Below are 50,803 nucleotides of genomic sequence, written 5' to 3'. Positions count from 1 at the left end.
TGCAAGTGCGCTACCAGGCTGCGCTACGCCCCGACAAGCTGCGCATTATAGACATCGATAATGGCTTTGCCAAGTACTCATTAGCAAAATTCGAGAACCAGGTGCGGTGGTGCGGATGAAGGGTCACACCACCAGCGTGCCGACGTACTCACCGTTCGGCCCGTACACCACGCCGGCGCGAACGTCGGCGGGGTTGGGGTAGCCGGGGAGAACGGCCGGCGGAGTGCCGACGGTGAGCGTGACGGTTGCGGGGGCACCGACCGCGACGCCATCCACGTATAGCTGATAGCGGAAGGAGCCGGAGGGGCCGGTGTAGGTGAAGCCGCCGTCCTCGCCGATATCGAGCGTTCCGCCGCTTGGCCAGGTGGTGACCTGCGCGCGGATTTCCTTTCCGGCGTCAGCGGGGAGGGCGATGTCGTTGTAGAGGATGGACGGGCCGTTGTCGCCGCTTGAGGGGATGGTCTCGGCTCGCACGCCAAGGCCCGGCGTGCCGACGACGACAGCGCCGGCAATCAGCTGATTGGTGTCGATGCGGATGCTCATGCTGCGGTGATCGGCCCGGTGATTCCGATGCCGCCTCCTGCTGTCTTGAGAGCAAGGTGATACTGGGTGCCGGCGACGATCGAGGCGTGGGTGACGCTGGCGAGGATGCCGGTGCTGTTGGTCGTCAAGTTGGCGACCGTTGCGACCGCGGTGAAGTCCGATGCCCGGAGGACCGTCGCGATGATGCCGGTCAGGTTGGCTTGAACCGCGCCGGCGTTGTTCTTGAGCGGATCAGCCACCGAGAGCCGGCCGCCTGCTGCGGCAGCGGCAAGCGTCACGGTTTTTGAGAGGGCTGCCGAGCGGTTGCCTGCGGCGTCGTAGGCCCGGACCTCAAACGTGTCGGTGGCACCGGGTGTCCGGCCGGCAATGTTCGCACTCGTCCCGGCGCCGGTGGATGTCCAGCTTGAGGCGGCGTTGATCCGGTATTCGTAGCCGGTGCCAGCGACGTTGTCGGTTGCTGCTGGCCAGCTCGCGGTGTAGCTGGTGGAGCCAAGGCTGCTGATGGCGATGGTTCCAGCAAGCGTCGGCGCCGTGGTGTCGGCCGGCGGGGTGGCTGCGGTCGTGAAGCTGCGGGCGGCCGACCAGGCGCTGGCGCCGGAACCGTTGGTGGCGCGGATCTCGAGGGTGTAGGTGGTGCCGGCGGTGAGGCCGGAAAGCGTGGCAGGCGAAGCGCCGAGGGCCGCGGCCGTGCCGCCATTGAGGCGATATTCGTAAGCGGTGGCATCCGACGCGCTGTAGCTGTAGGCAACGCTGGCGCTGGTGGTTGCCGGGGTGACGGTGGCAATCGTCACCACGCCGGAAGGGGGCGTGACTACAGCGCCGCTGCCCGTGACGAGCGCGAAGGCGTTGCCGGCGCCGATGCTGGTGTGAAGGCCGGAGATCTCGGCGGCTGTCAGTTTCTTGTCGAAAAACGCCATCCAGACAAAATCACCCGCCCACGAGGTGGACATGTTCCGCGCAAAGCCGTTGATGTGCATCCGGTCGGCGGGTTTGTTGGACATGGCGACGCCGGTGTCGACGCCATCCATGAACAGCGCGCCATTGAGGGCTGTCCATCCGCCGGCGCTCCATTGCTGGACGGCGAAGGAGTGCCACTGGTTGTCGCCGACGATGTTGCGGATCGGGCTGATTTCGGTGAGCGCGCTGCTCAGGTTGCCGTCGTTGAGACCGACATTGCCGGTGGTCTGGCTGAAGCCGACCATCATCGCGTTGGAGGCCAGCGTGCTGCCGGGCAGGCGGATGGGCTGGGAGCCGTTGCCGCCGTAGCCCGTCATCTTGCTGACGACGATGAACAGGGTGCCTTCGTGGGCAACCTGGGTGGCGATCGAGAAGTCGGTGAAGCTGAAACCTCTCGAATCGGTACCCGATCCGGTGCAGCGGATGCCCTTGCCGATGGGGGTGTCCACCGAGCCGGAAACACCGGCATCGAGGGTGAAGGTGACGCCCGTGCGGGCGAGGTCCACGAGGGTGCCGGTGGCGGGATCAACGCCGATCAGCACCTTTACGCGCGATGCCAGCGGGTGGGAAGCATTCAGAGCCAGAGCCATGTCAGATTAAATCCTCAGTCCGAAAACCTTTTCGCCTGCGCCCATCCGGTTCGTGATGAAAATGGCGCAGTTGTGGGTGGCCGACCAGGCAGCCTTGAGTTCGTAGTGGTCCACCGTTCTGCTGGTGGTGATGCCAAGCCGGTGGCCGGTGTCGGTGACGGTGGGCGTGGTCTTGTTCCAGTCGAGGATGAACGCGCCGATCTGGCCCGTGCCGGTCTGCTGGGCACCGAAAACAATCCGGCCGTCGGGCATCGGCGCCGACCAGCAGTTGGACACATCCCAGCCGGCAAGGGCAGGGAAGGCCGAGACCATCAGCACCCGGGACGCGGCGAGATCATCCAGGGGATGAATGGAGCCGAGGAAGCTGCCCGGCGTGTCGTAGTAGCCGCCGATCTGCACGATGTTGCGCCCGACCAGATGCGCGAAGTGCTGGATCAGCGGCGGAACCTTGCCCGAGTAGTTGCCCACGGTGCGGGTGGTGCCGTCTTCCGACAGGTGCCAGATGTAGGCGTCGTTCACCCGGTACCAGCCGTCGCCAGGGACGCGGGTGGATGCGGTACCCGTGCCAGCCCGGTTATACGCCGTGATCGCGGGAGAATCCTGCTTGCGCCATTTTCCGGTGACGGTGTTGTAGTACCAGAAGGGGCATTTGCGGGATTCGATGTCGATCGCAGGCGCATCGTAGGGCGGCGTCCATAGGGCGTGGTCGTAGGCATCGTAGGCAACTCCGACCTCTTTGGTTGCAGCGTCGAACCACAGGGTTCGAAACGCGTGCATGCCCCAAGGGCGGCTGTTGGCGGCATCGGCGTAGAGAAAACCGTCGGCGCTGATGTGATAGGCGCCGGGGCACGGATCTGGCGCGTACTGGCGCTTGAGGAGGCCGTCCCTGGCATCCCAACAGTAGATGGCGTTGCGGGTCTGGGCGGTGCCGTGGGTTTCAGCGCCGAAGATCCACAGCCGCTGCCGGCCCTCGTCCCAGGCACTGCCAGCGTGGCCGGAAGCGTCGTAGATGGGGAGATCGGGCAGGGTGGTGAGCAACTGGAAACCGGTGCCGGACCAGCCAGCAAGCAGCTGGGCAACCGTGCCACCCGTTGCGTCCGGTGCAGCGACCGACAAGGATCGGCCGGCATTGATCGACTGGCCGGCGGGCACGGTGTAGGTGTCGTTAACTGGCGTTGCCATGGGTGTGGAAGCATTCCTCGAATGGACTTCCGGCCATTGTAGCGGAGCCGTCGCTAGTCTGATTGGGTAGTCCAGGCGGATTTACCGGCTCGATGTCGATCCGGCAGTGTCCGCAAAATCGCGCCCGGTCGTGCCACGCAAGGGTATTGGCACTTCAGAGCGATTCGTTTTCCAGCTATCGGGGGAGCCTCTGGTCCGACGAGCGGAGCACCCGGGCCGACAATCGTTGGTTGCTGGCGGTGTGGCCGAGGATTGAAGACGCTTCGTTTACTTTGGACGGGGAGATGAGAGGGTGCGTCATGGGGCGTGCCGAGGGGGTGTATCGACATAACTCTAAATTTCTGAAAACAGTAATTTTCAGAACATATTAAATAGGGAGTTGAAACCCGTGTTTGCCGCGGCGTACGCCTATCCAACGAATCCACGCATCGCCTCGGCAAACTCCGATGTAACCGTGCCGATAGTTTTTTGCCTCGACGCCGAGCGACACAACCGCTCGGCGCCACCGCGGACTTCAGCCCGGCTTTCGTGCCACCATGCCGATCAGCGCCGAGCGGCCCTTGTGACCTGCGCCTTCGGTGATGTCTTCCTCGTAGCTTGCCAGTTCCTCGATCGTCCAGTCGGCGAAGGCCGCGCGGAGGATTTCTTCGGTGTAGAGATTCTCGACCGCCGACGGACCGCCGGTGCGGTATTCGAGCTGCTTCGGCGTGTAGCCCTGCAGCAGGATGCAGCCGCCGGGCGCAGTAAGCGCCTTCATCGTTTCAAATTGGCGCTCCCGCCATTCGGGCCCGACAAACTGGATGAAGACGCCGATCACCCAGTCAAAGCGCCCCTGCATCGCCTCTGGCGGCCAGCCCGGCGCCAGCATGTCGGCCTGGATGAAATCCACGCTCACCTTTCGACCGGCGGCCAGGCGGCGGGCCTTTTCGATGGCGACGGCGGAGATCTCGATGGCAGTGACGTCCAGCCCCTGTTCGGCCAGCCATACGGAATTCCGCCCTTCACCGTCGGCCACCGACAGCGCCGTCCGCCCGCCTTCGAGCAGGCCCTGGCGACGGGCCAGAAAGCGGTTTGGTTCGGTTCCGAAGAGGTATTCCTCGCCGGCTTCCCGGTAGCGCGTGCTCCAGATGCTTTCCTGAGTCATGGCTTGTCTCCTTGATTGGGTGTCGTTGTCACGCGCGGGCGGGTTTCCAGAAGAGACGGATCAATCCGCACTTCGTTCAAAACGCGGACCGGATGCCCCTGCCGGAAGCTCGCCGTCTTGAAAATTAGAGAAGTCTAATATAATGAGCGTCCCGCGCTTGCCGCGCATCGTCCATTGAGGAGAAAACCCCGTATGAAGTCTGCCCACGATCTGGTTCTTGCCGCCAAAAGCCGCATTCAGGAAGTTCCTCTTGCCGACGCCGAACAGGCCATCCGTGACGCCCAGGTGCTGATCGATGTACGCGAGGCCGACGAGTACGCGGCCGGCCACATTCCTGGCGCCATCCACATCTCCCGCGGCGTGCTGGAGTTTCGCATGAGCGGCGCGCCCGAACTCGCTGCCCGGGATCAAGCCATCGTGCTTTACTGCAAGACCAGCGGCCGCGCCGCCCTTGCCGCCGCTGCGCTGCAGGAGATGGGCTATCTCCAGGTGCGGTCAATCACCGGCGGATTCGACGCCTGGGTTGCAGCCGGCAAGCCGGTCGCGAAGCCCGCCATGCCGGCATTCGACTGATTCAACCGCCCGCCCGGCGCGTAAATCTTGCGCGCCGTCAATTTTCCCGCACGAAAATCACCCCTGTTTCCCTGGGCCATGCACATCCACGGTGCGGCCACCTTGCTGGCGCTGACCGGGTACGGGCTGTACTAAATGGCCAACGAGGAATGGCGGGCGATCGCCAGCTAGGCGCACTGGCGGCGCATGTGATCCCGGCGCGCCTACTTTTCGGCCGCCGCTGACCGCTCACGCCGCCGGTAGTGAGCCACCGCCGGCGCAACCATCGCTACGCCAAGCAGCGCCACCAGCGCCAGCGGCCACACCATCGGCTTGTTCCATTCGGCGCGCATCCGCTCCCGCTGGGCCACGTCCACCCGCTGATATTTGAGCGTGTTGCGGATGATCTTGCCCGGCTTACGGTTGTACAGCCAGCCGTGCTGGAGCGTGTAGGCCTTTTCATACATCCCCCACACCCACGGCGCGTCGTGCTGGAGGATGGTCAGCATGCGCTGGATGATCTCGGCGCGCTCGGGGCTGTCGGGCATCGCCTTCATGCGCTCGAAGAGCCGGTCGTACTCGGGGTTTTCGTAGTTTGAGGCGTTCTCGCCCTGGCTCTTCACCTTGCCCTGGGGGCCGTAGAGCAGGAACAGGAAGTTCTCGGGATCGGGATAGTCGGCGTTCCAGCCCCAGTAGAAAAGCTGGGCGTTGCCCTTGCGGATCTTGTCCTGGAAGCGGTTGTAGTCGGTGGCGCGCACCACCAGCTGCACGTCCAGCTTGCGCAGCTGCTTGGTCAGCCAATCCACGGTGGATTTGTCGCCCATGCCACCGCCGGTGGTGTCGAGGTTGACCACCAGCGGCTCGCCGGTCTTGGCGTCGCGCCCGCCGGGATAGCCGGCTTCAGCCAGCAGGCGGCGGGCTTCATCCACCGACTTGCGGCGCGGCTGGCCGTCCACCCAGTCGTACACCTCGTGATTCACGCCCGATTCGTCGGCCTTGTAGCCGAAGATACCGGGCGGAATCGGGTGCATCGCCGGCACGCCGCGACCGTTCTGGAACACCGAGATGAACTCTTCCTGGTCGATGGCGATGGAGATCGCCAGGCGCAGCTTGCGAGCCCGCTCGCTGGTGCCGCCCACGATCGGGTCGAGCATGTTGAAGCCCATGTACATCACCGTGGGCGCCACCGAGGTGTTGAGCTTGATGCCCTTCTCCACCATCTCGTCGGACAAGGTCACGTCGCCCTGCCCGCCCATCTGCACGGCCTGATCGAAGTTGTCGGACGATACGCCGGATGCGTCGTAGTAGCCCTGCAGGAACTTGTTCCAGTAAGGAATGCTTTCCTTTTCGCGGGTGAAGACCACCTCATCGACAAACGGAATCGGCTTGCCGCAATCGGCCAGCAGGCCCGCGGCCTTGTCGTCGTCCTCGCCTTCGCAGGGGTAGGCCTCACCACGGAAGTTGGGGTTGCGGGCCAGCACCATTCGGGCGTTGGGGTTGTTCTCGCGGAGCATGTAGGGGCCGGTGCCGATGGGCCACCAGTCGAGGGTGAGGTTGCGCTCGGCCATGCCCGGCTGGGCGAAGAAACGGTCGGCCTCGACGGGCACCGGCGCGAAGAAGGGCATCGCCAGCCAGTACGGAAACTGCGGGTAGGTGCCCTTGATGTGGATGCGGTAGGTGTAGCGATCGACGACCTCGACGCCTTCCATCGGGTAGTCACGCAGGTCGATCCAGGCGCCGCCCTTGCCGTCGGCGTTGCGCTGCTTCTCGTCGGCGGCGAGCTTCGTGTGGAGATCCTTCAGGCCGACGATGTAATCGCCCATCAGCTCCAGCACCGGCGAATGCAGGCGCGGGTGGGCAAGGCGCTTGATCTGGTAGACGAAATCGTCGGCGGTCAGCTCGCGCGTGCCGGTGGCCGGAAAATCGCCCAGCGCGCGCTTGTCGGCGAGATCCTTGTCGGTCAGCGCGAGATACAGCGGCTGGCCCTTGGCATCGACCGCAAACGCCGGGTGCGGCTGGAAGCGGATGCCCGGCCGGATCGTGATCTCGTATTCGCTGCGGGCGATCTGCGCCGGGTCGGCATCCGGCGGCAGCAGCTTGCCGGCGGCGTCGAACTGGCGCAGTACGGGCATCTGCGCGGCGGCGGCGGTGTTCAGCTGGAACGGGCGCTTGAGGTAGTGGTACTGGAGCGGCGGCTCGTAGATCTGGTACAGGAAGGTGGCCTCGTCCTCGCTGTAGGACTGCACCGGATCAAGATGTTTGGGCCGCTGGGTGAAGGCGGAATACAGGATGTTCCGGCCGCGCTCGGCGGCGGGATAGGGGTCGTTCCACACCTCGCCGCAGCCGGCCGCGAGGGTGGCCAGCAGGACAGCGGCAAGGCGCCGGTATAAAGTGGGGCAATGGATCGCGCGCATGGGGCGAGTCTACCGGATCACTCTGCGGGTGCCATCGAAATTAGCGGCAGCACACGCTCCGGGAGCATCCGTTATAATTGTGCGGTTATTCACAGGAGACACCTTACATGGGCTTTCTTGCCGGCAAGCGCATTCTCATCACCGGGCTGCTGTCCAATCGCTCGATCTCCTACGGGATCGCCAAGGCGATGCACCGCGAAGGCGCCGAACTTGCCTTTACCTTCCAGAACGAACGCTTCCAGGAACGCGTCACCAAAATGGCGGCCGAATTCGGAAGCTCGATGGTGTTCGCGTGCGACGTCCAGAACGACGAGGAAATCGCCAGGCTCTTCGAGCAGCTCGGCCAGAAGTGGGATTACCTCGACGGCCTGGTGCACTCCATCGCCTTCGCGCCCAGCGAAGCCCTTGAGGGCGACTTCCTCGACGGCCTCTCCCGCGAGGCCTTCCGCATCTCCCAGGAAGTCAGCGCCTACAGCTTCCCGGCGCTGGCCAAGGCCGCGCGTCCGATGATGAAGGGCCGCAACGGCTCGCTGCTCACCCTGTCCTACCTGGGCGCGGTGCGCACCATGCCGAACTACAACATCATGGGCATGGCCAAGGCCAGCCTCGAAGCCTCGGTGCGCTACATGGCGGTCACCCTCGGCCCCGAAGGCACCCGCGTCAATGCCATCTCCGCCGGCCCGATCAAGACCCTCGCGGCGTCCGGCATCGGCAGTTTCGGCAAGCTGCTCTCGTTCAACGAGCACAATGCCCCGCTGCGTCGCAACGTTACGATCGAGGAAGTCGGCAACGCTGCCGCCTTCCTGTGTTCCGACCTCGCCAGCGGCATGACCGGCGAGATCATGTACGTGGACGGTGGCTTCAACACCACCGCGCTGGGCAACGCCGAACCGCTCGGCCAGTAAGCCCGGTTCTGTTCTGCGCAAAAAGGGCGACCCACGGGTCGCCCTTTTGTTTTGCCGATCCGTCAGGCGGCCGGAGCAGCCGGCTCGACTGGCTCCGGCGGAATCCACAGGCAGTGGCCCTTGTTGGCCTTGGCGATCTCGGCCAGCACCTTGTCGTGGCCGGCGAGCTCTTCGTCGGTGGCCCGCAGCACACGCAGGGGCACGCGCTCGAGGAGACCTCCGCCGGCGTCGGCATCGTCCTGCTGGGGCGCGGGCTCGTCGAGCATCATGATGAGGCTCTCCTGGCCGCGGGTCATCGCCAGGTAGACGTCGGCTAGCAGTTCGGCATCGAGCAGCGCGCCGTGCAGGGCGCGGTGGGTGTTGTCGATCTCGTAGAGCGAGCATAGGGCGTTGAGCGACGCCTTCTTGCCGGGGTTCTGCTCCTTGGCGAGCTTGAGCGTGTCGATCACGCTCGGGCAGATCGCTGTGAGCAGCGGACGGCCGAGCAGGCCAAGCTCGTAATTGAGGAAGCCCACGTCGAAGGTCGCGTTGTGGATCACCAGCTCGGCGCCATCCACGAAGGCCTCGAACTCCGACACGATGTCCTTGAACACCGGCTTGTCGGTGAGGAACTCGTTGGTGATCCCGTGCACCGCCATCGCCCCGGCGTCGATGTTCCGCTGGGGGTTGATATACACGTGGTAGTGGCGCCCGGTGAGCTTGCGGTCGAGCAGCTCGACGCAGCCGATTTCGATCACCCGGTCGCCGCTCTTCCAGTCGAGGCCGGTGGTTTCCGTATCCAGTACGATCTGTCTCATGCCTTGATGTCCTCTGATTCCACAATCCGGCCGGCTTTGCGCACGGCCTCCACGCCCCGCCGGGCCAGCGCGTCGGCGCGCTCGTTCTCGGCATGACCGGCGTGGCCCTTGACCCACAGCCATTTGATCTGATGGCGTGACGCGGCCTCGTCCAGCGCGCGCCACAGGTCGGCGTTCTTGACGGGCTCCTTCGAGGCGGTCTTCCAGCCGCGGGCCTTCCAACCGTGAATCCACTCGGAAATGCCCTTCTGCACGTACTGGGAGTCGGTATGCACCCGCGCCGCGACCGGGCGTTTGAGCATCTCCAGCGCGCGGATCACCGCGAGCAGCTCCATCCGGTTGTTGGTGGTGGCGGGCTCGCCGCCCCACAGTTCCTTTTCGTGGGGGCCGGCGCGCAGGATCGCGCCCCAGCCGCCGGGCCCCGGGTTGCCCGAGCAGGCCCCGTCGGTATAGATGTCGATTTCTTCCACTGATTCTCTCGTTGCGTGTTGTTGGGGTGGCGCGTCAGGGCCGTGGCGTGTCGTCGCCGGCATCCAGCCGCATGCCGGGCGATCCCGGTTGGCCGCCGGCTTTCTGGACCAGCGGCGCAAGCGCCCGCGCGCCCGCCTTTCGATCCCACTTGGGCATGATGAGCCGGATGCCCTGCACCCGCTTGATGGCATGAATCACATACACGCCGCCACCGATCGGCCACCAGCGGTCACCGGCCCAGTCGAGGCCGCGCAGGCGTTCGAGCCATTGGGGCTGCTCGACGGCCGGCAGGAAGCAGCCCGAGGCCTGGCTGCCGGTTTCAAAGCTGAGGAGCGCCAGCCAGTCCTTCAGTCGCCGGAGCGAAAGATACTGCCCGCGCCACGGGTAGCAGCCGGTCTTGCCGGCGAGCATCCGCTTGATGCCGAAGAGGCTCACCGGGTTGAAACCGGCGATCACCACATGCCCTTCCGGCACCAGCACCCGCTCCACTTCGCGCAGCACCTGGTGGGGGTTGGCGGCGAATTCGAGCACATGGGGCAGCACCACGAGATCGAGGCTGTTTGCCGCAAACGGCAGCGCCGCGTAATCGGTCTCGACGCCTACGTTGCCGGCGCCGGCCCGGAAGCGGAAAGGCATCCGGTTGGCCCGCAGGAAGTCGAACTCGGGCAAGCCGAGCTGGACCGCGTTGTAGCCGAAGATGTCCGCCACCTGCGCGTCGAAGCGCGCTGCTTCCCACGCCATCACGTAGCGCCCCAGCGGGGTGTCGAGCCACGCGTGGAGGCCGGGGAAGGATTCGGAATCTCTCATTGGGCAGTGCAGGAATAAGGAACGCCCGACGACGGGGTACAATCGCCGGATGCAGATTATCCCTCTTCCCGCGTTCAGCGATAACTATATCTGGCTGCTTCGCAGCGGTCGTCACGCCGCCGTGGTCGATCCGGGCGATGCCGCGCCGGTTCTCCGCCATCTTGCCGACGAGGGCCTGACCCTCGTGGCGATTCTCGTCACCCATCACCACCCCGATCACGTGGGCGGCATCGAGGCGATCCTCGATGCGCATCCGGTGCCGGTCTTCGGCCCCGCGATGGAAGACATCGCCGGCATCACCCATCCGGTGAGCCAGGACGACGAGGTGTTGCTGCCCGAACTCGGCGCCGAATTCCGCGTGCTCGATCTGCCCGGCCATACCGCCGGTCATGTGGGCTACTACGGCGAAGGCGCCCTGTTCTGTGGCGACACGCTGTTCGCGGCTGGTTGCGGCCGGTTGTTCGAAGGCACGCCGGCCCAGATGTACGATTCCCTCGGCAAGCTGGCCGCCCTGCCTGGCGATACGCAGGTCTATTGCACCCACGAATACACCCTGTCGAACCTGGCTTTTGCGGCCGCGGTCGAGCCGTCCAACGCGGCCATCACCGAACGCATCGCCAGCAGCCAGGCCCTGCGCGCGGCCGGTACGCCGACGGTGCCGTTTCTGCTTGAGGGCGAGCTTCTGACCAATCCGTTCCTGCGCAGCGCTGAGCCTGAAGTCATTGCGCAGGCCCAGGTTCAGGCCGGGCATGCGCTCAAGACGCCGGTCGAGGTGTTCGCGGCGATCCGCGAGTGGAAAAACCGCTTCTGATGGTCGCCTGACTCAGGCCACCGATTCGATGGGCGTCGCCGAGATGCGGTTACGCCCGGACTGCTTGGCTCCGTAGAGCGCGTCGTCGGCGCGCTTGAGCAGACCGGCCGAGTCGGCCTCGCCCCGCGGGGGGATCATCGACGCCACACCGATGCTCACTGTCACCACGCCGTTGGGCGTGAAACGGTGGGTGATGCGCAGGCCTTCGACGGCGCTGCGCATGACCTCGGCCACCCGCAGCGCGCCGGGCAGATCGGTGTCGGGCAGGATCGCGGCAAACTCCTCGCCGCCGTAGCGCGACACAAGGTCGGCCGGGCGACGCAGGGCCGATTGCAGCGTGCGCGCCACCGCCTTCAGGCATTCGTCTCCCACCTGGTGGCCGTAGCCGTCGTTGAACTGCTTGAAGTGATCGACGTCGCACAGCAGGATCGACAGGGGCTTGGCCTGACGGCCCGAGCGGCGCCATTCGCGCAGCAGGATCTCGTCGAACTGGCGACGGTTCGAGATGCCGGTGAGCCCGTCGAGGGACGACAGCCGGGTGAGTTCCTGGTTGGCGTCGTCGAGCTTGCGGGTCAGCACCAGCAGCGAATAACGCATCTGGGCGATCCGCTGCATGGCTTTCACCTTGGCGGCGAGCACCGTCTCGGACACCGGTTTGATGAGGTAGTCGTCACCGCCGACGCTGATGCCCTTTTCGAGATCGGCATCGCTGGTGCGGGCGGTGAGAAAGATGATCGGCGTCCATTCGCCGGCCTGTTCGAGCTGGCGGATGCGCCGCGCGACCTCGAAACCGTCCATCCCCGGCATGATGATGTCGAGCAGGATCAGATCGGGCCGTTCGGCCTTGAAGAGTTCGATGCCCCGCTCGCCATCCCGGGCCAGGATGGGTTCAATCCCCATCTTGCGTAACTGATGAGACACCAGCGTCGCACTTGTCAGCGTGTCCTCGATCAGTAGCGCTTTCACTGGATTCCCGGGAAATTGATTCGTAAGGCCGTTGAATCGGATGGCTCGGCGGCTGCCACGCAGCCAAGGGCATACTTTAACGGATTCCCGACATCCGTCGAAGCCTCTTTGTATCGGGTGTGATGTGATTCGCGCGGCTTTGCCGGTTTGACCCTGGCTGCCGCGGGCAGCTAAAATCCGCCCTTTGGTTCCGCGCGACAAAGCCTGATGTTTCCGAGAGTTATCGCGCTATTCCTGTCGCTCCTGGGTGCCACCCCCTTGCTGGCTCAGGAGGCGGACGGATTTGCGCCGCGTTTTGTCAGCTCGATCCCTCTTTTTGAGGACGAGAGCGCCCAGCCTCCGAAGGTTTTCGAGATCCGGGAGCAGCACGTCCGGGTTCCCACCGTCGATCTCACCGTCGAGACGGACGACCTCTGGGAGCGCATCCGCCGCGGTTTCTCGATGCCGGATCTGAACACCGATCTCGTCACCGACCGGCAGATCTACTACATCAACCGCCCGGGCGCCCTGCGCCAGATCTTCACCCGCGGTCAGCGTTACCTCTACTACATCGTCGAAGAACTCGAGCGTCGCGGCATGCCCACCGAGCTTGCGCTGCTGCCGATGGTCGAGAGCGCGTTCAATCCGATGGCGCTGTCGTCGGCCCAGGCCTCGGGCCTGTGGCAGTTCATCCCGTCCACCGGCAAGAGCTACCGGCTCGAACAGAACTGGTGGGTGGACGAACGACGCGACGTGATCGCCTCCACCAACGCCGCCCTCGATTACCTCCAGACCATCTACGAGATGCACGGCGACTGGCAGCTGGCGCTGGCCTCGTACAACTGGGGCGAAGGCGCCGTGGGCCGTGCGGTGGCCAAGAACAAGGCGGCCGGCCTGCCGGCGGAATACCAGTACCTCAACATGCCGGGCGAGACCCGCTACTACGTACCCAAGCTGCAGGCGCTGAAGAACATCATCGCCCAGCCGGAGCTCTTCGGCATCACCCTGCCGGCGATCCCCAACCGGCCCTACTTCGTCACCGTCGAGAGCCGTGTTCCGCTCGATCTTGCCACCGCGGCGCGGCTGGCCGAAACGCCGGTCGACGAGATACTCGCCCTCAATCCCGGCTACAAGCGGCCGATCCTGCCCACGGCCGGCCCGCAGTCGCTGGTGGTGCCCGCCGAGAAGCTCGAAGCCTTCCTGATCAACCTGCAGCGGCACGATCCGGCCAACGCCAGCTGGAAGACCTACGAGCTGCAGGAAGGCGAAGGCCTCGAAGGCGTGGCCGACCGGCTGGGCATTTCCGCCAGCCGCCTGCGCCAGGTCAATGGTTTGTCGCCGCGGGCGCGTATTGGCACCGGCTACACGCTCATCGTGCCCTCCGAGAGCGAAGGCGACCGGATCAGCCTGGCGAGCCTGATGCCCAACCGGCCCCAGGCCGGCGCGGTCGAGCCCCCTCCCCCGCCTCCACCCCGGGCGCTGGTCCAGCGGACCACCATGCGCGGCAAGAACGGCAAGCAGATCGTCATCGAGCGCAAGATCGCGGTTGCGGCCGAGCCCGCTCCCGCCGCGCGTCAGAAAGGCGGCAAGCCCGAGAAGGCCGCGCCGCCTGCAAAGCCCGCGCCGGGCAAGGCTGCTGCTGGCAAGTCCGCCGAGCCCCCCAAGGCCGCGGCAAAGCCTTCGGCGCCCGCCAGGAAGCATCGCTGAAAGCCGCCTGCCGCAAGCTTGTAAAACAAAACGCCCGATGGACTCCATCGGGCGTTCTGCTTTCAAGGCGCTGATGCCGCCGTGTCAGGCGCTCGCCGGGATCAGGAAGTCATCGGAGATCCGGCAGCCCAGATCGAAGATGCTGTCCCGGAACTCCTCGAGATAGTTGCGCAGCCCCAGTTCGAAGATCCGCTCGATCCGGCCGAAGCGCAGGTGCGCCTCAAGCTCGCCAGCCATGCGTTCGGTTTCGGCCGAACGGGAGTTGGCGACGCGGCCAAGGTTGGAATACACCTCCTTCATGCAGCGGGCCAGCGAGCGCGGCATGTCGGCCCGCAGGATCAGCAGCTCGGCCACCCGCAGCGGGGTGATGTGATCGCGATAGACCTTGCGATACACCTCGAAGGCCGACACCGAGCGCAGCAGCGCGCTCCACTGGTAGTAGTCGGTGCTCTCCACGTCGCTCTCGGAGCCGGGCAGCAGGTTGAGGTACTTCACCTCGAGGATGCGCGCGGTGTTGTCGGCGCGCTCGAGGAAAGTCCCCAGCCGGATGAAGCGCAGGGCTTCGTCCTGCAACATGGTGCCGATGGTTACGCCGCGGGACAGGTGCGAGCGGTACTTCACCCACTCGAAGAAGGCGCCCGGGCCGGTCTCCATCATCTTGGCCATGGAGAAGTCACGCATCTTCAGCCAGGTGGCGTTGGAGGTCTCCCACAGCTCGGAGGTGAGCGTGCCGCGCACGGCGTGGGCGTTCTCGCGGGTGGCCCGCAGGCAGCGGTAGATGCTGCCGGGGTTGTCCCGGTCGAAGATCATGAACTCGAGCACGGCCTCGGTGGTGAAGGCGGGATGCTTGGCATGGAAGGTGTCCTGCAGCTCCATGATCTTCAGCATCCCGGCCCACATGGCTTCCACTTCCTGCCCGTTCTGGGGAAGGAGGCTCAGGCGGTAGGTTACGTCGAGGATGCGCGCGGTGTTCTCGGCGCGCTCCATGTAGCGTGCCATCCAGAAAAGATGGTCGGCGGTGCGGCTCAGCATGTCAGGCCTCCAGTACCCAGGTGTCTTTGGTGCCCCCGCCCTGCGAGGAGTTCACCACCAGCGATCCTTCGCGCAGTGCGACGCGGGTCAGCCCGCCCGGCACCAGGCGCATTTCGCTGCCCGAGAGCACGAAGGGACGCAGATCCAGGTGTCGGGGCGCAACGCCGCTCTCGACGAAGGTCGGACAATTCGAAAGGGCCAGCGTGGGCTGGGCGATGTACTTCTCGGGGTTGGCCACGAGGTACTTGCGGAAGGTCTCGATCTGCTCCTTGGTGGAGGCCGGGCCGACCAGCATGCCGTAGCCACCGGCGCCGTGGACTTCCTTCACCACCAGCTCGGGCAGGTGCGCCAGGGTGTAGGCCAGGTCTTCCGGCTTGCGGCACATGTAGGTGGGCACGTTGTTGAGGATCGGCTCCTCGCCGAGATAGAAGCGGATCATCTCGGGCACATAGGGGTAGATCGACTTGTCGTCGGCCACGCCGGTGCCGATGGCGTTGGAGAGCGTCACCCGTCCGGCGCGGTAGGCATTGAGCAGGCCCGGCACACCGATCATCGAATCCTTGCGGAAGGCGGTGGGATCGAGGAAGTCGTCATCCACGCGGCGGTAGATCACGTCCACCCGGCGCGGGCCCTGGGTGGTGCGCATGAAGACCTGATCGTCGCGCACGAACAGATCCTGGCCTTCGACCAGCTCGACGCCCATCTGCTGGGCGAGGAAGGCGTGCTCGAAGTAGGCGCTGTTGTAGGCGCCCGGCGTCATCACGACCACCGTCGGATCATCCACGCCCTTGGGCGCGACGCTGCGCAGGGTGTGCAGCAGCATGTCCGGATAGTGCTCGACCGGCGCGATGCGGTGACGAGCGAACAGCTCGGGAAACAGCCGCATCATCATCCGGCGGTCTTCGAGCATGTACGACACGCCCGACGGCACCCGCAGGTTGTCTTCCAGCACGTAGAACTCACCGGCGCCGGCGCGCACCACGTCCACCCCGGCGATGTGCGCATAGACGTTGCACGGCACATCCACGCCCTGCATTTCGGGGCGGTACTGAGCGTTGTTGAGCACCTGCTCCTTGGGGATGCGCCCGGCCTTCAGGATTTCCTGGTCGTGGTAGATGTCGTGGATGAAGGCGTTGAGCGCCTTGACCCGCTGGCGCATCCCGGCCTCGAGGCCCTTCCATTCCTGGGCGGGAATGATGCGCGGGATGATGTCGAAGGGAATCAGACGCTCGGTTCCGGATTCTTCACCGTACACCGCGAAGGTGATGCCGTAGCGATGGAACAGGGAGTCGGCCTCCGCACGCTTACGCGCGATTCGGTCAGCCGGAGTGTCGCTGAGCCACTTGGCGTATGCCGCGTAATGCTCACGAACGCTCCCGTCGTCCGCAGTCATTTCATTGAAGAATTTTGTGATGGCCATCTCTGTGCCCTGTCATGTTGTGAGGCGGAAATACCACTTTTTGTGTAGCTAGAAGCGTGCCAAGAAAAAAGTCGAGATAAAACCAAAATTCATCCCCCTATTCGGGGCTGTCCTGCACCGCTTTGGTGCCACCGCACCGGCATGGGGAATCGAGGCGCTGCATCTCGGTGCGTGACCGTCGGCGCTTGCCGTCCGGGTAAGGGGAGCGCATCCGGCATCCGAGCGACACGGACGCGTGTGCCGGGGTGCCAAATCTGTATCGTCACGTTCGAAAAATCTATTTCTTTAGTTATAGGTTCACTCGTTACAATCCCGCCTGCAGACTGGGATTTCCCCATTTTGTGAAATCCCCCCCGCAAACGTTCCACCGCCCAAGTCCGTCCATCTTGCCGACCGCTTCGCCGCCGTTCTTCAGTCGTCTCAGACGCAGCCTCCATGAGCTTCCGATCAAGCACCAGGTGGTGCTGATTGCCTTTGTGACGACCTCGCTCGCGCTGATCGTCGCGCTGCTGTGTCTCGTCGTGGGCGAAGTGGACGCCGCAGCCGACGCACGCCACGAGAGTGCCGAGCGGCTCACGCGCCTCGTCGGTCTGCACACCAGCGATGCCCTGCTGCGCGGCGCGCCGGCCGAGGCTGCCGAGATGCTGGCCGTGCTGGGCGCCGACCGGGACGTAATCGCCGTCACCATCCACGATGCCGCCGGCGGCGAGTTCGCCCGCTACCGCAGCCCGCTGGCCAACCACGCCGACTTCCTCTCCGCCATCGCCAGCCACCATGCCGACAAGCCCGGCCCCGATGTGCCCCTGGACGCTGGCGCCCGACCGCTGCTGGCACTGACCGATGCGCCCTTCCTCGAGATCGCCCGGCCCATCCGCGCCGGCAACCGCGATCTCGGCACCATCGAGGCGTACTTCGACCTCTCTCCCCTCAATCGCCTGATCCGCGAGCGGATCGCCACCGCCGCGATCATCCTCGTGGCTGCCGGGCTCCTCGCGTGGCTGCTGGCCGCCCGCCTCCAGCGGCTGATCGCCGCGCCGATCGAGGACTTCGCCCAACACATTGGCAAGGTCACCCACACCGGTGACTACAGCGTGCGCGCAGCGCCGGTCGGATGCAATGAGATTGGCACGCTGATGCACGGTTTCAACGCCATGCTCGACCAGATCGAGAGCGGCCACACCCAGTTGCTGGAGGCGCGGGATTCCGCCGAGGAAGCCAGCCGGGCCAAATCCATGTTCCTCGCCACCATGAGCCACGAGATCCGCAACCCGATGAACGGCGTCATCGGCATGGCCGATCTCCTCGCCTTCACCCGGCTCGACGAGGAGCAGCAGCACCTCCTGCGCCACATTCGCATTTCGGCCGACAGCCTGATGCGGGTGATCAACGACATCCTCGATTTCTCCAAGCTCGAAGCCGCCCGCATGGACGTGGAAGCGGTGTGGTGCAACCCGCGGGAGATCATCGAGGATATCGCCGCCTTCTTTCAGTTTCAGGCGGCCGACAAGGGCCTGATGATCCGCTGTCACATCGCCCGCGATCTGCCGCCTTCGGCCAAGATCGACCCGATCCGCCTGCGCCAGGTACTGGGCAACCTCATCGCCAACGCCATCAAATTCACCAGCAGTGGCGAGATCGTGCTGAGCGTCGATCAGCGGTATCTGGATGGCGGCGGCGACACACCGCTGTCGTTCTTCCATTTCAGTGTGCGCGATAGCGGCATCGGTATCGAACCCGCCGTGCTGCCGCGGCTGTTCACCCCCTTCACCCAGGCCGACAGCTCCTACGCCAGGCGTTTTGGCGGCACCGGGCTGGGCCTCGCGATCTGCCAGCAGCTGGTGGATCTGATGGGCGGCGAGATTGGCGTGGAGAGCACGCCGGGCGAAGGGTCGAACTTCTGGTTCACGATCAGCGCGCCGGTGCAGAGCGCAGCCGCCGAACCCGCCTCCGCGCCGGCCCACCCCCTCGACACCCGCGAGAGCGCCACGCAGCTGGCCGGCCTGCGGGTGCTCGTCGCCGATGACGACGCCCTCAGCCAGGTGCTCGCTACCGCCCAGCTGGCGCAGTTCCACTGCGAAGTCACCACCGCAGCCAACGGGGTCGAAGTCCTCGAACTGCTCGAACGCCGCCCCTTCGACCTGATCCTGATGGACGGCCAGATGCCGTTGCTCGACGGCTACGACACCACCCGCCGCATCCGCGAACTGGAAATGATCGGCCGGCTGCCCCAGCGCACCGCCATCGTCGCGATGACCGGCAACGTGTCCGAGCACGCCCTCGCCCGCGAATGCGGGATGGACGACTTCCTCGCCAAGCCCTACAGCCAGGGCGCGCTGCGGGATGTGCTGGTCCGCCATTGCCCGAAGGCGCGGGCTGGCAACACCACGCTGGATTCAGCCGCCTGAAAAGTAAGAAATCCGGGCTGATCTTTTACTTCCGGTACAAAGCGCCCGTTCGGCACCGGTGCTGATCGCTGTCCACATTCGATCCACCGCTTTTCCAGCGCCAATCCACAGACTTATCCACACGCAGCGGCCCCTGTGCCAGAATGCGGCCCCCTCCGTCGCCACCCTGCTCCACCCATGTCGCTACCGCCGCCGCCGGTTTACGCGCCGCCTGCTGGACCACTGAAGATCGTCCATCGGGACGAGGCCCTGATCGTCCTCGACAAGCCCTCCGGATTGCTGTCGGTGCCGGGCCGCGGCCCCGCCCACGCGGACAGCCTCGCCAGCCGGGTTCAGGCCGAATTCCCCGACGCACGCATCGTCCATCGCCTCGACATGGCGACGTCGGGCCTCATTGTTTTGGCCCGGGGCGCGGCGATGGAGCGGGCGCTCAGCATCGCCTTCCAGAAACGTCAGGTGGAAAAACTTTACGTGGCGGTGGTGGCCGGACAGATCGCCGAAGACAGCGGCGAGATCGACCTGCCCCTCATCACCGATTGGCCCAACCGGCCGCGGCAGAAGGTGGATTTCGAACTGGGCAAGCCGTCCCTCACCGGCTTCGAGGTGCTGGCCCGCGACGCTGCGCGTAACACCAGCCGGGTCGCCCTCACCCCCCACACCGGCCGATCCCACCAGCTGCGGGTGCATCTGCTGGCCATCGGCCATCCGATCCTGGGGGATGATCTTTACGGCGACGCGGCGAGCCGGACCGCTGCGCCGCGCTTGCTCCTGCACGCGACGCGTCTCGCCCTGCCCCACCCGCTGAGCGGGGCGCAGCTGACACTGGAAAGCCCGCCGGACTTCTGACCGGCAGCGCTCAGGCGCCGTGCCGGAAGGCGATCACGTGGTCGGCCTCCAGCCGCACCCCGATCGCCTCGCCCAGGGCGTGGTTGTGGTGGGACGGCACCAGCGACAGCACCTCGGTGCCGCTGGCCAGGCGCAGGGTGTACAGGATGTCGGCGCCGCGAAAGGCCTTGTGACGCACCTCGGCCCGGGTCGGGCTGGCGTCGTCGTGGATCACGTCGTCGGGACGCAGCAGCACATCCACGCCACAGCCCTTGCCGCAGGCGGCGCAGCCCACGCTGCACTCCACCGGTACGCCAGAGTTGAGCTCACCCAGCTCGATCCTCACCCGGTTGGCGTCGAGCACGGTGCCCGGCACGAACACGCCCTTGCCGACAAAATCGGCCACGAAACGGTTGGCCGGCCGGTGGTAGAGGTTGTAGGGCGTATCCCATTGCTGGATGCGCCCCTCGTACATCACGCCGATCTCGTCGGCCATCGCGAAGGCCTCGTGCTGGTCGTGGGTGACCAGCACCGCGGTCATGCCCTCGCTCTTGAGGATCTCGCGCACCTCGACCGACAGCCGTTCGCGCAGATCCACGTCGAGGTTTGAAAACGGCTCGTCGAGCAGCACCAGTTCGGGCCGCGGCGCCAGCGCCCGGGCCAGCGCGACACGCTGCTGCTGGCCGCCGGAGAGCTCGTGGGGAAACTTGCGCCCCTGACCCGCCAGGCCCACCGTGGCGAGCAGCGATTCGACCCGCTGCCCGCGCTCCGCCGCCGACACGCCGCGCAGGCCAAAGCCCACGTTGTCCTCGACGGTGAGGTGAGGAAACAGCGCGTAATCCTGGAACACCATGCCAACCCGCCGGCGCTCGGGCGGCACCCGGAAGCCGGCACGGCTCATGGATTGGTCGTGGATCAGGATCTCGCCACCGGAGACTTCCTCAAAGCCGGCGATGCAGCGCAGCAAGGTCGTCTTGCCGCAACCCGACGGCCCCAGCAGGCAGGCGATGCTACCCTGCTCCAGGCGAAAATCGACGCCATTGACGACGGTGTGATGGCCGTAGCGCTGGGCAACCGCCTTGAGTTCTAGCTTGGACATGCAATCAATTATAATTCTCATCCAGGCCAAAAAGAATGCCATGAGCTCACGACTTCCTTCTCCGCCGCTCGGCGCGGTTTCCCGACATCTCTCGCCGCTGGTCATCACGGCGCTAGCGGTTGCGCTGCTGGCCGGATTGCCTGTTGCCAGCGTGGGTTTCAACCTGCTCGCCGGTGGCACCAGCGCCACCTGGAGCCACCTCGCCGCCACCGTGCTGCCCGAATACATCCAGAACTCCCTGGCCCTGTGCCTGGGCGTGGGCGTGGGTGTGGCGACCGTCGGCGTCGCCACCGCGTGGCTCACCACGATGCATGACTTCCCGGGCCGACGCGTGTTCGACTGGGCGCTGGTGCTGCCCCTGGCGATGCCGGCCTACGTGATGGCCTATGTTTACACCGATTTCCTGCAGTTTGTCGGCCCGGTGCAGACGGCCCTGCGCGACGCCTTCGGCTGGGAGTTCGGCGACTACTACTTTCCCGACATCCGCACCCTGCCCGGCGCGATGCTGATGTTCGTCTTCGTGCTCTACCCCTACGTCTATCTGCTCGCCCGCACGGCATTTCTGGAGCGGGCTGGCGGCGTGCTGGAGGCTGCGCGCACCCTGGGCATCGGGCCGTGGCGGGCCTTCTTCACCGTCTCGCTGCCGCTGGCCCGCCCAGCCATCGCTGCCGGCGTGGCGCTGGCCTTGATGGAAACCCTGGCCGACTACGGCACGGTGGCCTACTTCGCGGTCAACACCTTCACCACCGGCATCTACCGGGCGTGGTTCTCCCTCGGCGACCGGATCGCCTCGGCCCAGCTGGCGGCGATCCTGCTCGGCTTCGTGCTGCTGCTGGTGGCCATCGAACGGATCACCCGCGGCCGCGCGCGTTATCACAACACGTCCAACCGGCATCGTCCGCCAGCGCCGCGCCTGTCGGGCGTGGCCGGGCTGGCGGCCACCCTTGCCTGCCTCACCCCGCTGGTGCTGGGCTTCCTGCTGCCCGGCGGGCTGCTGCTGCGGATGGCGCTGGGTGAAGGCGACGCCCAGTTCGGCGAGCGCTTCGTGATGCTGGCCCGCAACAGCTTTACCCTGGCGGGGACCACCGCGCTCATCGCCGTGCTGCTGGCGGTGCTGCTGGCCTACAGCGCGCGGCTGTCGAAGACGCTCCTCGCCACCGGCCTCAACCGGATGGTCGGCCTGGGCTACGCGGTGCCGGGCACGGTGATCGCGGTGGGTGTGCTGATTCCCGTCACCCGGCTCGACAACTGGCTGGCCGGGCAGTGGGAGGCGTGGTTCGGCACCAACCCGGGCCTGCTCCTCACCGGCGGCATCGCGGCGCTGATCTACGCTTACCTGGCGCGCTTCCTGTCGGTGGCGCTGCAGACGGTGGACGCCAGCCTCGCCAAGATCACCCCCAGCATGGACGATGCCGCCCGCAGCCTGGGTCTGGGCCAGGGTCACACCTTGCGCTGGGTGCATGTGCCGATCCTGCGGGGCAGCCTGTTCACCGCCGGGCTGCTGGTTTTCGTGGATGTGATGAAGGAGTTGCCGGCCACGCTGGTGATGCGCCCCTTCAACTTCGACACGCTGGCCACCCAGGCCTACACGCTGGCCTCCGACGAGCGGCTGGCCGAAGCCTCCACGGCGGCGCTGGCGATTGTGGCGGTGGGCCTCCTGCCTCTGATCGCCCTCTCAAGACAGATCGCCCGGGATAGCAAGTAACAAGCCCAAGGCCCCAAAAGCAGAACGCCCCGGCACTCCGGGGCGTTTCTGTTTGCGGCGGATGATTCGAGCTTACTTGTAGCCGGCCCGGTCGTAGATCATCTGGGCCTTCACCTGGTACATCTCCAGCTGCTTCACCGGCAGGGTGTCGGCCTTGAACTTGCCGAGGGCGTCCAGCGCCTTGTTGCTCACCTTGACGGAATCGACCACCGGCCACTCGTTGTTGCCATCGGCAAAGTAGCGCTGGGCGTCGTCCGAGGCGAGGTATTCAAGGAACTTCACCGCCGCTTCCTTGTGGGGCGCGTGTTTCAGCACGCCGGCGCCGGACACGTTGATGTGGGTGCCGGTGCTGGCCTGGTTGGGCCACACCACGCCGACGCGCTCCATTGCCTTCACGTCTTCCGGTTTGGTCGAGCGCATCATGCGGGCGATGTAGTAGGTGTTGGAGAGCGCCACCTGGCATTCGCCGGCGGCCACGGCCTTGATCTGGTCGGTGTCGCCGCCCTTGGGCGCGCGGGCAAAGTTGGCCACCATGCCGCGGGCCCATTCTTCGGTCTTGGCCTCGCCCTGGTGGGCAATCACCGAGGCCCCGAGGGACAGGTTGTAAGGGTGTGAACCCGAGCGGGAACACAGCTTGCCCTTCAGCGCCGGCTTGGCAAGGTCGTCGTAGTTGCGCACTTCGTCGGCCTTCACGCCCAGCTTGTTGTAGATGATGACCCGGGCGCGGGTCGAGAACGAGAACCAGTCGTCGGCGCGCAGGTGAGCAGGAATGCGCGATTCCAGCACCTTCGACTTCACCGGCACGAACAGGCCCAGCTCATGGGCCTTGGCGAGGCGCGCGGCATCCACGGTGAGCAGGATGTCCGCCGGGCTGTTGGCGCCTTCGTTGCGGATGCGCTCGAGGAGCTCGTCTTCCTTGCCTTCGATGCGGTTGATGCGGATGCCGGTCTGCTTGGTGAAATCGCTGTAGAGCGCTTCATCGGTCTGGTAATGCCGGGCCGAGTACAGGTTGAGTTCCTTGTCGTCGGCCTGGGCGCCGAAGGCGATGCCGGCCAGGGCGGCGGCGAGCACGGTGGACTTGCAGTTCATCGGTTGGACTCCGGAAAAAATGCGCATTCAAAAACTGAATGACCCGAGTCTAACCAGCCTTCTCGAAAATGTAAATGCGACTGATTCTCAAAATCAAGTTTCACCCCGGGCCGCTATCGCTGCGGCGCGCAGCTTGGTCACCGACTCGCCGCCGATGCCCCAGTTGTCGGTTTCCACCTCGTCGATGATGACGAAGGTGGTCGAGCGGTTCTTGCCCAGCACGTCCTGCAGGAGCTGGGTGACGCCCTCGATGAGCGCGGCCTTCTGGGCGGCGGTGGCGCCTTCGCGGGTGATGCGGATGTTCACGTAGGGCATGGTTTCTCTCCGGGGTCGGGTGGGTTGGCTTACAGCATCTGGCTGTGGATGAAACGGTATTCCTGGGTTTTGCCGGAATAGCCCCAGGCGTCGGCAGGCGGTTCGTGGAGTGTCACGTAGCTGGCCGGATTCAGCCCGGGCAGCGCCGCGGCCAGCGCATCGAAGGCAGCGCGAATGAACGCGGCCTTCTGGGCCTTGGTGTTGGTGCCTTCGGTGATGCGGATCTCCAGCACCGCGCCAGACTCCCCTGCCTCCAGCGCCGCACCGCCCACGAACCAGCCACTTACCGGCAGCGGTTCGATGGCGACCACGGTCAGCTCGCGCTTCTTGCCGAGCAGTTCGACGGTGAGATCGGTAAGTCTGGCTGCCAGATCAGCGGTGGCGACGGCAGTGGGTGAGGCGTAGGCGAGTTTCAGATAAGGCATGGCGAGTTCTCCTTTGCGTGTGAGATGAAGAGCCGATCAGCCCAGCCGCTCCCGGCGGCGCGAGACTTCCAGCAGCAGTGCGCTCAGCACCAGCGCGGCGGCGGCCAGCAGCACGGGCAGTTCGAACCCGGCGTCGCGCCCGCGCACTGCCACCAGCAGCGGCCCGACGATCTGCCCGACGCCATAACAGGCGGTGATGAGCCCGATCCGGCGGGCGGTGGTCTGGGCGTCCGGCACCCGCGCAAGCCACTGGGCCAGCCCGGCGATGCCCATGAAGGTGCCGCCGAGCAGCACCGCGCCGGCCATTGCCGAGGCCACGCCATCCACCAGAACCGGCAGCGCCACGCCGACGGCCTGGATCAACGTCGCGGCGATCAGCACCGGATACACGCCGCGACGGAACGACAACCGCACCCACAGGGCGGTAGCCGGCAACGCGGCAAGGCCCACCACCAGCCAGCCGGTGAGCGCCGCATCGGCGGTGCCCGACTGGCTGCGCAGGATGGTCGGGAGAAAGGTTGCATTGACGATGTAGCCAAACCCGGCGAGCCCGTAAGCCGCCGCCAGCCAGCCCAACGGCGGCGCCACCGCCGGGGCTGCGGGCGCTGTGCCCGCAACCGGCACCACGCGCCCCCTGGGCACCAGCACCGCGCCCACCACCAGCGCTGCCACGCCGGCCACCAGGCCCAGCATCCGCCACCCGACGAGGGCGCCGCCGGCCAGCTGCTGCGCGACGATGGCCGAGGTGACGATGCCCGCGCCAACGCCCATGTAATGCAGCGCGCTCCACCCCGCCGCGCCCACGTCGGCCAGACTGCGCAGCACGATGCCGGTGGCGTAGACATACACCGCCGCGCTCGCCACGCCCGACACGAAGCGCAGCGCGCACCAGCCGCCAAAGCCCAGGTCGACGCTCATCGCCAGGGTGGTGAGCACGCTGGCGACGAGCCCGCCAGCCAGCCGCCGCGCCGGGTCGGCGTTGCGGCTGAAGGCCGCCCACAGCGCCCCGGCCAGGTAGCCCAGGTAGTTCATCGCGGCCAGCAGGCCGGCGCTGCCGATGTCCACCAGCCCGTCGTCGCGCATCTGGGGGAGCAGCGCGGTGAAGGCAAAGCGGCCAATGCCCATGGCCAGCAGCAGGGAGAGCAGCCCGGCGGCGGCAATGACCGGCGGGCTGGACAGGACGGATGGAACTGGAACGGTGGTGCTCTGCATGACTGCTCTCCCGGTTTCGGATGCGTGCAGGTTACGCGCGACAGATCAGCACTAAAAATGATTTAATAGGATCAACTCCATCACAAAAAGAGATGATCATGGATCTCGCCGATCTGCGCCTCTTTCGTGCCGTGGCCGAGGAAGGCAGCGTCACCCGCGCCGCCCAGCGCCTCCACACGGTGCAGTCCAACGTCACCACCCGCCTGCGCCTGCTGGAAGAAAGCCTTGGCACCCCGCTGTTTGACCGCATCAATCGGCGTTTGGTGATCACGCCGGCCGGAAGCCTGCTGGAAAGCTACGCCGACCGCCTGCTCAATCTGGCCGACGAGGCCCGCGACGCCGTGCGCAGCGCCGCCGCACCGCAAGGGTTGCTGCGGCTGGGGTCGATGGAAACCACCGCCGCCACCCGCCTGCCGGCGGTGATCGCGGATTTCCGGCGGCGTCATCCCCAGGTCGAGCTGCGCCTTGCCACCTCCCACACCGCCGGGCTGGTGCAGGACGTGCTGGCCCATCAGCTTGATGCGGCCCTCGTCGCAGGCCCGATCAACCATCCGGATCTCGAACAGCTGCCGGTGATCCGCGAGGAGCTGGTGCTCATCAGCGCCGCCGACTGGGCGCCGATCGCCTCCAGCGCCGATCTTGTCGCCCGCGGGCCGGTGGAGCTGATCACCTTCCGCGAAGGCTGCAGCTATCGCCAGCGCCTGCTCGACTGGCTGTGGCGCGACGGCGTGCCCATCGCCCGCACCAGCAGCTTCGGCACCTTCGAGGCGATCGTCGGTTGCGTGGCGGCGGGGATGGGCGTGAGCCTGGTGCCGCGGGCGATCATCAAAGGGCAGCTTGACGATACGGCGGGCGTGCTTCGGGTGCATCCGGTGCCGGACGACGTGGCGTGGGTGACGACGGTGATGATCTGGCACAAGGCCCGCAGCCGCCAGCCGGCGCGGGAAGCCTTTGCCGGCAGCCTTGCGGCGAAGCTCGGCGAGTACGGAGCGCTGCAATGATGATGGAGATCCAGCCCGAGAAACCCTGGTCGGCCGCCTGCGAACGCAACCGCGGCCCGATCCTTGAGGTGCTGCGCGAGCACTTTGCCGATCGGCGCCAGGTGCTGGAGGTGGGCTCGGGCACCGGCCAGCACGCGGTGCATTTTGCCACCGCCCTGCCCCACCTCGTCTGGCAGACCAGCGACCGGCCCCAGTGGCTGGCGGGCATCCGCCTGTGGCTGGATGAGGCGGCGCTACCCAACACCCCGCCGCCGCTCGAACTGGACGTGACCCGCCCGTGGCCGGCGGGCGGCTTCGATGCGGCGTTCTCGTCGAACACCCTGCACATCATGGGCTGGCCGGAGGTGGAGGCCTTCTTTGCCGGGCTCGATGGCGCGCTCGGCGCCGACGCGCTGCTGGCGATCTACGGGCCGTTCAATGAGGGGGGAAAGTTCACCAGCGAGAGCAACGCCGCTTTCGATGCGGCGCTGCGGGCCGACGACCCGAAGCGTGGCATCCGCGACCTGGAGGCCGTCGATGCCCTCGCCCGGGCGCGGGGCTTTGCGCTGGTGGAAGACCGGGCCATGCCCGCCAACAACCGCTGTGTGGTGTGGCGGCGCAGGCCCTGAAGGGTCAGGAGCGGTTGAGGCCGAGCAGCCCCATCGGGCCGTTGGAGGTGTTGAGCACCACCGAGCCGATGCCGCCGCCCTGCTGTTGCTGCACGCCGTAGATGGTCAGCGCGCCGGTGTCGAACGAGAACACATCGCTACCCACCTTCATCAGGAGCTTGGCAGAGTTGGGGAACCACGCGTACGCCATGTCGTTCTGGCTGCCGGAGGTGGACGGATAGCCCAGCTCGGCGGGCCACCAGTTGGCGTTGTTCACAAAGTCGCCGCCGAAGGACGGCGCGGCCTGCTGCACGGGCTCGCGGTGCTGGGACAGATCGGTCAGCAGCGCGCCCACGCGCCACTTCAGGCCTTCGTTGAACATGTCGCCGATCATCATCATGCCGCCGCTCATCCACTGGCCCATGCCACCCAGCTCGGGGTGGCTGAACTGGGCCTGGCTGAAGCCGCCGGCCTGCAGCGCGGCATAGGCGGCGCGGCCGGCGTCGGCACTGAAACCGTGGCGGGCGGCGATGTCGTCGATGGTGCTCATGGGGGTTCTCCTGTCGGAATGATCTGAATTGGTTTGGCCGGTTCGGGCGCGTCAGGCTGTGATGGGGCCGTCGTCGGTGGACAGGGCTTCGGGCCGGCGGCGCGGCAGCTCGGCACCGGAAAACGCGTCTTCGATGGCGATGATGGAGATGTTGGGCGGCTCGGCACGCACGCCGCCGAAGATCGTCGCGTAGGAGACATCGGCGGCATCGCGGCCGACGCCGAAGCGCATCAGCCCCATGGGGATCGCGGTGCCGGACGGATCGAAGAGATACCAGCGGTCGCCCAGGAAGACTTCGACATAGGCATGGAAATCGCTCGGGCCGAGGGCCGGGTCTGCGCCGTAGTCGATCCCGGTGGCAAAGCGCGCCGGCATGTTGAGCGCGCGGCACAGGGCGATCATCAGGTGGGCGAAGTCGCGGCACACGCCAACCCGGTCGTGCAGGGTATCCACCGCCGAGGTGCTGGCGTTGGTGGTGGCCGACTTGAAGCGCACATGGCTCGCCACCCAGTCGCAGATGGCCTTGACCCGGGCATAGCCGGGCCGCAGCTGCCCGAATTCGCGCAGCGCCACGTCAAACAGACGGTCGGACTGACAGTAGCGGCTGGGATACAGATAGGTGAGCACTTCGGCCGGCAGACGCGAGACGGGCTGCTCGGCGATGAGTTCGGGCGCCGCCACGTGGTGCTGGACTTCGACCGTGGCGCTGTAGCGCAGGCGCAGCGGGCCGGGTTCGGCCTTCAGGCGCATGTAGCGGTTGGAAGTGGCGGCGTCGGTGTGCACCTGCGGGAGCAGGAACTGGCCGATCTCCATCATTTCCGTCAGCACCCGCTGACGACGGGTGTGCGCGGCGTGGATGTTGAAGATGAAGTCGCAACCGGGGGCAGCGACCTCGTAATTCAATTCCACCGAGAACTTCAGCCTGATCATGGGCATTCCAAGAGAGCGTGCTTTGACGCGGGATTGCGCCTGATTCAGCAAGACAAATAGGCTTCGCTCGGGCAGCAGCGTGGCTCCGGCCCGGTTGCGAGACCCTTCATCCTACTCTGCGGCGCTGCAACATGGCGGGTTTTCTGCGCAGTTGAGCGGTTTTCGGGCCGATCAGCGGCGGTACAGATTGACTTCGTCGCGGGTTGCCAGGGCCACCTTGCGGGCGGCGTCGGCAAAATCCTCGCCCTTGCCGGCGTAGAGGATCGCCCGGGACGAGGAGATCATCAGCCCGGTGCCTGCGGCGGTGCGGCCGGCCTTGACGGTGGCTTCCACATCGCCGCCCTGGGCACCGATGCCGGGCACCAGCAGCGGCAGATCACCCACGATGGCGCGCACGTCGGCGAGCTCCTGGGGGAAGGTCGCGCCGACCACCAGGGCGTTCTGGCCGTGGGTGTTCCACTTGCCGGCCACGAGTTCGGCCACGTGCTGGTAGAGCTTGCGGCCGCCAGCGATCTCCAGGTTCTGCAGATCGGATCCGCCCGGGTTGGAGGTGCGGCACAGCACGATCAGGCCCTTGTCGGCAAATTCGAGATAAGGCTCGACGGAATCGAAGCCCATGTAGGGATTGACGGTGAGCGCGTCGGCCTGGAAGCGTTCGAAGGCCTCACGGGCGTACTGCTGGGCGGTGGCGCCGATGTCGCCGCGCTTGGCGTCGAGCACCACGGGCACCTGAGGGTGCTTGTCGTGGATGTGGGCGATGAGATCCTGCAGCTGGTCTTCGGCGCGGGCGGCGGCAAAGTAGGCAATCTGCGGCTTGAAGGCACAGGCCAGGTCGGCGGTGGCATCGACGATGCCCTTGCAGAAGGCCAGCACGGCATCCGGGCGATCCTTCAGGTGGGCCGGGAAGCGGGCGACGTCCGGGTCGAGGCCGACGCACAGCAGGGAATCATGGCGCTGCCAGGCGGCAGCCAGCTTGGAACGGAAATCCATGGAGAGGGCGGGCCGCGTGCGGCCGGGGCAGTTGAATGTCGGCGCCGATTTTACCAGCCCTTGGCGTGCCACCGCCGGCTGTGCAAAACGGCACATGTTGCGTCACAACATGCTCCACCCCGTTTCAGCACCCTCGGGGCAGTTGTTCAGTAAATGAACAGCATAAATGTGACGAAAAATCACGTCCCCACCGCGTCAAAACAAAAAATTCCTTTTCGTAACATAAGCTTGTTCTATTTTGATCCGGATCTGGCCCCGAGCTGGCACAGCCTTCGCAATGGGTAGTGCGCTCCGTAACGGCGTGTTTCAAGGCGCGATCGACGCTGGAATGCGACAACGGGAGGAGCGGAGCACAAGCGCAGGGCCGTGGCCGTTGCGCTGGTGAAATCAAACAGAAAATTCCGGAGACAAAAGATCATGAAGAAGTCCCTGCTGGCTCAGTCCGTCGCCCTCGCCTGCCTTGCCGCTGCCGCCGGTGGCGCCCAAGCCGTGAGCTTCACCCAGAACGATGTCACCCTCGACATCAACGGCACCATCAACGGCTTCTACGTCAACCGCGAGTCCAAGACCACCGTCGCCGGCGGTCCTGAGACCAAGACCCAGAACAGCGCCCTGACCAACGGCCTGCTGCCGGGCTGGATCAACTTCGTGGTCACCACCAAGGCCGCTGACCAGGACATCAAGGCTCACTTCAGCTTCGCCCCGGGTATCAACGATTCTTCCTCCGTGGTCGGCCTTCCCTCCACCGTCGGCACCGGCGCTGGCGCCGTGCCGGGCGCTTCCAGCCCGTACAGCCAGATCGACGTGCGTAACGTCTACTTCCAGTTTGGCAACAACGACTGGGGCACCCTGAAGTTCGGTCGTGACATCGGCCTGTTCGGCCAGAACATCATCCTGTCCGACATGACCCTGCTGGGCGTCGGCGGCACCTCCAACGCCGGCATCCCGTTCAACACCACCTTCGGCATGATCGGCCACGGTTACATGTATACCGGCTTCCAGGCCCAGATCACCTACACCACCCCGAACTTCGACGGCCTGCAGGCTTCCGCTGGCATCTTCCAGCCGAGCTCCTTCGCGGGCGACCAGACCAAGACCCCGGGCTTCCAGGCCAAGGTCGATTACGACTGGAAGGGCATGGCGCCGGGCAAGGTCTGGGGCGGCCTGATCACCCAGAGCACCAGCTGCTCCAAGGGCTCCACCTGTGACGGCACCGGCACCAACCCTGACAAGTCCTTCACCGCTTCCGGCTACGAAATCGGTGCCAAGGCCAGCATGAACAACTTCGGCGCTGTCGCCTACGCCTTCACCGGCAAGGGCCTGGGCCTGTCCACCGTGGGCGCCCAGTTCTTCGGCGGCTCCGATGGCCTCGGCAACAAGACCGACTCCAAGGGCTACTTCCTGCAAGGTACCTACCAGTACAACAAGACCAAGTTCGGTATCAACTTCGGTCAGAACAAGGACAACGACGGCATCCTGGGTGCCGGCAACGAGCGCAAGAACAAGGCCTACACCCTGGGCGTCTATCACAGCCTGAACAAGTTCGTGACCCTGGTCGGCGAACTGAACCAGGAAAAGATCACCAGCACCGTGGATGACAGCGAAACCAAGAACCGCACCCTGTCCGCCGGCGCGATCCTGTTCTTCTAGGCCACACACATCGGATGGACGGGCCGCCACAGGCCCGCCATCGAAACAGTCTCTTGCTGTGTTCTCCCTCCTTCTGGCGCCCCCGTGGCGCCATCTTTTTTTGTATCGTCCGATCTTCGTCGTTCCACCGGAGCCGCCGATGTCGCGCCCCTTCTTCACGGCCCTTGCGGCCCTCGCCTTTGTGCTCACCAGCCCGGCCGCTACGGCCGACGGCATCGTCGAGCAGCGCATCACCCCCAGCCGCTACGCCGACGCCCGCGAGGCGCTGGTGGATGCCATCGAGGCCGAAGGGTTGATTCCTTCCCCGCCGAGCGTCTTTGGTGACATGCTGTCCCGCACCGGCCCCGCGCTGGGCGAAGACAAGCCCGTCTATGCCCAGGCCGAGGTGCTCCACTTCTGCAGCGCCCGCATCGCCTGGCAGATGGCGAAGGAGAACCCCCTCAACGTGGCCCAGTGTCCCCTGTCGATGGCAATCTTCACCCTCCCCGGCGATCCATCCACGGTGCGTCTGGCGTGGCGCAGCGCGGTGGGCGACAGCCCCGGCGCCCGCGCCGCCAACGTCCTGCTCGCCCGCATCGCCCGGCAGACCGCCGACAACGCCGGGCGGGTCAGCATCCGCGACTGATCGCCGGGAGTCTCGCCCGAAGCCGCCTCCCACGGTATAGTCCGCACCGCTTCGAAAACCCCACCGGATTCACGCCTCAAGCATGACCCAGAAAACCTACACCGCCGAATCGATCACCGTTCTCAAGGGCCTCGAACCCGTCAAGCAGCGGCCGGGGATGTACACCCGTACCGAGAACCCGCTGCACGTGATCCAGGAAGTCATCGACAACGCCGCCGACGAGGCGATGGCGGGCTTCTGCCGCAAGATCGGCGTGACCCTGCATCTCGACGGCTCGGTGAGCGTTTCCGACGACGGCCGCGGCATTCCGGTGGAGATCCACCCGGTCGAGGGCGTGTCGACGGTCGAGGTGGTGTTCACTCGCCTCCACGCTGGTGGCAAGTTCAACAAGACCGACGACGACTCGGCCTACCGTTTCTCGGGCGGCCTGCATGGCGTGGGTGTGTCCGTCACCAATGCCCTCTCCCACCGGCTTGAGGTGGAAGTGGTACGAGACGGCGGCCGGCACCGGCTGGTGTTCTCGGGCGGCGATGTGATCGAGCCCCTCGCCCGCCTGGGCGATGCGCCCAAGAAGCAGAGCGGCACCACCGTGCGCGCCTGGCCCGACGCCAAGTACTTCGACGCCCCCGACCTGCCCCGCGCCGAACTCGAGCGCCTGCTGCGCTCCAAGGCCGTGCTGATGCCGGGCCTTGAAGTGAGCCTCGCCATCGAAGGCGGCGACACCCGCACCTGGCTGTTCGAGGAAGGCATGCGCGGCTACCTGGGCGAAGCACTCACCGACGAGCCGCTGATCCCGCTGTTCTCCGGCGAAAAGTTTGCGCCCAAGGGCGACGAGACTTTCGCCGCCGGCGAAGGCGCCTCGTGGGCCGTGGCATGGACGCTGGAAGGCGCCCCGGTGCGCGAATCCTACGTGAACCTCATCCCCACCCCGGCCGGCGGCACCCACGAGGCCGGCCTGCGCGACGGCATCTTCACCGCCATCAAGAACTTCATCGACCACCACGCGCTCTTGCCCAAGGGCGTCAAGCTCACCGCCGACGACGCCTTCGGCCGCGCCTCCTTCCTGCTCTCGGCGCGGGTGCTCGACCCGAGCTTCCAGGGCCAGACCAAGGAGCGCCTCAACAGCCGCGACGCTGTGCAGCTGGTATCGCGCATGGTGCGCGACCCCTTCGAGCTGTGGCTCAACGAGCACGTCGATTACGGCAAGAAGCTCGCCGAGCTAGCCATCAAGGCCGCCCAGGCCCGCGCCCGCGCCGCGCAGAAGGTGGAAAAGCGCAAGTCGTCCGGCGTGGCCGTGCTGCCCGGCAAGCTGTCGGATTGCGAATCCGAGGACATCGAGCGCAATGAGCTCTTCCTCGTCGAGGGTGATTCGGCCGGCGGCAGCGCCAAGATGGCCCGCGACAAGGATACCCAGGCCATCCTCCCGCTACGCGGCAAGGTCCAGAACGCCTGGGAGGTGGATCGCGAGCGGCTCTTCGCCAACGCCGAAATCCACGACATCGCGGTGGCCCTGGGCGTCGATGCCCACACCCAGGATTCCGAGCCGGATCTCTCCGAGCTGCGCTACGGCAAGGTCATCATCATGTCGGATGCCGACGTGGACGGCTCCCACATCCAGACCCTGCTGCTCACCCTGTTCTTCCGCCACTTCCCCAAGCTCATCGAGCGCGGCCACATCTACGTGGCACAGCCGCCGCTGTATCGCCTCGACGTGCCCGCCTCCGGCAAGAAGCGTCCGCCGCGCCGCCTCTACGCCCTGGACGACCAGGAGTTGGCGTCCCTGCGCGATCGCCTTGGCCACGAGGGCGTCAAGCCGGATCAGATCGAGGTGGGCCGATTCAAGGGCCTCGGCGAGATGAACCCCGAACAGCTCCGCGAGACCACCATGGACCCGGCCACCCGCCGGGTGCTGCCGGTGCATGTGCGCGGTGGCGCCTTCGAGGAGACCCAGCGCATGTTCACCCTGCTGATGGGCAAGGGCGAAGCCTCCGGCCGCCGGGCCTGGATGGAAGAGAAAGGCGACTCGGTCGAAGCCGACGTGTGATCCGTCCCCTACTCGCATCCACACGGCCGGGATCTCCCGGCCGTTTTTTCGTCTGCGACAGGTTGGCGGCGACCTGCGTCCGGGCGAAGTCGGCGTGATTCCCGATCGTCTGATCTCGGTCAACCTCACCCCATTGATGTGTAAAACCCTGATTGACCATACGGATGCGTATGGAAGAATCCGCCCAGGTTGAGTTTGCGGTCGGGCCGCGGATTCAAGCCTGCAGCGGGTTGTGTCCCGACCCCGTGTGAGATCCAGTTGCAGCTCCCCGCGCAGCGTCGCCCCGAACTGTTGCTTCATCTTTCTCGTCGGCCGGGCCCGCCCGCCCTTGCCAACAAGAAAAGAGGAAAGCCATGAACGCCATCCAGCGTCACCTGGGCTGGGGTGCTGTCGCCTTGCTGGGCGCCACTGCCACCGCCATCGTCGCGCTCAACCGCGGAGAGACCATCAACGCCCTGTGGCTGGTCATCGCCGCTGTATGCAGCTATCTCATCGCCTACCGCTACTACAGCCTGTTCATCGCCGAGAAGGTGATGGAGCTCGACCCCAAGCGCATGACCCCCGCCCTGCGTCACAACGACGGGTTGGACTACGTGCCGACCAACAAGTACGTGCTGTTCGGCCACCACTTTGCCGCCATCGCCGGCGCCGGCCCGCTGGTGGGCCCGGTGCTCGCCGCCCAGATGGGTTACCTGCCGGGCATGCTGTGGATCCTCGCCGGCGTGGTGTTTGCCGGCGCGGTACAGGATTTCATGATCCTGTTCATCTCCACCCGCCGCGACGGCCGCTCTTTGGGCGATCTGGTCAAATCCGAGCTCGGCGCCGTGCCCGGCGTGATCGCCCTGTTCGGCACCTTCATGATCATGGTCATCATCCTCGCGGTGCTGGCGCTGATCGTCGTGAAGGCCCTGGCCGAATCCCCGTGGGGCATGTTCACCGTGGCCGCCACCATCCCCATCGCGCTGCTCATGGGCGTGTATAGCCGCTACATCCGCCCGGGCCGCATCGGCGAGATGTCGATCATCGGCTTCGTGCTGCTGATGGCCTCGATCATCTACGGCGGCGACATCGCCGCCAGCCCCACCTGGGGCCCGCTGTTCACGTTTGATGGCAAGCAGCTAACCTGGCTCCTGATCGGCTACGGCTTCGTCGCCTCGGTGCTGCCGGTGTGGCTGCTGCTGGCGCCGCGGGATTACCTGTCCACCTTCCTGAAGATCGGCACCATCGTCGGCCTCGCCATCGGCATCGCCGTCGTGGCTCCCAACCTGCAGATGCCGGCCCTCACCAAGTTCATCGACGGCACCGGTCCGGTGTGGTCGGGCAGCCTGTTCCCCTTCCTGTTCATCACCATCGCCTGTGGCGCGGTGTCGGGCTTCCATGCGCTGATCTCCTCCGGCACCACCCCCAAGTTGCTGGATAACGAGAAGAACGCCCGCTTCATCGGCTACGGCGGAATGCTCATGGAGTCCTTCGTGGCGATCATGGCGTTGGTGGCCGCCTCGGTCATCGAGCCGGGCGTGTACTTCGCGATGAACAGCCCAGCCGCCGTGATCGGCAAGACCGCCGAGAGCGCCGCCCAGGTCATCAACCAGTGGGGCTTCGTGGTGACGCCCGAGATGCTCCTCCAGACCGCCCAGGACGTGGGCGAGAAGACCATCATCTCCCGCGCCGGTGGCGCCCCGACGCTGGCCGTCGGCATGGCCCACATCCTCTCCAACGCCCTCGGCGGCAAGGCGATGATGGCATTCTGGTATCACTTCGCGATCCTCTTCGAGGCGCTGTTCATCCTCACCGCCGTGGATGCCGGCACCCGCGCCGGGCGCTTCATGCTGCAGGATCTGATGGGCACCTTCGTGCCGTCCATGCGCAAGATGGATTCGATCTTCGCCAGCCTCGTCGCCACCGCCCTGTGTGTGGCTGCGTGGGGCTACTTCCTGTATCAAGGCGTGGTCGACCCGCTGGGCGGCATCAACACCCTGTGGCCGCTGTTCGGCATCGCCAACCAGATGCTTGCCGGCGTGGCGCTCACCCTCGCCACCGTGGTGCTGTTCAAGATGAAGCGCCAGCGCTATGCGTGGGTCACCGCCGCGCCCACCGTGTGGCTGCTGATCTGCACCCTCACCGCCGGCTGGCAGAAGGTCTTCCACGACAACCCGAAGATCGGTTTCCTGGCCAACGCCCACAAGTAGAGGGTCGGCCGGGATTCATGTGAAATCCTCGAAAACCACAGCTAACCGCCAGATTTAGCGCAGGAAAATCAGCGGCAGCTATTTCGATTGATGGCGCCAACCAGCCTTGTGACTCAACAGCGGCGGATCAAACAACGTGCCGCACACGACATTGAACAAGTAGTTCGAATTCATTATCCCGCCACAGAACTCTGGTTCAGTCGCGATGGTCATTCCTGCCATTCGTGGCAAAACCCAAGACATGAGCAATCCTTTTTGATCCAGGCAGGCTTGGATCTCGGCTTGCTCGACCAGTTTAAGCTTGTCGCCTCCCCCGCATGGGTCCGGGCTTTCAGTGAAGTAATCGAGATCGATATCGAGGATAACCGAATCGTATTCCTGCCCTGAGACTGCCTCGGTCAGTTGCTCCACCGATTCATAACAGCGAACTACGTGCTTTCGCCCTTCGATATCAACGAAATCCTCCGGGCATTCGTCACGCTGCTTCTGTACCACGTGGATATCGCCAATCAGGTTGAGATAGGCGGCAGCCAGGATATGTCCATCGTTTAGGACATGTAGCCTGTCCCAGCAAAAGTAACTGACAGCCTTGTAGTCGGCCGTATCAAGCGCACCGAGCCATTCGCATTCGAGGTCGCAAGGTTGCGCGAGATCCTGATGCCAGTCCAGGGAGATCAGGGTTGGCGGATTGGGACGATTGTGCTGCTTGTTACGCCACTTGAGCCAATAAAAGAAAGCGAAGCGATGATCCTGAACGATTGCCACCTCGATCGCCTGTTTCCTGTCGACCGGATGGGCCATGATGTCGTAGTAAGTTCCCGGTGGTCGAATATACTCACTGGACTCCATGTAGTTGTCTCCGTTTTTCGATCTGTCGTATTCGTTGCTGAGAATGGTACTTGGCCGGTTCAAAAATTCCACCGCTGAACTGACAATCCAGATTTATTTGCCCGAGTCAAAGAGTGACTCCTGCTTCTTGGTGCCCCCCTTAGGTTTACCGCTTACTTTCGGCGCCGCTGATTGACTGACGGTGAGCTTTTGCAGGATCTGTTCGTGGCTCGCTAACACGGCTTTCGCTGCGGTCAATTCAGCCTCTAGGCGAACGCCGGCATGGGTGGACTCCTCAAGCTTTTGAGCATAGCCCTGGGCCTCGATGAGCAATTCTTCAACTCGCGTTGCAGCCTGTGCCTGGCGCTCTTCTAACTGTTGATTCTTCAACTCGGAAACAGCCAATTGCTCTCGGGCTGTACGTAGCGGCCGAATCTCGGTTTCAAGTCGGTGCAATTCGGCACGAAGATGGCCCTGTTCGCTGGACAAGCGGGCATTGTCCTCGTGGCTACGGATGAGTTCCTGTTGTTTCGCGTTCACTGTTTCCTTGACTGCCCGCAATTCGCCCTGCAAAAACTGAATCTGCTGCTCGAACTGACGCTGATCTTGCTCCCGTTGCTCCTTCGCCGCAGTGCGGAAATGCTCCAGCGCCTCTCTGGCGTGCCGGTGCTTCTCTTCCAGCGATACGCGGTGCGCATCTTCCTTAGCCAGCAACCCCTCCATATCCAGGATACGCTGAGACATTTGCGCCCGAACGATTCTCTCTTCCTGAAGCGTGGACAGGGTTTCGGTATGCGCCGCTCTCTCTGCCGCCAATTCCACGGCCTGACGCTCAGACTGACTGCGGAAGGATTCCGCTTCGTTACGTAATGCGGTGATGCTGTCGTTCAGCGCTGCAATTTCTGCCTTGTGCTTGTCGGTCAGAGCCGCCAAGCGCTGATCAGCTTCTTCATGCAGGCGCTCAGCGAGTCTGCCAGCCAGATCCTGGATGGCTTCGCTGACGGCAACCTGAGCGCCGGTACTCCCGCCTTCCTCTTCCTCGATTTCCTTCAAGTAGCGGTGGATCGTGCCTTTCGAGCCGGTATTGCCTAGTTCGCCTCGGATGGCATCGATTGATGGGTAGCGCCCCATTGCCAACAGATTGTTACGCGCTCTGACGACTTCTGATTTGTAAATTCCGGCTCTGGCCATGGCATCCTCGAATTTCGTACCGTATTACGTAATATGATATTACATACTATGATTACGCAACGCAATGTTTTAAATATACGAAATCTAAGACGTGATAATGGTTGATTATTTAGTGTGATGGCTGATTTTTTGAAATTTTGTCCTTGGAGCAGTACGAATCGTAGATAACTGAAGATTGCCTCAGGCTCTTGCCCGTTCAGCGTACTCCCGGGCTATCGCACCCAGCCCGCCCATGGCGAAGTGGAACAGGTGGTCGGCAACCATCTGGGGAGGCATCTGAAAAACCTCTTTCAAAGGCCCCGGGAAGGTGCGCCCGCCGACCAGCAGCATCAGGCAGGGGGTAATCACGTTCATCAGGCAACGGGTCACGGCCGGATCTTCTGCAGGTATTCCGGTAATCTCGCTGAGTAGTCGTTTGACGAGCAACATCTTGGGCAGCGCTTCATCCTGGAACAGCACCTGCAGATGTGAACTTGGCGCCAACACCTCCCTGGCAAGGACACGCAGCTGCCAGGCTTGAGGTTCTTGCATGGCCTGCGCGACCAGTTGCTCTATCAGCACACGCAATTTCGATTCTGGTGGCGATTCGCTACCAACCAGTTGCTGCAGGTCGGCCATGCCCAGCAGCTGGCCATGGGCCGCTGCCAATACGGCCTGGTACAGGCCGCTGTGGTTGCCGAAGTGATAGTTGATGGAAGCCAGATCCACCTGCGCCCGGGCGGCGATGTCCTTGTTGGACGTTTCGGCGTAGCCCGTTTCGGCGAACAGCTCACCTGCAGCCTCCAGTATTCGTGTTTTTGTGGCTTCGCCATCCGAACGAAGTCCGCGTGCGGGTTTGATCATCCCTTGTTTTCCAAAGTAGATAAGGCTTGCATTGTCGAATAGATTAACTTTAAAATCAATTTAATATCTGGTGCGCAATACATCCTCCCCTCATGTCCCTTTCTGGATATTCATCATGAAAAAACCGCTCATTGCCCTTGTTCTCCTGGTTGTGTTGGCCTTGGGTGCTTGGGCGTGGATGCACCAGCGAAACCAGGGCCACGACGATGCGCTGGTGCTGCACGGCAACGTGGACATCCGCCAGATTGCGTTGGCCTTCGATGGCAGTGGCCGTGTGGCTGAATTGCGCGTCGAGGAAGGCGATCGCGTGAACGCAGGAGTCGTGCTGGGAGTGCTGGATACCCGCACCCTGGCCTTGCAGGCCGAACAGGCACAAGCGCAGATTGGTGTTCAGCAGCAAACCCTGCAACGTTTGCGCAATGGTGCACGGCCGCAGGAAATCGCCCAGGCCAGGAGCCGTGTGACTGCAGCCCAGGTCGATGCCGCACAGGCCGAGCAGGATCTGCAACGTTTGCAAGGCATCGCCGCCAACACGCAGGGGCGTGGTGTCAGTGCGCAAGATCTGGACCGCGCCAAAAGCCATCTGCAGGTTGTCCAGGCCAAGCTGACGGATCAACAAGAAGCCTTGCGTCTGACAGAACTGGGACCGCGCGCAGAGGACGTGGCCGGCGCCGAGGCGCAGCTCAAGGCGGCGCAGGCGCAACTGGCCTTGCTGCAGCACCAGATCGCTCAAGGCCAACTCAAGGCGCCGGCAGACGCCGTGGTGCGTTCGCGCCTGCTCGAACCCGGCGACATGGCGACACCGCAGAAACCTGTGCTGGCCCTGGCGCTGACCCAGCCCAAGTGGGTGCGTGTCTATGTGGGCGAGCCTGACCTGGGTCGGGTCAAACCCGGTATGCCGGCACGTGTGACCACGGATGGCTCCCCCGGCCAGTCCATCGCGGGCAAGATCGGCTACATCTCCTCGGTGGCCGAGTTCACGCCCAAGTCGGTACAGACTGAAGCGTTGCGCACCAGCCTTCTCTACGAGCTGCGCGTACTGGTCGATGACCCGCAGGATGTGCTGCGCCTGGGGCAGCCGGCCACCGTCCACCTGACAGCGGGCACCGCGCAATGAGCGATGGCGGCGCGACGGTCGTCGCCGATGGGCTGCGCAAGACCTTCGAGGCGCCGGGCGGCGGTCCCTTGCATGCGGTGGGCGGCTTGTCGCTGACGGTGCGGGCGGGTGAGTTGACGGCCCTGGTCGGCCCGGACGGTGCCGGCAAGACCACCTTGATGCGCATGATGGCCGGACTGCTCAAGCCCGATGCGGGGACATTGCGCGTGCTGGGCATCGACGTCGCCCACGACCCGCAAACGGTGCAGGACCGCATCAGCTACATGCCGCAGCGCTTCGGCCTGTACGAAGACCTGAGCGTGCAGGAAAATCTGGACCTCTACGCCGATCTGCACGGCGTGCCGCAGGCAGTGCGCCGCGAGCGCTTCGCGCGCATGCTGGAAATGACCGACATGGCGCGCTTTACCGCACGTCCGGCCGGCAAGCTCTCGGGCGGCATGAAGCAGAAGCTGGGTCTGGCCTGCACGCTGGTGCGCTCGCCGGACTTGCTGCTGCTGGACGAGCCCAGCGTGGGCGTCGATCCGCTGTCGCGCCGCGATCTGTGGCAGATCGTGCAGCAGCTGGTCGATGACGAAAGGCTGAGCGTGATCGTCAGCACCGCCTACATGGACGAGGCCGAGCGCTGCACCCAGGTGTTCGTGATGCACAAAGGCCTGCTGCTCGCCGAAGGTGCTCCGGGCGCGCTGCGCGAACGCGCCCGAGGGGTGACCTATGTGGCCACGCCACCGTCCGGTATGCCCGCCCGCGACCTGCAGGCACGATTGATCGACGCCGATCGATTGATCGTCGATGCGGTGCCCAAAGGCGGCGCGGTGTGGTTCATCCGCCAGCCCAAGGTGGAAACCCACGTGCTGGACGGACTGCTCGGCGACATCGACTACCAGCCGCGCCCGGAAGAACTCGAAGACGCTTTCATGATGATGCTGCGCCAGCAACATGCCGAGGGCGCGGAGTCGACGACCCGGGTATCGGCATCGTCTCCCGGAGCGCCCACGTCGTCCCCGCAGATGTCCTCGAATGGCAATGGGAACGGGCCGGTGATCGTGGTGCGCGATCTGGTACGCACGTTTGGCGACTTCACCGCTGTCGCCAGCACCTCCTTCGATGTGGCGCGGGGCGAGATCTTCGGTCTGCTCGGTCCCAACGGAGCAGGCAAGACAACCACCTTCCGCATGCTCTGCGGTCTGCTGCCGGCCAGCAGCGGGCATTTGGAAGTGGCCGGCATGAATCTGCGCACGGCGCGCGCCCAGGCACGGGCGCGCATCGGCTACGTGTCGCAAAAGTTCGCGCTCTACGGCAACCTGACGGTGCGCGAGAACCTGGAATTTTTCGGCGGTGCCTATGGGCTGCGCGGCCAGGCGCTGCGCACGCGAGTGGCGGCCACGCTCGCCCAGTTCGGCCTGGAGCCCACCGCCATCAGCGGCCTGCTGCCAGGTGGCTACAAGCAGCGCCTGGCCATGGCCACCGGCCTGCTGCACGAGCCAGACATCCTGTTCCTCGATGAGCCCACCAGCGGCATCGACCCGCTGGCGCGGCGCGCCTTCTGGCGCACCATCACCGCGCTCGCCCAGGCGGGGGTGACGGTCATCGTCACCACGCACTTCATGGAAGAGGCCGAGTATTGCGACCGCATCGCCATCCAGGATGCCGGCAAGGTGCTGGCGCTTGGCACGCCGCAGGCGGTGCGCGAGCAGGCAGGCGGTGACGGCGGCACCGACATGAACAGCGCCTTCATTTCCATCGTCGAGCAGGGTCGCGCCGACGGCCGGGACAGGAACCCGGGAGGCCGCGCATGAGGCATCCGGAGTTCATGCGGCGTTTCATCGCCCTGCTGCGCAAGGAAGTGCGCCAGATGCTGCGCGACAAGAGCAACCTGGCGGTGGGACTGCTGCTGCCGATTGCGCTGATTCTGCTGTTCGGCTACGGCCTGTCTTTCGATGTGAAGAACGCGCCGGTCGCGGTGGTGCTGGAAGACAGCGCGCCCGATGCGCGCGCGGCGGTCGCGGGTTTCCAGGGAACGATCTACCTCTCACCGGTGTGGGTCACACACATGACCGAAGCCGAGCGCTTGCTGCGCGCAGGCGAGGTGGACGCCATCGTGCGCGTGCCGCAGGACTTCTCGCGCCGGCTCGCAGCAGGCGATGCCCGCATCCAGCTGGTGCTCAACGGCGTCAACTCGACCACCGCGCAGACCGTGGAGGGCTACGTCAACAGCGCCATCGCTACTTGGGCGCAAAAGCAGGTTGACCGTGCTGGTAACAAGCCACCCGCGCTGGGGCGCGTGGAGGTGGTGCAGCGCATGTGGTTCAACGAAACCGGCAACAGCAGCTGGTATCTGGTGCCCGGACTGATCGTTCTGGTGCTAACGCTGATCGGCGCCTTCCTCACGTCGCTGCTGATCGCGCGCGAATGGGAGCGCGGCACGCTGGAGTCGCTGTTCGTCACACCCGTGCGGCCGCTGGAACTCATCTTCGCCAAGCTGGCGCCGTACCTGGTGGTCGGTGCCATCGACCTGGTGCTGTGCCTGCTGGCGGCGCGCTTCCTGTTCGAGGTGCCACTGCGCGGCTCCCTGCCCATCCTGTGCCTGGCCTCGATGCTTTACCTGCTCGTCTCGCTGCTGCTGGGGCTGTTCATTTCCGGCAAGACGCGCAACCAGTTCGAGGCCAGCCAGCTGGCCATGCTGGTCAGCTTCATGCCGGCCATGATGCTCTCCGGCTTCGTGTTCGACCTGCGCAACGTCCCGCTGGTCATCCAGGTCGTAGCGCAACTACTGCCCGCCACGCATTTCATGGGCCTGATCAAGACGCTGTTCCTGGCGGGCGACCATGGGCCGACCATCCTGCGCAGCGTCGCCATCCTTTCCCTCTACGCCGTGGTGCTGGTGTTCGCCACACAGCGCACGCTGCGCAAGTCACTGGACTGACAGCCATGGCTTCCTTCATTGTCACATTCACCCAGATCATCGCCTTGGTGCGCAAAGAGCTCCTTGCACTCATCAAGGAGCCGGCCAGCCGTGCGCTGCTGATTGCCCCGGCCTTCCTGCAAGCCCTGCTATATGGCTATGGCGCCACTTACGACCTCACGCACGTGCCTTATGCCGTGCTGGATCAAAGCCGCAGTGCGGCGTCGACCGAGCTGCTGGCGCGGATCGATGGCACCGGCGTGTTCGTGCGCGCCGCCACGCTCACCTCGCCGCGGCAGATCGCCGAGATGGTCGATGCAGAAAAGGCCTTGCTGGTGCTCAGTATTCCGCCGGACTTCGCGGCACGGCTGGGTTCTGGCCAGCCCGCGCCCCTGCAGCTCATTCTGGACGGGCGCAACTCCTCGACGGCGGGTTCGGCCGCCAGCCACGTCGGCGCCATCGTGGCCGCCTACAATGCCTCGCTGGGCACCGGTGCCCCAGGCATTCGCGTGGAACGGCGCGCCTGGTTCAACCCCAACCTGGAGTCACGCTGGAACATGATGCCTGGACTGATTGCCGCGCTGAGCATGTTGCAGACCCTGCTGCTGGCGGCGCTGTCGGTGGCGCGCGAACGCGAGCAAGGCACCTTCGACCAGTTGCTGGTGACGCCGCTCACCCCGATGCAGATCCTGATCGGCAAGGCGCTGCCTTCCATCCTGATCGGACTGCTGCAGTCCACCATCATCTTCCTGATCATCCGTTTCTGGTTCGAGATCCCGATGCAGGGCTCGGTGGGGCTGCTCTACTTCGGGCTGATCGTCTTCACCGTCGCGTCCGTTGGCGTGGGCCTGTCGATATCCGCCCTGTCGCTGACCATGCAACAGGCGATGCTCTACACCTTCCTGCTGATCATGCCGCTGATGCTGCTCTCCGGCCTGTTCACGCCGGTGCGCAACATGCCTGAGGTGCTGCAGCTTGCCACCTACGCCAATCCGCTGCGCTTCGGCATGGACATCGTGCGCCGCGTCTATCTCGAAGGCGCAGGCCTCATCGATATCTGGCGCCAATTCATCCCCCTGCTGGTGCTGGCCGCCACCACGCTGCCGCTGGCGGCCTGGCTGTTCCGCAACCGGCTTTCCTGATCGTAGGTATCCGCATGTTTGACCTCCAACACTCCCCTCTTCAACCACGGCACTTCGGCTTGGCGGCCTCCGCACTCGCCCTGGCCCTGGCCTTGACCGGTTGTGCCGTCGGGCCGGATTTCGTCAGGCCCACGCCCGCAGCACCGGATGACTGGACGAGCTGGCGCAGCGGCGATGCCTCGCTGCGCATCCCGGGCGAAGCTACCCAGGCATTGCCAGCAATATGGTGGCAGGCCTTCGACGACGCAACCCTCAATGCCTTGCAGCGCCGTGCTTTCGCTGCCAGCCCGGACCTGCAGACGGCCGCGCTGCACTTCGCCCAGGCACGCGCGCAGCGCAGCACGGTGGCCGCGCAGCGCGGGCCGGAAGTCAACGCCAGCGGCAGCGCCACCCGCCAGCGCCAGAGCGAGAGCGGTGCCAGCACGCGCATGCTCGGCATCATGGGGGCCGACCCCCGCCTCACCGAGCTGCTGGCCGAGCCGTTCACGCTGTACCAGGCGGGTTTCGACGCTTCGTGGGAGCTGGATTTGTGGGGCCGCGTACGCCGCTCGGTGGAAGCCGCCGACGCCGATGTCGGCCAGCAGGCTGCACTGCTCGACCAGGCCCGCCTCAGCCTGGCCAGCGACGTGGCGCGCAACTACTTTGAGCTGCGCACCGCCCAGCGGCAGATTCGCTTGATGCGCGAGGATATCGCCGCGCTGGAAGAGCGCGCCGGGCTGTTGCAGGCGCGTGTCGAGGGCGGCGTTCTCGATCACACCGACTTGCAACGCCAGCGCGCCGAACTGGCCGCGCTGAAGGCGCAGTTGCCGCCGCTGCTGGCACAGGAAGCCGCCAGCGCCAACCAGATCGCCCTGCTGCTGGGCGAGCGCCCGGGTGCGCTGCAAGCCGAACTGGTGCCACGCGATGCCGGCGCCAGGACTGCGCTGCCCGACCTCGCCCTCGGTCTGCCATCGGAAGTGGCGCTGCGCCGCCCCGACATCCGCACCGCCGAAGCGCACCTGCACGGCGCCACCGCCAACATCGGCATTGCCAAGGCCAATCTGTATCCCAGCATCCGGCTTGGTGCCAAATTCGGGTTCGAGTCCTACCTAAGTGGCGAATTCTCCGACTGGGGCAGTCGCACCTGGTCGATCGGCCCCAGCCTCAACCTGCCGATCTTCGATCATGGCCGGCGCACAGCCACCGTGCAATTGCGCGAGCTGCAACAACAGGAAGCGGCGGTGAATTACCAGAAAACCGTGCTGAAAGCCTGGCAGGAGATCGACGATGCGCTGTCCGCCTACCGCGCCGAACAACAGCAGGCTCAGGAACTCAAAGCCCGCAGCGACGCGGCCGGCGATGCCTACCGGCTTGCCCAGGCGCGCTACGACGGCGGAATCAGTGATTTCACCGCTGTGCTCGACGCGCAGCGCAGCTATCTGCAAGCGCGTCGCGATCTGGTTAGTAGCGAAGGTCGTTTGAACACGCGCTATGTGACCGTCAACAAGGCAATCGGCAATGCGCCATTGCGGGAAGAAGATACGACGCAATGAGGTACCTGGAAAGGCCTCCGTGGACCTGCGCGGGCCTGCTCGACAGGCGTGGGCGCCTCGTCAGGTACTTGTGGTTGCTCGCCATCGCGGCGCTCTGTGCTGGATGCGCTGGCGTCAAGGTGCGGACCGTCGGCGCGAAAGACTGCATGTCGGAGCGGCGCGGTGACGTGCTGACCACCGGCAAGCTCAGCACATCGGCACGTGACGTACTTACGAGCCTCGCGGTCCAGCCAGATCGGTGCCAGCAGAGCGTCGATCCTTGTGTTCAGGCATTGACACACACGGACGGCACAACTTGCCACGCTGGCAGAAAAAGTTGTTAACAACGCAATCTTGACCATGTGGCGAGCAATCAATTTATTGACCAAATATGTATTTTCGCCATAAAATTCGCCATAAAATTCTGCACCATATAAGGCAATTTTGTGGGAACAAAAACAAACAAAGGCGAGATTGACGATCTTGAAATTGATTTCGCCAATTTAGCCCGCCTTGCCGCCTCAGATGCGCAAGAGGATACCCGTCTGCTGCTGGCGCGGCTCATCCGGAAATACCGCCAACAACGCCCCGAACTGGCTTCGCTTCTCGATCAGTCCCTGAAAGCATCCCAGACCCGCTCGGCAGGTAACGCCATCCTGCGTCGTGGCGCACCGATAACGGACGCCGGCGAGGCACCGCTACCCGTCGACGGCGATTCCCGTTTGGCGCTGATCCGGGTCTTCGATGACCGCGTCGGATTGCCTCCACCGATTCTTCCCGGCAGTGTTCATGACGCCATCGGTGCCATCATTCGCGAACGACAGGAACGTGAGCGGTTGGCCGCCCGTGGCATTAGCCCGACCCGTTCAGCCATCCTGGTAGGCCCTCCCGGTGTCGGCAAGACACTCTCGGCCCGCTGGATTGCCAGCGCTTTAGGCAAACCTCTGTGGGTACTCGACCTGACGGCGGTTATGAGTAGCCTGCTCGGCAAGACGGGCAACAACCTGCGGGCAGCCTTGGATCATGCCAAACAACACGCTGCCGTTCTGCTACTCGACGAGATCGATGCCATCGCCAAGCGGCGCAGCGACGAGTCGGATATTGGCGAACTGAAGCGCCTGGTTACCGTCATGCTCCAGGAAGTCGATCAGTGGCCCGATACCGGCCTGCTGCTGGCTGCCACCAACCACCCGGAACTGGTTGATCCAGCTTTGTGGCGACGTTTCGATCTGGTCCTCAAGTTCGATGCACCGGATGCTGCGGCGATTGCAACGGCCATCCAGCGATTCCTCGGCGACGATCTGACCTTATTCGCGTCCTGGATCGATGTCCTGGCTGCTGGGTTGCAGGGACAGTCTCTCTCAGACGTGGAGCGCAGCATCAACGCTTTGCGTCGCGGCCATGCCTTACAGATGGCGCCGCTGGAACAGTTGATCGGATCAGCCCTGGGTCAGCGTCAGGAAGCCTTGAGCAAGGCAGAACGCCTCAACCTCGCGATTGCGCTGGCCAAGGCGGGGCGACATACGCATATGCAGATCAGCCAAATGACGGGCGTCGCTCGCGACACCATTCGCAAACACGCGGGGCCTTCCCCCCGTAAAGGCAGAGGGCTCAAGTAAATGACCACGCGATACCTGATCGGCCGCGCCGAGTTGCTGACCTATCCGATCGAAGCGCCCAAGAAGAAGGTTGGCGACAAGGCGCACCCCTATACGCTCACCGAGGCCAAGCGCATCATCGTGCCGGAGATCGAGACTGCCAACCGCATTTTCCAGGAGCTCCCAGCGAAGGCTTGTGCCGATGATCTGGCGGTGGCTCGTCTGGTATTGCATCCGGCTTATCTGGCCAAGTCGTATTTCCCGAAGCTGCTGCTCGATCAGGTGGGACTCTCGTCAGTTGGATCGCGCACCCGTCGCATTCAGCCGCGTCGCCAGACCCAGAAGAAAGCACCACCGGAAATGGAGACGACGGAACTCTTCGTGTCGGGCACGCGGGCCGCAATGGGTAATTTCCCGGCCTTCGCCCGCAGCCTGAACGAACAGATGCCAGTTGCCGAGCAATTTGCCCGCATCGAGACCTTTGCGGCCATGACCCCAGCGGATCGCCTGCATCTGGAAGGCACCAATGTCGGCCATGTTTTCGAGGTCGGTCTGCATCTGCCACCCGAGGGCGATGCCTCGGATGTTCGCGCCTTATTTGCCGACTACGCCAAGGACTGCGGCTTCAGGGTCAATGGCGAGTTCGAGTTTGAAGCCGGTCGGCTGCTCTTCGTGGCAGTCGAAGGGGATGCGACCGGCCTGGAAAACCTCGCCCAGTTCACGCTGACGCGCGTCGTCCGGCCGATGCCGCATTTGCGAGCAGCCCGTCCGGTTACCCGCAGCATGCCGCTTGCAGTGTCGTTCTCCTTGCCAAGTGGAGAACCGCTCTCCCGCGAGCCCAAGGTCGCCATTCTCGATGGTGGCCTACCGGAAAAACACGTTCTCGAAAGCTATGTCCGCCGTTATTTTCTGGCCGACGAGGAGGCCAGCGACGTACCCGATTTCACTGAGCACGGACTGGGCGTCACCTCGGCGGTGCTGTTCGGGCCGATTGAGCCCGAAGCAACGGCGGAGCGCCCCTATGCGCCGGTCGATCATCACCGTGTCCTGGACGCAAAAATTGACGGGGAAGATCCCTACGAGTTGTATCGCACGCTCGGCCATGTGGAAACCGTACTGCTCTCGCGCCAGTATCAGTTCATCAATCTCAGCCTCGGGCCTGACCTGCCGATCGAAGACCAGGATGTCCATGCCTGGACGGCCGTCATCGACAGCATCCTGAGCGATGGGGAAACCTTGATGACGGTGGCTGTGGGCAATAACGGGGAACGTGATGCCGCACTCAGCCTCAATCGCATCCAAGTACCTTCTGATAGCGTCAACGCCTTGTCCGTCGGCGCCACCGACCGGACCGGTAACGACTGGAAACGGGCCAGCTACAGTGCCACCGGCCCCGGTCGCAGCCCGGGGCGCCGGAAACCGGATGTCGTTGCTTTCGGTGGCGCACCGAAGGAATATTTTCACGTCGCAGCGCCCGGCACGCGGCCCAACCTCGCTGCGACCTTGGGAACCAGCTTCGCGGCTCCGCTCGCCTTACGCTCGGCAGTCGGCATCCGCGCCATTCTGGGCGACGCGGTTCATCCGCTGACCATCAAATCGCTGCTGATCCACGGCTGCGAAACGAAGGACGAGCATGATGTCCATCACGTCGGCTGGGGCCGGGTGCCGGCTGATCTGAACCAGTTGATCACCTGCGGCGACGGGGAAGCCCGGATCATTTACCAGGGTGAACTTCGCCCGGGGAAGTTCCTGCGGGCCCCCATTCCTTTGCCGCCTTTCCAACTGGAAGGCAAGGTTCGCTTGCGGGCGACGTTCTGCTATGCCAGTCCGGTCGATCCGCAGGATGCCGGCGCCTATACCAAAGCCGGTCTCGGTATCACCTTCCGTCCCAACAGCAGCAAGCGCAAGGCAGGTGCCGTCAATGCGTCGTCGGTCAGCTTTTTCCCAGCGGCCGAGTTCCGGACCGAAGCCGAACTGCGGACCGATCTGGGCAAGTGGGAGACTGTGCTGCATGCGGAAAACAGTTACTACGGCAGCAGTCTGCTCGAACCGGTGTTCGACGTGCATTACAACGCTCGCGAGGCCGGTGGCCTCGCATCATCCGGAGCGCCCGCCATTCGCTATGCCCTAGTGGTCACGGTGCACGCACCGAAGCATGCCCAATTGCACCAAGACATTCTCAAGGCACACGCCGTGCTGCAGGCACTGGAGCCGCAAGTCTCGCTGCCGCTGCGTGCACGAACCTGAATCCAGCCAGGGATGCAATGAGCCAGGTCGATCTCTACCTTGATGCGGCCGAACGGGCCAACACCCGACGCAGCTATGCGTCAGCCATCCAGCACTTCGAGGTTGAGTGGGGAGGCTTGTTGCCGGCAACCATCGATTCGATTGCCCGTTACCTGGCCGCCTACGCCGAATCCCTGTCGCTGAACACCCTGAAACACCGCCTCGCGGCGCTGTCGCGCTGGCACCAGGATCATGGCTTTCCGGATCCGACCAAGGCCCCGAAGATCCGGCAATTGCTCAAAGGTATCCGAACGCTCCATCCTGCCCGGGAAAAGCGGGCCAAGCCGCTGGAACTGGAACTATTGAACAGCGTCACTGACTGGCTGGTAGCAGCCACCGCAGCGGCAGTCGGCCGGGGAGATTCGGCCAGTGCCCTGCGGCACACCCGGGATCGCGCCCTGATTCTCCTCGGATTCTGGCGCGGGTTTCGCTCCGACGAACTGGCCAATCTTCGCATCGAATTCATTGAAATCAAGCCCGGCGAAGGGCTGACCTGTTTCTTGCCGCGCAGCAAGGGGGATCGCGATCTCGAAGGGCGAAGCTTCTCCTGCCCAGCCTTGTCCCGGCTGTGCCCCGTCGAGGCGGTCGAAGACTGGCTGGCTTTATCCAAACTGACGGCGGGTCCGCTATTCCGCAAGATTGATCGCTGGGGGCATTTGTCCGAGGCTGAACTGACGCCGAGCAGCATCATTCCCATGCTTCGGAAGTTATTGAGCCAGGCGGGCGTGACCGATGCCGAAGCCTTCAGCAGCCACTCGCTACGCCGCGGTTTTGCCCAGTGGGCCGGGATGAGTGGTTGGGATCTTCGGGAGTTGATGAATTACGTGGGCTGGCGCGACGTGAAGGCCGCCATGCGCTATCTGGATGGGGTCAGCACCGACCAGAAAGCACGTTTCGAGCAAGGTCTGGATCGGGCGCTACCGGAAACATCGTCCGCCTCGACGCCGCAATTGCCCAGCCTGCCCGAGGTCTCACTCACCACGATCGAGGTTTCCCTCGATCTGTCAGCCTTCAATGGCAGCCGCCGTGCCGTCGCCAATGCCCTGCGAGACATGACGAGTACCAGCCTTTCCCGGTTTCAGGCACAGCCCCTGGACCAGGAGGGCCGTCGATATCAGATTGCCGTCCCGACGCCCTCGACCGATATTTTGGACGATCATCTCTACACCTTGCTCGATGAACTCCATCGCGTTGCCGATGCCCGTGAGTGTTTTCTGGAGGCGGTCTGCCGCGACCCGGCCACCGGTCGGCATTGGGATTGATCCCGCATGACCCAACTTCACGAGACCGCGTACCCACGCCTGAAGGCAGACCCATCGGCACAGGATCTCGACGAGATTTATACCCTGACCCCCGATGAAATCGCGTTCATTGACAAAACCGTCAAGCGTCCCATTGCCCGCTCGGCAGCATTCATCTACCTGAAGCTGTTTCAGCGTCTTGGGTACTTCGTCCACATCAGGGATG

The 50,803-nt window shown here is 64.7% G+C and carries 44 protein-coding genes; 22 read left to right on the top strand and 22 right to left on the bottom strand.

All coding sequences use genetic code 11. From position 1 onward, the window contains the following. Positions 1 to 123: 123 nt before the first annotated feature. The 4 genes from Q0672_RS12570 to Q0672_RS12555 all read right to left on the bottom strand — a co-directional run bounded on the left by Q0672_RS12570 (position 124) and on the right by Q0672_RS12555 (position 4,416). A complete protein-coding gene (locus Q0672_RS12570) occupies positions 124 to 543 on the bottom strand; it encodes a hypothetical protein (protein ID WP_298622643.1) in 420 nt (139 codons plus the stop codon). Further along, entirely contained in the window at positions 540 to 2,090 is a 1,551-nt protein-coding gene (locus Q0672_RS12565; protein WP_298622640.1) for a hypothetical protein, read from the bottom strand. The genes Q0672_RS12570 and Q0672_RS12565 overlap by 4 nt, the downstream gene beginning before the upstream one ends. A 6-nt stretch (positions 2,091 to 2,096) precedes the next feature. Beyond that, positions 2,097 to 3,272, bottom strand: a complete 1,176-nt coding sequence (locus Q0672_RS12560) for a hypothetical protein (protein WP_298622638.1) — start codon at positions 3,270 to 3,272, stop codon at positions 2,097 to 2,099. Between the two features lie 514 nt (positions 3,273 to 3,786). Continuing rightward, the gene (locus Q0672_RS12555; protein WP_298622636.1) at positions 3,787 to 4,416 is read right to left on the bottom strand and encodes a cyclopropane-fatty-acyl-phospholipid synthase family protein; all 630 of its coding nucleotides are present in this window, start codon (positions 4,414 to 4,416) and stop codon (positions 3,787 to 3,789) included. A gap of 192 nt (positions 4,417 to 4,608) precedes the next feature. On the opposite strand from Q0672_RS12555, the gene Q0672_RS12550 reads away from it, so the two are divergent. Further along, complete coding sequence (locus Q0672_RS12550) at positions 4,609 to 4,989, top strand: rhodanese-like domain-containing protein (protein ID WP_153163030.1); 381 nt, start codon at positions 4,609 to 4,611, stop codon at positions 4,987 to 4,989. Positions 4,990 to 5,192: 203 nt separating this feature from the next. On the opposite strand, the gene Q0672_RS12545 is transcribed toward Q0672_RS12550, so the two are convergent. Further along, on the bottom strand, positions 5,193 to 7,382 hold the full coding sequence (locus tag Q0672_RS12545; RefSeq protein ID WP_298622633.1) for an ABC transporter substrate-binding protein: 2,190 nt from the start codon (positions 7,380 to 7,382) through the stop codon (positions 5,193 to 5,195). 107 nt (positions 7,383 to 7,489) lie between these two features. Between Q0672_RS12545 and fabI the strand changes: the two genes are divergently transcribed. Further along, the gene (gene fabI / locus Q0672_RS12540; RefSeq protein ID WP_153163028.1) at positions 7,490 to 8,287 is read left to right on the top strand and encodes an enoyl-ACP reductase FabI; all 798 of its coding nucleotides are present in this window, start codon (positions 7,490 to 7,492) and stop codon (positions 8,285 to 8,287) included. Positions 8,288 to 8,349: 62 nt separating this feature from the next. Here fabI and dnaQ read toward each other — a convergent pair whose 3' ends face one another. From dnaQ to Q0672_RS12525, 3 genes are read right to left on the bottom strand one after another with little or no spacing between them, the layout of a single operon-like run. After that, positions 8,350 to 9,084: a DNA polymerase III subunit epsilon gene (gene dnaQ / locus Q0672_RS12535; protein ID WP_298622630.1), complete on the bottom strand. Its 735-nt coding sequence runs from the start codon at positions 9,082 to 9,084 to the stop codon at positions 8,350 to 8,352. Beyond that, complete coding sequence (gene rnhA, locus Q0672_RS12530; protein WP_284188071.1) at positions 9,081 to 9,554, bottom strand: ribonuclease HI; 474 nt, start codon at positions 9,552 to 9,554, stop codon at positions 9,081 to 9,083. The genes dnaQ and rnhA overlap by 4 nt, the downstream gene beginning before the upstream one ends. A gap of 34 nt (positions 9,555 to 9,588) precedes the next feature. Continuing rightward, a complete protein-coding gene (locus tag Q0672_RS12525) occupies positions 9,589 to 10,362 on the bottom strand; it encodes a class I SAM-dependent methyltransferase (protein WP_298622627.1) in 774 nt (257 codons plus the stop codon). A gap of 49 nt (positions 10,363 to 10,411) precedes the next feature. Here Q0672_RS12525 and gloB point away from each other — a divergent pair, with 49 nt between their 5' ends. After that, positions 10,412 to 11,173 carry a hydroxyacylglutathione hydrolase gene (gene gloB, locus Q0672_RS12520; RefSeq protein ID WP_298622626.1) on the top strand — a complete coding sequence of 254 codons (762 nt, stop codon included), beginning with the start codon at positions 10,412 to 10,414 and terminating at the stop codon, positions 11,171 to 11,173. Positions 11,174 to 11,185: 12 nt separating this feature from the next. Here the strand turns inward: gloB and Q0672_RS12515 are convergent, their stop codons facing one another. Then, positions 11,186 to 12,139, bottom strand: a complete 954-nt coding sequence (locus Q0672_RS12515; protein WP_298622624.1) for a diguanylate cyclase — start codon at positions 12,137 to 12,139, stop codon at positions 11,186 to 11,188. A gap of 207 nt (positions 12,140 to 12,346) precedes the next feature. Between Q0672_RS12515 and Q0672_RS12510 the strand changes: the two genes are divergently transcribed. Continuing rightward, positions 12,347 to 13,825 (top strand): transglycosylase SLT domain-containing protein, encoded by a 1,479-nt coding sequence (locus Q0672_RS12510; protein WP_298622621.1) that lies wholly within the window; start codon positions 12,347 to 12,349, stop codon positions 13,823 to 13,825. Between the two features lie 84 nt (positions 13,826 to 13,909). Here the strand turns inward: Q0672_RS12510 and Q0672_RS12505 are convergent, their stop codons facing one another. Beyond that, the gene (locus tag Q0672_RS12505) at positions 13,910 to 14,857 is read right to left on the bottom strand and encodes an alpha-E domain-containing protein (RefSeq protein ID WP_153163021.1); all 948 of its coding nucleotides are present in this window, start codon (positions 14,855 to 14,857) and stop codon (positions 13,910 to 13,912) included. A 1-nt stretch (position 14,858) separates the two neighbouring features. Beyond that, positions 14,859 to 16,277 carry a circularly permuted type 2 ATP-grasp protein gene (locus tag Q0672_RS12500; RefSeq protein ID WP_284188077.1) on the bottom strand — a complete coding sequence of 473 codons (1,419 nt, stop codon included), beginning with the start codon at positions 16,275 to 16,277 and terminating at the stop codon, positions 14,859 to 14,861. Positions 16,278 to 16,753: 476 nt separating this feature from the next. On the opposite strand from Q0672_RS12500, the gene Q0672_RS12495 reads away from it, so the two are divergent. Both Q0672_RS12495 and Q0672_RS12490 read left to right on the top strand, forming a co-directional pair. After that, entirely contained in the window at positions 16,754 to 18,682 is a 1,929-nt protein-coding gene (locus Q0672_RS12495) for an ATP-binding protein (protein WP_298622616.1), read from the top strand. A 177-nt stretch (positions 18,683 to 18,859) separates the two neighbouring features. Further along, positions 18,860 to 19,528, top strand: a complete 669-nt coding sequence (locus tag Q0672_RS12490) for a pseudouridine synthase (protein ID WP_298622614.1) — start codon at positions 18,860 to 18,862, stop codon at positions 19,526 to 19,528. Positions 19,529 to 19,538: 10 nt separating this feature from the next. Here the strand turns inward: Q0672_RS12490 and Q0672_RS12485 are convergent, their stop codons facing one another. Further along, on the bottom strand, positions 19,539 to 20,606 hold the full coding sequence (locus tag Q0672_RS12485) for an ABC transporter ATP-binding protein (protein ID WP_298622612.1): 1,068 nt from the start codon (positions 20,604 to 20,606) through the stop codon (positions 19,539 to 19,541). A gap of 40 nt (positions 20,607 to 20,646) precedes the next feature. Here Q0672_RS12485 and Q0672_RS12480 point away from each other — a divergent pair, with 40 nt between their 5' ends. Continuing rightward, the gene (locus Q0672_RS12480) at positions 20,647 to 22,311 is read left to right on the top strand and encodes an iron ABC transporter permease (protein WP_298622610.1); all 1,665 of its coding nucleotides are present in this window, start codon (positions 20,647 to 20,649) and stop codon (positions 22,309 to 22,311) included. A gap of 72 nt (positions 22,312 to 22,383) precedes the next feature. On the opposite strand, the gene Q0672_RS12475 is transcribed toward Q0672_RS12480, so the two are convergent. The 4 genes from Q0672_RS12475 to Q0672_RS12460 all read right to left on the bottom strand — a co-directional run bounded on the left by Q0672_RS12475 (position 22,384) and on the right by Q0672_RS12460 (position 25,352). Then, the gene (locus Q0672_RS12475) at positions 22,384 to 23,400 is read right to left on the bottom strand and encodes a Fe(3+) ABC transporter substrate-binding protein (protein WP_298622608.1); all 1,017 of its coding nucleotides are present in this window, start codon (positions 23,398 to 23,400) and stop codon (positions 22,384 to 22,386) included. A 93-nt stretch (positions 23,401 to 23,493) separates the two neighbouring features. Beyond that, positions 23,494 to 23,715 carry a 4-oxalocrotonate tautomerase family protein gene (locus tag Q0672_RS12470; RefSeq protein WP_298622606.1) on the bottom strand — a complete coding sequence of 74 codons (222 nt, stop codon included), beginning with the start codon at positions 23,713 to 23,715 and terminating at the stop codon, positions 23,494 to 23,496. Between the two features lie 29 nt (positions 23,716 to 23,744). After that, the gene (locus tag Q0672_RS12465; RefSeq protein WP_298622604.1) at positions 23,745 to 24,140 is read right to left on the bottom strand and encodes a tautomerase family protein; all 396 of its coding nucleotides are present in this window, start codon (positions 24,138 to 24,140) and stop codon (positions 23,745 to 23,747) included. A 36-nt stretch (positions 24,141 to 24,176) separates the two neighbouring features. Further along, positions 24,177 to 25,352 carry a YbfB/YjiJ family MFS transporter gene (locus tag Q0672_RS12460; RefSeq protein WP_298622602.1) on the bottom strand — a complete coding sequence of 392 codons (1,176 nt, stop codon included), beginning with the start codon at positions 25,350 to 25,352 and terminating at the stop codon, positions 24,177 to 24,179. Between the two features lie 98 nt (positions 25,353 to 25,450). Here Q0672_RS12460 and Q0672_RS12455 point away from each other — a divergent pair, with 98 nt between their 5' ends. Next, the gene (locus tag Q0672_RS12455; RefSeq protein WP_298622600.1) at positions 25,451 to 26,353 is read left to right on the top strand and encodes a LysR family transcriptional regulator; all 903 of its coding nucleotides are present in this window, start codon (positions 25,451 to 25,453) and stop codon (positions 26,351 to 26,353) included. Further along, positions 26,350 to 26,961 carry a DUF938 domain-containing protein gene (locus Q0672_RS12450; protein WP_298622598.1) on the top strand — a complete coding sequence of 204 codons (612 nt, stop codon included), beginning with the start codon at positions 26,350 to 26,352 and terminating at the stop codon, positions 26,959 to 26,961. Before Q0672_RS12455 ends, Q0672_RS12450 begins: the two co-directional genes overlap by 4 nt. 4 nt (positions 26,962 to 26,965) lie before the next feature. Here the strand turns inward: Q0672_RS12450 and Q0672_RS12445 are convergent, their stop codons facing one another. The 3 genes from Q0672_RS12445 to pyrF all read right to left on the bottom strand — a co-directional run bounded on the left by Q0672_RS12445 (position 26,966) and on the right by pyrF (position 29,410). Further along, positions 26,966 to 27,490, bottom strand: coding sequence for an SHOCT domain-containing protein (locus Q0672_RS12445; protein WP_153163010.1), 525 nt, complete (start codon positions 27,488 to 27,490; stop codon positions 26,966 to 26,968). 51 nt (positions 27,491 to 27,541) lie between these two features. After that, on the bottom strand, positions 27,542 to 28,420 hold the full coding sequence (locus Q0672_RS12440; protein ID WP_153163009.1) for a transglutaminase family protein: 879 nt from the start codon (positions 28,418 to 28,420) through the stop codon (positions 27,542 to 27,544). 171 nt (positions 28,421 to 28,591) lie between these two features. Next, positions 28,592 to 29,410, bottom strand: a complete 819-nt coding sequence (gene pyrF, locus Q0672_RS12435) for an orotidine-5'-phosphate decarboxylase (RefSeq protein WP_298622594.1) — start codon at positions 29,408 to 29,410, stop codon at positions 28,592 to 28,594. Positions 29,411 to 29,827: 417 nt separating this feature from the next. On the opposite strand from pyrF, the gene Q0672_RS12430 reads away from it, so the two are divergent. From Q0672_RS12430 to Q0672_RS12415, 4 genes are all read left to right on the top strand, one after another. Beyond that, positions 29,828 to 31,060: a porin gene (locus Q0672_RS12430; RefSeq protein WP_298622592.1), complete on the top strand. Its 1,233-nt coding sequence runs from the start codon at positions 29,828 to 29,830 to the stop codon at positions 31,058 to 31,060. Between the two features lie 139 nt (positions 31,061 to 31,199). Beyond that, entirely contained in the window at positions 31,200 to 31,685 is a 486-nt protein-coding gene (locus tag Q0672_RS12425; protein ID WP_298622590.1) for a DUF302 domain-containing protein, read from the top strand. An 82-nt stretch (positions 31,686 to 31,767) separates the two neighbouring features. Then, entirely contained in the window at positions 31,768 to 33,729 is a 1,962-nt protein-coding gene (gene parE, locus Q0672_RS12420) for a DNA topoisomerase IV subunit B (protein WP_298622588.1), read from the top strand. 353 nt (positions 33,730 to 34,082) lie between these two features. Next, positions 34,083 to 35,918 carry a carbon starvation CstA family protein gene (locus Q0672_RS12415; protein WP_298622586.1) on the top strand — a complete coding sequence of 612 codons (1,836 nt, stop codon included), beginning with the start codon at positions 34,083 to 34,085 and terminating at the stop codon, positions 35,916 to 35,918. A 78-nt stretch (positions 35,919 to 35,996) separates the two neighbouring features. On the opposite strand, the gene Q0672_RS12410 is transcribed toward Q0672_RS12415, so the two are convergent. The 3 genes from Q0672_RS12410 to Q0672_RS12400 form a co-directional block, all read right to left on the bottom strand. Next, entirely contained in the window at positions 35,997 to 36,767 is a 771-nt protein-coding gene (locus Q0672_RS12410) for a UPF0489 family protein (RefSeq protein ID WP_156862708.1), read from the bottom strand. Between the two features lie 93 nt (positions 36,768 to 36,860). Next, positions 36,861 to 37,937, bottom strand: a complete 1,077-nt coding sequence (locus tag Q0672_RS12405) for a DNA-binding protein (RefSeq protein ID WP_156862707.1) — start codon at positions 37,935 to 37,937, stop codon at positions 36,861 to 36,863. Positions 37,938 to 38,117: 180 nt separating this feature from the next. After that, a complete protein-coding gene (locus tag Q0672_RS12400; protein WP_298622580.1) occupies positions 38,118 to 38,780 on the bottom strand; it encodes a TetR/AcrR family transcriptional regulator in 663 nt (220 codons plus the stop codon). Positions 38,781 to 38,895: 115 nt separating this feature from the next. On the opposite strand from Q0672_RS12400, the gene Q0672_RS12395 reads away from it, so the two are divergent. The 9 genes from Q0672_RS12395 to Q0672_RS12355 all read left to right on the top strand — a co-directional run. Then, positions 38,896 to 39,897, top strand: a complete 1,002-nt coding sequence (locus tag Q0672_RS12395; protein WP_156862705.1) for an HlyD family efflux transporter periplasmic adaptor subunit — start codon at positions 38,896 to 38,898, stop codon at positions 39,895 to 39,897. Next, complete coding sequence (locus Q0672_RS12390; protein ID WP_156862704.1) at positions 39,894 to 41,693, top strand: ATP-binding cassette domain-containing protein; 1,800 nt, start codon at positions 39,894 to 39,896, stop codon at positions 41,691 to 41,693. Before Q0672_RS12395 ends, Q0672_RS12390 begins: the two co-directional genes overlap by 4 nt. 14 nt (positions 41,694 to 41,707) lie before the next feature. Beyond that, positions 41,708 to 42,820: an ABC transporter permease gene (locus Q0672_RS12385; RefSeq protein WP_298622577.1), complete on the top strand. Its 1,113-nt coding sequence runs from the start codon at positions 41,708 to 41,710 to the stop codon at positions 42,818 to 42,820. Between the two features lie 5 nt (positions 42,821 to 42,825). Next, the gene (locus tag Q0672_RS12380) at positions 42,826 to 43,941 is read left to right on the top strand and encodes an ABC transporter permease (RefSeq protein WP_156862702.1); all 1,116 of its coding nucleotides are present in this window, start codon (positions 42,826 to 42,828) and stop codon (positions 43,939 to 43,941) included. 14 nt (positions 43,942 to 43,955) lie between these two features. Further along, positions 43,956 to 45,473, top strand: coding sequence for an efflux transporter outer membrane subunit (locus Q0672_RS12375; protein WP_156862701.1), 1,518 nt, complete (start codon positions 43,956 to 43,958; stop codon positions 45,471 to 45,473). A gap of 425 nt (positions 45,474 to 45,898) precedes the next feature. Then, entirely contained in the window at positions 45,899 to 47,071 is a 1,173-nt protein-coding gene (locus Q0672_RS12370) for an ATP-binding protein (RefSeq protein WP_156862700.1), read from the top strand. Then, on the top strand, positions 47,072 to 49,297 hold the full coding sequence (locus Q0672_RS12365) for a S8 family peptidase (RefSeq protein WP_156862699.1): 2,226 nt from the start codon (positions 47,072 to 47,074) through the stop codon (positions 49,295 to 49,297). A 17-nt stretch (positions 49,298 to 49,314) separates the two neighbouring features. Beyond that, a complete protein-coding gene (locus Q0672_RS12360) occupies positions 49,315 to 50,598 on the top strand; it encodes a site-specific integrase (RefSeq protein ID WP_156862698.1) in 1,284 nt (427 codons plus the stop codon). A 6-nt stretch (positions 50,599 to 50,604) separates the two neighbouring features. After that, positions 50,605 to 50,803 (top strand): DUF4158 domain-containing protein (locus tag Q0672_RS12355; protein WP_298622568.1); only part of this gene is annotated, 199 nt, incomplete at its 3' end.

The organism is uncultured Zoogloea sp. (assembly GCF_937894855.1).
GTDB lineage: Bacteria > Pseudomonadota > Gammaproteobacteria > Burkholderiales > Rhodocyclaceae > Zoogloea > Zoogloea oryzae.
The sequence above is the reverse complement of the archived record's forward strand: the minus strand, read 5'-3'. Positions and strand labels throughout refer to the sequence as shown.

Coding starts and splice junctions, on each gene's coding strand:
- gloB (WP_298622626.1), top strand. CDS start 10,412: ATGCAGATTATCCCTCTTCCCGCGTTCAGCGATAACTATATCTGGCTG.
- Q0672_RS12400 (WP_298622580.1), bottom strand. CDS start 38,780: ATGATCAAACCCGCACGCGGACTTCGTTCGGATGGCGAAGCCACAAAA.
- Q0672_RS12410 (WP_156862708.1), bottom strand. CDS start 36,767: ATGGAGTCCAGTGAGTATATTCGACCACCGGGAACTTACTACGACATC.
- Q0672_RS12550 (WP_153163030.1), top strand. CDS start 4,609: ATGAAGTCTGCCCACGATCTGGTTCTTGCCGCCAAAAGCCGCATTCAG.
- Q0672_RS12570 (WP_298622643.1), bottom strand. CDS start 543: ATGAGCATCCGCATCGACACCAATCAGCTGATTGCCGGCGCTGTCGTC.
- Q0672_RS12395 (WP_156862705.1), top strand. CDS start 38,896: ATGAAAAAACCGCTCATTGCCCTTGTTCTCCTGGTTGTGTTGGCCTTG.
- Q0672_RS12405 (WP_156862707.1), bottom strand. CDS start 37,937: ATGGCCAGAGCCGGAATTTACAAATCAGAAGTCGTCAGAGCGCGTAAC.
- Q0672_RS12450 (WP_298622598.1), top strand. CDS start 26,350: ATGATGATGGAGATCCAGCCCGAGAAACCCTGGTCGGCCGCCTGCGAA.
- Q0672_RS12440 (WP_153163009.1), bottom strand. CDS start 28,420: ATGATCAGGCTGAAGTTCTCGGTGGAATTGAATTACGAGGTCGCTGCC.
- Q0672_RS12415 (WP_298622586.1), top strand. CDS start 34,083: ATGAACGCCATCCAGCGTCACCTGGGCTGGGGTGCTGTCGCCTTGCTG.
- Q0672_RS12490 (WP_298622614.1), top strand. CDS start 18,860: ATGTCGCTACCGCCGCCGCCGGTTTACGCGCCGCCTGCTGGACCACTG.
- Q0672_RS12375 (WP_156862701.1), top strand. CDS start 43,956: ATGTTTGACCTCCAACACTCCCCTCTTCAACCACGGCACTTCGGCTTG.
- dnaQ (WP_298622630.1), bottom strand. CDS start 9,084: ATGAGACAGATCGTACTGGATACGGAAACCACCGGCCTCGACTGGAAG.
- Q0672_RS12445 (WP_153163010.1), bottom strand. CDS start 27,490: ATGAGCACCATCGACGACATCGCCGCCCGCCACGGTTTCAGTGCCGAC.
- Q0672_RS12360 (WP_156862698.1), top strand. CDS start 49,315: ATGAGCCAGGTCGATCTCTACCTTGATGCGGCCGAACGGGCCAACACC.
- Q0672_RS12455 (WP_298622600.1), top strand. CDS start 25,451: ATGGATCTCGCCGATCTGCGCCTCTTTCGTGCCGTGGCCGAGGAAGGC.
- parE (WP_298622588.1), top strand. CDS start 31,768: ATGACCCAGAAAACCTACACCGCCGAATCGATCACCGTTCTCAAGGGC.
- Q0672_RS12390 (WP_156862704.1), top strand. CDS start 39,894: ATGAGCGATGGCGGCGCGACGGTCGTCGCCGATGGGCTGCGCAAGACC.
- Q0672_RS12425 (WP_298622590.1), top strand. CDS start 31,200: ATGTCGCGCCCCTTCTTCACGGCCCTTGCGGCCCTCGCCTTTGTGCTC.
- Q0672_RS12500 (WP_284188077.1), bottom strand. CDS start 16,277: ATGGCCATCACAAAATTCTTCAATGAAATGACTGCGGACGACGGGAGC.
- pyrF (WP_298622594.1), bottom strand. CDS start 29,410: ATGGATTTCCGTTCCAAGCTGGCTGCCGCCTGGCAGCGCCATGATTCC.
- Q0672_RS12505 (WP_153163021.1), bottom strand. CDS start 14,857: ATGCTGAGCCGCACCGCCGACCATCTTTTCTGGATGGCACGCTACATG.
- Q0672_RS12430 (WP_298622592.1), top strand. CDS start 29,828: ATGAAGAAGTCCCTGCTGGCTCAGTCCGTCGCCCTCGCCTGCCTTGCC.
- Q0672_RS12555 (WP_298622636.1), bottom strand. CDS start 4,416: ATGACTCAGGAAAGCATCTGGAGCACGCGCTACCGGGAAGCCGGCGAG.
- Q0672_RS12565 (WP_298622640.1), bottom strand. CDS start 2,090: ATGGCTCTGGCTCTGAATGCTTCCCACCCGCTGGCATCGCGCGTAAAG.
- Q0672_RS12475 (WP_298622608.1), bottom strand. CDS start 23,400: ATGAACTGCAAGTCCACCGTGCTCGCCGCCGCCCTGGCCGGCATCGCC.
- Q0672_RS12460 (WP_298622602.1), bottom strand. CDS start 25,352: ATGCAGAGCACCACCGTTCCAGTTCCATCCGTCCTGTCCAGCCCGCCG.
- Q0672_RS12380 (WP_156862702.1), top strand. CDS start 42,826: ATGGCTTCCTTCATTGTCACATTCACCCAGATCATCGCCTTGGTGCGC.
- Q0672_RS12465 (WP_298622604.1), bottom strand. CDS start 24,140: ATGCCTTATCTGAAACTCGCCTACGCCTCACCCACTGCCGTCGCCACC.
- Q0672_RS12480 (WP_298622610.1), top strand. CDS start 20,647: ATGAGCTCACGACTTCCTTCTCCGCCGCTCGGCGCGGTTTCCCGACAT.
- Q0672_RS12485 (WP_298622612.1), bottom strand. CDS start 20,606: ATGTCCAAGCTAGAACTCAAGGCGGTTGCCCAGCGCTACGGCCATCAC.
- Q0672_RS12525 (WP_298622627.1), bottom strand. CDS start 10,362: ATGAGAGATTCCGAATCCTTCCCCGGCCTCCACGCGTGGCTCGACACC.
- Q0672_RS12560 (WP_298622638.1), bottom strand. CDS start 3,272: ATGGCAACGCCAGTTAACGACACCTACACCGTGCCCGCCGGCCAGTCG.
- Q0672_RS12385 (WP_298622577.1), top strand. CDS start 41,708: ATGCGGCGTTTCATCGCCCTGCTGCGCAAGGAAGTGCGCCAGATGCTG.
- Q0672_RS12365 (WP_156862699.1), top strand. CDS start 47,072: ATGACCACGCGATACCTGATCGGCCGCGCCGAGTTGCTGACCTATCCG.
- Q0672_RS12510 (WP_298622621.1), top strand. CDS start 12,347: ATGTTTCCGAGAGTTATCGCGCTATTCCTGTCGCTCCTGGGTGCCACC.
- Q0672_RS12470 (WP_298622606.1), bottom strand. CDS start 23,715: ATGCCCTACGTGAACATCCGCATCACCCGCGAAGGCGCCACCGCCGCC.
- Q0672_RS12545 (WP_298622633.1), bottom strand. CDS start 7,382: ATGCGCGCGATCCATTGCCCCACTTTATACCGGCGCCTTGCCGCTGTC.
- fabI (WP_153163028.1), top strand. CDS start 7,490: ATGGGCTTTCTTGCCGGCAAGCGCATTCTCATCACCGGGCTGCTGTCC.